The sequence below is a fragment of the Arthrobacter sp. YC-RL1 genome (assembly GCF_001454985.1).
GTDB lineage: Bacteria > Actinomycetota > Actinomycetes > Actinomycetales > Micrococcaceae > Glutamicibacter > Glutamicibacter soli.
On the sequence record NZ_CP013297.1, the window covers coordinates 2791770 to 2849440 of the forward strand.

Consider the following 57671-nt stretch of genomic DNA (forward strand, 5'->3'; position numbering starts at 1 on the left):
CGGTTACCTCGGCCGGTTTTGCGGTGAGTGCATTCTCCTTGTCGTTCGGTGTCCGCCAGCGAGGCTGCTGTCGAGTTATCGAACGACTCAGATCCAACCGCTGCAACAAGTGGGACCGCTGCTCAGGAGCCCACGGCATACCGGCGCTCGGGCCGCCCGACCCCGCCGTACTTCAGGCTGACCTGGGCGATCCCCTCTTCGGCAAGATATTCGAGGTACCGGCGAGCGCTCACCCGCGAGGTGCCGAGCTTTTCCGCGGTTTCGCTGGCTGAAATCGGGCCCGCGGATTCGCGCAGGATCCGCTCGACAAGTCCCATGGTTTCAACGCTGCAGCCCTTGGGCAGCGGCTTCCTGCTCTGCCCGCCCAGCCCGAAGAGCCGGTTGACGTCCTCTTGGTCCAGCGGCTGGTCGGGCGCGCGTAGCGAACGGTAGGTCTTCCGGTAGTGCTCCAGGCGGTCGTGCAGGTCCTCGCGGGAGAACGGCTTCATCAGGTAGTGGACTATTCCACCGCGCAGAGCCCGACGCACGGTCTCCATTTCGCGGGCGGCGCTGATCACGATCACGTCCAGTTCCGGTTTGGCATCGCGCAGGTGCTGGAGCAGGTCCAAGCCGTTCATGTCCGGCAGGTGGATGTCCAGCAGCACGAGGTCGGGCTGCAGCGTTTTCACCGCGCGCAGCGCTTCGACAGCGGTGTAGGCGACACCCACCACCTCATAGCCGGGTTCGCTGTTCACGAATCCTGAATGGACCTTGGCAACCATGAAATCGTCATCGATCACCAGTACCTTGATCACGCGGTGTTCCTACTTTCTGAGTGTGGCGGTGAAACGGGCGCCGTCGTCGTTGACGGCCTGCACGTCACCGGAGCGTCTGCGGCAGACCAGCCGGGTCAGCGCCAGCCCGAATCCCCTGCCTCCGGCGCTGGAACTGTCCTTGGTGGAGTACCCCTGGGTGAAGATCTCGGTGAGTTCAGCGGCGCTGATTCCCACCCCATTGTCCCTGACGACGGCGGTGACCTGCCCGCCGGTCTCCGCTACCGAAACATGGATGGCCGGATCCCGGGTTGCGGCGACCGCATCCATGGCGTTGTCTAGCAGGTTCCCGATGACCGTGGTGAGGTCGCGGGCCAGCTCGTCGTCGCAGCGTTCAAGCCGCGATTCCTCGCCCAGCTGAACCTTGATCCCCTTTTCGGTGGCCACGCTGGTTTTGGCGATCAGCAACGCGGCGATGGTCGGGTCGGCTATGCGGGCAGCGATGTCCTCGAAGATGCGGCTGCGGCTGAAGCTGACCCCGTCGATGAAGTTCACCACCTCCGCGTACTCCCGCAGCTGCACCAGTCCGGAAATCGTGTGCAGCTGGTTGGCGAATTCGTGGGTCTGGGCGCGCAGCATGTCGGTGGTGGCCTTGGTGTCGCCGAGCTCCTGCTCCAGCAGCGTCAGGTCCGTCCGGTCGCGCAGGGTGGTGACCGATCCCAGGTCCCGTCCGGAAGAGGAGACCAGCATGCGGTTGAAGACGATGACCTTCTCCCCCACCAGCATCTGCCGGTCCGGGATCGGCTGCTCGATCATCAGCGCCTGACTCACGGCCTTGGGCACGTCCAGCTCCTCCAGCGTACGGCCCACGCACTGCGCGGGCAGTTCGAGCAGGTGGCGTGCCTCGTCGTTGACCAGGGTGATCCGGCGGTCAGAGCCGATGGACACCACTCCCTCGCGTACCCCGTGCAGCAACGCCTCGCGGTATTCGACCAGCCCGGCGATCTCCGCCGGCTCCATGCCCAAAGTCTGCTTCTTGACCCGGCGCGAAAGCAGCACCGACCCGACGCCGCCCAACAGCACCGAGACCAGCAGCACCACGGCGGTGGTCGGGGCGACCTCGCTGAAGATCTCCTCGGTGCTCGGATAGTTCTGTCCGACGCTCACGAATCCCACCATTTCGCTGTCCAGGTCGTAGACCGGGACCTGGGCGACGAGCACCCGGTTCCCGCCGCGCTTCATGTCCCCGGTCCAGGCCCGCCCGGCGAGCACGGTGCTCTCCGGCGGGATGGCTTTCGTGCCGATCTCGTCCGGCCGGCTGGAGGTGAGGATGATCCCGTCGCTGCCGGAGATGCTGACGAAGCGCAGCCCGGAGACGCTGCGCACGGTTTCGGCCATGGCTGGCAGCGCGGCGCCCTGCCGCGGCTCGGCGTCCGGGAGCAGCGTGCGCAGCAGCGGGTTGGCCGCCAGCGATTCGGCCGCGGACAGGCTGCGCCGGCCTTCGGATTCCTCGAAGCTGGCGATGGCCTGCCCGATGGTCAGGGCGACCACCCCGACCAGCACCACGCAGATCAGCAGCAGCTGCAGGATCAGGTACTGGCCGGCCAGGGTGAACTTGAACCTGGGCCCGGCGGAAACAGGGGCACCGGCAGCTGGCATCAGCACTCCTTCGGCCTTCGAATCCCGCCCCGCGCCGGCGGCGCTGCAGGGGCGGGATGGGGTAGATTTTTTGTGACTTCACTACCCCATCATGTTCGAGACCTGAATCACAGGCTCCAACCCGGTTACACAATGAACATTATCTACTTTGTGTACGCAAGAGTGAGCCGCGTCACCGCTGCGCATAGCGTGGAGGAATTCCACTCACCCACCGATTCGATGAGGAATCAACATGCGAACATTCAAGACCCTGCGCTTGGCCGCCGTCGCCGCCGGCCTTGCCCTGGCCGCCACCGGCTGCGGAGTCACCAGCTCCGGCACCGACTCCAGCGAAGCACCGGCTGATTCCGGCCCGGTCGAGGGCCTGCGGATCCTGGTGCCCAACACCCCCGGCGGCGGCTACGACACCACCGCCCGCGTGGCCGCCAAGGTCATGGAGGAAACCGACATCGCAGCCAACCCCGAGGTCTTCAACCTCGCCGGGGCCGGCGGCACCGTGGGCCTGGCCCGCATCGTCAACGAGTCCGGCAACGGCGACCTGAGCATGCTCATGGGACTTGGCGTGGTCGGCGCCAGCTACACCAACGACACCGACGCCAAGCTGACCGACACCACCCCGATCGCCAAGCTCATCGAGGAGCCCGGCGCGATCATGGTCTCCAAGGATTCCGAGTTCAAGACCATCGACGACCTGGTCGAGGCCTGGAAGAAGGATCCGGGAAGCATCAGCGTCGGCGGCGGCTCCTCCCCGGGCGGCCCGGACCACCTGCTGCCGATGCAGCTGGCCCAGACCGTGGGCATCGATCCGACCAAGGTGAACTTCGTGTCCTACGACGGCGGCGGCGACCTGCTGCCGGCCATCCTGGGCAACAAGGTCGATGTGGCTGCCTCGGGCGCCGGCGAATACATGCAGCAGATCGAGAAGGGCGAGATCCGCGTGCTGGCCACCAGCGGCGAGGAGCGCCTGGAGAATGTGGACGCCCCGACCTTCATCGAGTCCGGCATCGACCTGAACTTCACCAACTGGCGCGGCGTGGTCGCCCCGCCGGAGATCTCCGACGCCGACAGGGAAAAGTGGATCAACGTGCTGACCACCATGCATGAGTCCGATGCCTGGAAGCAGGCGCTGGAAACCAACGGCTGGACCGACGCGTTCATCACCGGCGATGAGTTCTCCTCATTCCTCACCGAGCAGGACCAGCGTGTGGCCGACGTGCTGAAGGCCCTGGGGCTGGCGTGAGCCAAGTAGCCACGCCGGCGAAGAAACGCGTCGAACTGCTGTTCGCCGCGTTTCTTTTTCTCCTCGGCGTTCTGGTGCTCGTTGATGCGTCGCAGATCCATGTGACGTACTCCCAGGCCGACCCGGTGGGACCCAAGACGGTCCCCTACCTGGTCGCCGGGCTGCTGATGGCCTCGGCCATCGCCCTAGGCGTGACGGTGCTGCGCGGCAATCTGGCCGAAGGCGACGAAGGCGAGGATGTCGATCTGGGCCAGCCGACGGACTGGAAGACGCTGCTGCCGCTGGTCGGCGTGTTCGTGCTGAACATCGTGCTGATCAACTGGGCCGGCTGGGTCATCTCCGGCACGCTGCTGTTCTTCGGATCGGTGCTCGCCCTGGGCGGCCGCCGCTACGTGCTGACCTTCCTCATTTCGCTGCTGCTGGCCGTGGGCTCCTTCTACGGCTTCTATCTGGGCCTGGGCATCAAGCTGCCGGCCGGAATCCTGGAGGGGGTGCTGTAGATGGATACCCTGAATCTGCTGATGGAGGGCTTCGCTTCCGCGCTGACCCCGATCAACCTGCTGTTCGCCTTCCTCGGGGTGCTGCTGGGCACCGCCGTGGGCGTGCTGCCGGGCATCGGCCCTGCCATGGCCATCGCGCTGCTGCTGCCGGCCACCTACGGCATGCAGACCGATGCGGCGCTGATCATGTTCGCGGGCATCTATTACGGCGGCATGTACGGCGGGTCGACCACCTCGATCCTGCTGAACACCCCGGGCGAATCCGCCACGGTGATCACCGCGATCGAAGGCCACAAGATGGCCAAGGCCGGGCGCGCCGCGCAGGCGCTGGCCACCGCTGCCATCGGCTCGTTCATCGCCGGCACCATCGGCACCGCGCTGCTGGTGGCCTTCGCCCCGATCGTGGCTGACTTCGCGGTCAGCATGGGCGCCCCGAGCTACATGGCCATCATGCTGCTGGCGCTGATCACCGTCACCGCGGTGCTCGGCTCCTCCAAGATCCGGGGGTTCGCCTCGCTGGGCCTGGGCCTGGCCATCGGCCTGGTCGGCATGGATCCGGTCTCCGGCCAGAACCGCTTGGTCTTCGGCTTCGCGCCGCTGGCCGACGGGCTGGACATCGTGGTGGTGGCCGTGGCGATCTTCGCCATCGGCGAGGCGCTGTGGATCGCCGCGCACCTGCGCCGCACCCCGGTGAAGACCATCCCGGTCGGCACCCCGTGGATGGGCAGGCAGGACTGGAAACGCTCCTGGAAGCCGTGGCTGCGCGGCACCGCGTACGGCTTCCCGTTCGGCGCGCTGCCGGCCGGCGGCGCCGAGGTACCCACCTTCCTGTCCTATGTCACCGAGAAGAAGCTGACCAAGCACCCGGAGGAATTCGGGCACGGCGCCATCGAGGGAGTCGCCGGCCCGGAGGCGGCGAACAACGCCTCGGCCGCCGGCACGCTGACCCCGATGCTCACCCTGGGCCTGCCGACCAACGCCACCGCCGCGGTCATGCTGGCATTCCTGGTGCAGAAGGGCATCCAGCCCGGCCCGTTCCTGTTCGACAACGAGCCGGACCTGCTATGGACCATGATCGCCAGCCTGTTCATCGGCAACGCCCTGCTGCTGCTGATCAACCTGCCGCTGGCGCCGATGTGGGCCAAGCTGCTGAAGATCCCGCGCCCGTACCTCTACTCCGGGATCCTGTTCTTCGCCACGCTCGGCGCCTTCGCCGTCAACTTGCAGGCCACCGACCTGGTGCTGCTGCTGGTAATCGGCGCGCTGGGCTTCGCGATGAGGCGCTTCGGGCTGCCGGTGCTGCCGCTGATCCTCGGTGTGATCATCGGCCCGCGCGCCGAGAAGCAGCTGCGCCAGACTCTGCAGCTGTCCAGCGGCGAGGTCTCCGGGCTGTTCGGCGAACCGCTGGCCGTGGCGATCTACGTGATCATCGCGCTGGTGCTGCTCTTCCCGCTGATCCTCAAGCTGGTGCGCCGCCTGCGTGGCGGTTCAGCCCCGGCCCTGGCGGCCCCCGCCACCGGGCCGCTGGACGGGCCCGGCACGCTGGATGCCGCCGCGGAGGCTGATACCGCGCAGGAGCAGGACCCCGACCGCGCCGCGCATACCGTGCCGCAGCCGGCCCCGCAGGACGGGCATCGACGGAAGGATCAGCCATGAGCATCGTGGTGGGATACATCCCTTCCCCGGCCGGGGAGGCGGCGCTGGACCGGGCGGTCCTCGAAGCCCGGCGCGCCGGCTGCACCCTGGTTGTGGTGAACTCCTCCAGGGGAGACGCCCCGGTCGACGACCGGCTGATCGACGCCCGGCAGTTCAGCGAGCTGGAAGCCAGGCTGGCTGGGGAGGACATCGACTTCTGGATCGAGCGTTTCCCGCAGGGCGGCGACGCGGCGGCCGAGGTGCTGCGCGTGGCCGAGGCCCGCCGCGCGGAGCTGATCGTCATCGGGCTGCGCAAGCGCAGCGCAGTGGGCAAGTTCCTCATGGGCAGCACCGCCCAGCGGATCATCCTGCAGGCCACGTGCCCGGTCTTGTCCCTCAAAGCACCCGACCATTTGTAAACGCAGTTCGGCGAAGGCCGCGGATTCCCCCTTGCGGGATCCACGGCCTTCGCCATGTCCGGTGTGCAGCGGGCAGGCTACCCTTGCAACAGGTAGCGCGAGAGTTCTGCCAGCCGTTCCGGGATCCGCTCCGCCATGTCCTCGGCGCGCATCCGGTAGCCCAGCAAGTGCTCGATCAGATACCAGGACTGCAGGAAAGGCAGGCGGGACTGCTCGTTGACCGGGCAGCGCTGGTTCGGATCCCAGTAGCCGAAAATCTCCAGCAGCTCGGACTTGTCCATGAACAGCCCCGGCTGCGGCGTGTAGCGCTGCATCCGGTCCGGAATGAATCCCCCGGCGCGGATAAACCACCCGGCGAACGTCGAGTCGCTGTCGATGTCCCGGCCCTTCGGACCCTCCGCCTTGGGCTGGGCCAGCTTCCGGGCCACGTATTCGGCCAGGGCTACCGGGTCCTCCATGAGTTGGCGTCCGCGCCGGGTCGCGGTGAGCACGCCCTTGGCCTTGCGCAGCAGTCCCATCTGCTGGGCCGATTCGCGCAGCCGGATCACCGTGATCATGATGTTCTCGCGCTTCGTGCTCCCGCTTTCGTAGTCGATGCCATCCAGCCCGGAGCGTTCCACCAGCTCTCCGACGATCTTCGGAGGCAGCCACCCGGCGGCCGAGAGCTTGACCGGGGCGTCGCACAGGGCGGTGAGCACCGCGAAGGGCCGCATCAGATCGACAAACCACGGCGGGATCGTGATGCCGCCCGGTTGCAAGCCCAGGCCGATCTGGGCGGCAGGCACGGAGATCGCCCGGCGCAGCTCCGGTTCCATCGTGTCGAACCAGCGGCCCAGTCCGTTGTCGCCGGTGAATTGCGCGGCAAGCATGGCCAGGCGAGCGTCGGCCACGTCCGCGCGGAATTCCGCGGGTTCCAACGGATTCCAGCGTCCGCCGCGCCAGTGCATCCAGGCCACGATGTCCTGCGCTTCGAGGTCCTCCGGCGCCGGGTTGCCCTGGAGGATCGAGAGTTTCTCCTGCCAGCCGTGGATCCCGCCGCTGTCCTCCAGCGGGGCGCGCAGCTGCCCGGCCACCACACGGTAGGGCGCCTCGCCCGGTGCCTTGCCCCGCTGCGCTTCAACGGTGATCTTGTGCATCCAGCAGTCCCCGAAGTCGTATTCGAAGTAGAGTTCGCCGCCGGCTGCGGCCAGGGCCTGGCCCAGCGTGGTGGTCTCCTGGGGCTCGCCGACCCCGATCTCCAGCCGGCTCTGCTCTTCGTACCAGGTGATGGCCTGTCCGGCATCCTCGCGGTCATAGGGGACGGCGCTGTGGAACGCTTGGAGGTGCGCATGTTCCCAGCCCATGACGCATTGCAGGGCCAGCCCGGCTTCATCGAGCATGATGCCGTCGTCAATTTCCATGGTGCGCCAGATGGGCGGCGCGGAGCCTTCCAGCACGATTCGCAGTGTGAGCATCCGGCGCAGTGGTATCACGTGTGGCATGGCTATGACTCTACCGATGCCGGGCGCCCGACGCTTCCCGCGTCCTACCTCATCGACGCCTGATCGGGCTCGCCGCCGTCGGGCGCGCGGTCGCATTGATCGCCGATATTCACGGACGATTATCAGCGTCTATACAGCAATGCATGGGTTTTTTCGAGCTATCGGCTGAAATTCCTGCGGAAATAGGGGGAACCGCGCTTGAGGGAATACCGTTGGAGGAGGAAACCCGCTCGTTGGCTCCCGACGGGCCCACCGAGCACCCGGCGCCGTGGCCCCGTTTGGCACGCCTGTCCCCTGTAAAGGCTTTAATCTTGAACGGCAATGCAACCTTCAGACACAACAACGTAGCGCTGCTCTCGGTGAACAGCGTGCTCGCCGACGAGGTGCTCAGCTCCGCCGAGTTCGACGAGCGGCTGGCCCCGAGTCTGAAACGGCTGCGCCTGTCCAAGAAGCTGCTCGAACGCGTCTCCGGGGTCGCCGAACGCCGCTGGTGGTCGGCGGGAACCACCTTCGACGACGCCGCGATCTCGGCCGGCAAGCAGGCGCTGGACGCCGCAGGCATCGAACCCGGGCAGATCGGCCTGCTGATCAACACCTCGGTAACCCGACGCAACCTTGAGCCATCGGTGGCCTCCAAGGTGCACCACGGCCTGGGCCTGCCCTCCTCCGCCATGAACTTCGACATCGCCAACGCCTGCCTGGGCTTCGTCAACGGCATGACCTTGGCCGCGAACATGATCGACTCCGGGCAGATCAGCTACGCGCTGATCGTCGCCGGCGAGGACGCCCAGCCCACCCAGGAAGTCACCTTCCAGCGGCTGAACGACCCGAACTCCACCCGCGAGGACTACCTGCGCCAGTTCGCCACCCTGACCCTGGGCTCCGGCGCTGCAGCCGCGGTCATCGGCCCTGCCGATCTGCACCCGGGCAAGCCGCGGATCCTGGGCGGGGTCTCCCGCGCCGGCACCGCGCACCACGAGCTGTGCGTGGGCGGGCCGGCTGGCATGTACACCGACAGCAAGGGACTGCTGGACAACGGCCTGGAACTGGTGGTCGATGCCTGGGACGAGGCGCACGCCGCCGGCTGGAACTGGAAGTCCATGGACCGCTACGTCACGCACCAGGTCTCCAAGTCGTACACCAACGCCATCATCAAGGCCGTGGGCCTGGTCAAGGACAAGGTCCCGGTGACCTTCCCCAAGTGGGGCAACGTGGGCCCTGCCTCGCTGCCGATGACCCTGTGGCAGGAGGCGAAGTCGCTCAAGCCCGGGGACCGGGTGCTGTGCATGGGGGTGGGCTCGGGACTGAACACCGCGATGATGGAGCTGGCCTGGTGACCGGCCCATTCCCCGGCGTCGCCCAGCAGCACTCCCGCCACCTGACAGTTCCGTCCACCTCCCTGGTCGACGTCCCGGGCACCAGCCACCGCTGGCACCTGCTGGACAACCAGGCTGAACTCGAATCCCGCGGCATCACCCCGGTCGGCACCCTGCTGTGCGTGCACGGCAACCCCACCTGGTCCTACCTGTGGCGCTCCTTGTTCGCCCACGTCTCACGGCGCGCCCTGCCCTGGCGCATCGTCGCGGTGGACCAGCTGGACATGGGCTTCTCCGAGCGCACCGGAGTCTTCCGCCGCCTGGCCGACCGGGTCAACGACCTGGGCGACCTGACCGCTGCGCTGCAGCTGTCCGGCCCGGTCACCACCGTGGGCCATGACTGGGGCGGGATCATCTCCCTGGGCTGGGCCGTGGCCCACCGCGGGCAGCTGGCGAATGTGGTGCTGACCAATACCGCGGTGCACCCGGCCGGCTTCGAGCTGCCCGCCGCGCTGCAGCTGGCCTCCCACCCGGCGGTGCACGGCTGGGGCACCACCAGCACCGATGCGTTCCTGCGGGTCACCCACTCGCTGGCCACCCCCGCGCTGGCCCCCGAGGTCAGGAAGGCCTACATGTCCCCCTACACCAGCGCCGCGCAGCGCACCGGGGTGGGCAACTTCGTCGCAGACATCCCCTTCGCACCCGGCCATCCCAGCCGCCCGGCCCTGGATTCCATCTCCGAGGCCGTCCGCGAACTCACCGTGCCGGCCCTGATGCTGTGGGGACCGAAGGACCCGGTCTTCTCCGACCGCTACCTGCGCGACTTGATGGACCGCCTGCCGCAGGCCAAGGTGCACCGCTTCGAGGGCGCCGGGCACCTGGTGGCCGAGGACCGCGACATCGCCACCCCGATCTTCGACTGGCTCCAGTCCGCCGGCGCCGGCGAGACCGTGCGCGCGGGCAGCCTGCAGGACTACCGTCCGATGCTCGCGCAGCTCGACGAGCGCACCGCGGATCACAGCCCCGCGGTGGTGGACATCAGCCCGCCTCGCACGCTGTCCTGGGCGCAGCTCGGGCAGCGGGTGAATGCTCTGGCCAAGGGCCTGGAGCGGATCGGCGTGCGCCCCGGCTCGCGCGTGAACCTGCTGGTCCCGCCGGGCATCGAGCTGACCACGCTGATCTACGCCTGCCTGCGCCTGGGCGCGGTGATCGTGGTGGCCGACGCGGGCCTGGGCACCAGGGGACTGGGCCGGGCCATCAAGGGCGCCGGGCCGCAGTTCCTGATCGGCATCCAGCGCGCGCTCATCGGCGCCAAGGCGCTGAATTGGCCGGGCACGCGCATTTCCGCCACGCAGCTGCCGCCGGCCCTGGCCAAGGTCCTGGGCGTCGGGCACTCGGTGCCGCAGCTGCTGGCATCCGGTGCCGCCGGCGCCCCGCAGGCCGGGGACTTCGCCCCGGCGGACCCTGACGCGGATGCGGCGGTGCTGTTCACCTCCGGATCCACCGGCCCGGCCAAGGGCGTGGTGTACACCCATCGCCAGCTGGCCGCCATGCGCGACACCCTGTCCGCCACCTACCAGCTGAAGCCCGGCTCCGCGCTGGTGGCGGGCTTCGCGCCGTTCGCGCTGCTGGGCCCGGCGCTGGGTGCCACCTCGGTGACCCCGGACATGGACGTGACCTCCCCGAAGACGCTCACCGCAGCGGCGCTGGCCGACGCGGCCGCCGCGATCAACGCCACCGTGGTCTTCGCTTCCCCCGCCGCCCTGGCCAACGTGCTGAAGACCCGCGACGCGCTGACCGCGGCACAGCACCGGGCGCTGGAGCGGGTATCGCTGCTGCTTTCAGCCGGCGCGCCGATCCCTGAGCCGCTGCTGGCGCAGGTCCAGCAACTGGCCCCGCAGGCCTCCGTGCACACCCCCTACGGCATGACCGAAGCGCTGCCCATCACCGACATCGACCTGGCGGGCATCCGCGCGGCAGGTTCCGGCAACGGCGTCTGCGTGGGCACCCCGGTGGCCGGAGCCAGCGTGGCCATCGCGGTGCTGGATTCCCGGGGCGAGTCCGCCGCCGAGCCGTCCACCGAGCCCGGGCTGACCGGCGAGATCCTGGTCCGCGCCCCACATGTGAAGGACCGCTACGACCGGTTGTGGATCACCGAGCAGCTGAGCACCTCCATCCCCGGATGGCACCGCACCGGCGACGTGGGGCACCTCGACGCCCAGGGACGACTGTGGGTCGAAGGCCGCCTGGGCCATGTGCTGCGCACCGCCAGCGGCCCGCTCACCCCGGTGGAAGCCGAGAACCTGGCGCAATCGGTGCCCGGTGCCGGACGCACCGCGCTGGTTCCGGTCGGCCCGTCCGGGACGCAGAGCGCGGTGATCGTGATGGAAACCGTGCCGCCGGCCCGCAAGCCGGCCCCTGCCTCCCCCGGGCTGTCGCAGCAGGTCCGCCAGGCCGTCGCGGCCGCCGGCGTCGAGGTCTCGGCCGTGCTGGTGGTCCCCGAGCTGCCCACGGACATCCGCCACAACTCGAAGATCGACCGGGCGCACCTGGCCGGCTGGGCCTCCGCCACGCTGGCAGGAGGAAGGATCCGCAAGCCATGACTCCACGCAACCAGCCGATAACCGCGCGCAGGGTGCTGGTCACCGGTGCCAGCGGCATGCTCGGCGGTGCTGTCGCGCAGCGGCTGCGCGAGAAGGGCCACCAGGTACGCACCTTCCAGCGCCGCGCATCCCAAGGCGCCACCGACGAGGTACTCGGTTCGCTGACCGAAACGGCGCAGATCGCCCGCGCGGTCGACTCCATGGACGCCGTCATCCACCTGGCCGCCAAGGTGTCCTTCACCGGGCGCTGGGAGGAGTTCGTCGCCACGAACATCGACGGGACCAGGCACCTGCTGGACGCCGCCGAGGCGGCCGGGGTCAAGGACTTCGTATTCGTCTCCTCGCCTTCGGTCACGCACTTCGGCGAGCCGCTGGCCGGAGCCGAGGCGGGTCCTGCCGACCCGTCCAGGGCCCGTGGCAACTATGCCCGGTCCAAGGCCGCGGCGGAGCTCGAAGCCCTGTCCCGCAACAGCGACCGGTTCCGAGTCGCCGCGATCCGCCCACACGTGGTGTGGGGCCCGGGCGACACCCAACTGGTGGAGCGCGTCATCGAACGCTCCGCCAGCGGACGATTGCCGCTGTTGGACCACGGCGCGGCGCTGATCGACACCACCTACATCGACAACGCGGTGGCCGCCATCGTCCGGGGGCTGGAGCGCATGCAGCAGGCTCAGGGACTCCCGCTGGTCGTCACCAACGGCGAACCGCGCCCGGTCGGCGAGTTGATCGCCGGGATCTGCCAGGCCGGCGGGGCGCCCGCCCCCAGATTCAGCGTGCCGGGCTGGCTGGCCCGCGGCGCCGGGGCGGTCATCGAACGCGCCTGGCTTGCCGCCGGCACCCGCAACCTGGTCCATGACGAACCGCCCATGACTCGATTCCTGGCCGAGCAGCTGTCCACCGCGCACTGGTTCGACCAGCGCGAAACCCACCGGGTACTGGACTGGCGGCCTGAGGTCACGATCGACCAAGGACTGGCAAAGCTTGCAGCCCACTATGGAGGAAAAGCGCCGCTGGCGATCCACTGATTCTCCGGCTCTGTCCCCTTTTCGGGGACAGGGCCATTTTTTGAAACTACCTGGTTTCGACAAAGGGAATATTACCCAACGGTAAAGCGTTTAGGCGCTTTCACTAGGCTTTTTACGTTTAAGTCACGGCGTTGGTGGTGTCGCTCTCACTTCCGCTGAATACCGGGCTTTCCCTTCGGGCGACACGTATGGTGGTGTGGAGAATCCCGCCAACCAGGAGAAAAGAAAACATGAGTGCCGTCATCGCCCGGGCCGAAGCACGACCCAAGTACAGGGTCAGCATGGTCGAACTGCTGATTCTTGCTGTGGGCGCGACAACCGTGAATTCCGCGCTGTACTTCACCGGAATGTCCGCCGGGGCATCTTTCGACGTGACCGGGGCGCCGTTCGACGAAATCACCTACACCCTGGTGAGCGTGGCTAGCTTCGTGCCGATCCTGCTGATGGGCACCGTAGCCCTCTACCTGGGCTGGCTCAAGCCGTCCATCCTTCCGGCAGCCCGCTGGATCGGCGTCATTCTCGCGCTGGGCTCCATCGCCAGCTCCTACGTGGTGACCGACAGCTTTGCCGCGGGCACCTGGCTCGGCCTGATGCATGTCGTCAGCGCCGTCGCCTGGTACGTTGCCGTGGGGCGCAAGTCCGCCCAGTAGCACCGCAGTGACAAGGCCGCGCCACCCCGAAGGGTGGCGCGGTTTTTCTTTGTACCTTCCAGGTCGCTGGCATTGGGCTGGAGGAGGCATCTGCCATCCAACAGGCGGCGCACAGCATGTTTCACAGCATTCAACGAAGGCTACATTCGGCCGCCACAAGGGCTGACCGGCGCGAGAGTTGGCGGCGCGAGAGTTGGCGGCGCGTCTAGAGCTGGGTCATGAACTTACTGCTTGTAAGGGTTCGGAGGCGTCTCGGGGCCGTTGCCCGAATTGGGGCCAGCAGGTGGCTGGTTGCCGGTGGCGCCCGGGCCAGGAGTCCCCGAGGCTCGCGGTGCCGAAGGACCTGTTGGAGGAATCGGATTAATCTGGAATGAACCTTGATCGCTCGGTGGAGTCCCGCCGGCCAACCGCACGAGCTCTGCGGTGTTTTCCGCCGTGCGGATCTGCGCAAGCAGTGATTCCAGACCGGCGCGCGCAAGTACCAGATAAATCAGGCAGAACAGCGGGCCAATCAGAATCAAGACGACGAAGCCGAATGCGCCATTGGCGCGGAAGCTGGCTATCACGAAGGCAAGATAGCTCACGATCAGCAAGAGCATGATCAGGATGTAAACGATCTTGATGATCGACGGAGTGACGAATTTGCGGAAGTCTAAATCGAATAGCGCTTTCACGAATGGACCTGCTTTCTCAATGCAGTAAGGATGCTACCGCCGAGACTACCCAACAAATATTCTGTTGATAAGAGGATTCAGAAGAATTTTCCATCTGTTGAATCAAATATCAGAGTGAAATTCCAAAAGGGACCCTGCTCGTGAAATATCCAATGCCCCAAGTACAGGCTGTTGACGGGAAATTTCTATGTACCTAGGGGCAGCCGCCATTGCAGGCTATTCAACGAAATCGCTCCAGCGTTTTTTGTTCTCGACTTCCAATAGGGAGTCGCATGCCTAGGATGAGACCATGAGCGATATTCCCAAGCCCCCGATGATTCCCCGGCGTCTGGCCTCGGGTTGCACGGTGCGAGCCATCGCTCCGTCCTGCTCCCGAGCCTATGTGATGCACCACGACAATACGCAGTGGATCAACGAGCGCTTCACCGCCATGGGGCTCCGGCTGCAGTATGGTGAGCACGTCGATGAGCTGGACGATTTCGACAGCTCCCCCATCGCTTCCCGTCTGGCCGACCTGCACGCCGCGTTCGCGGATCCGGAAGTCGACGGGATCATCAGCGTCATCGGCGGGTTCAACGCCAACGAGTTGCTGCCCTACCTGGACTGGGACCTCATTGCCGCAAATCCCAAGGTCTTTTGCGGCTATTCGGACTTCACCGTACTTGCCAACGCCATCTACGCCAGAACCGGCTTGATCACCTACGTCGGAGCTCACTGGTCCTCCTTCGGGATGCGTGACCATTTCGAGCCAACCGGCCAGTGGTTCCGGCAGGCAACCCACGAAATGTCCTGGTCCATCGAGCACGGCACGGAGTTTACCGACGACCTGTGGTTCATGGACCAGGAACACCGCATCATACATGGCACCGACGGCCCATGGATTATTAATCCCGGGCAGACAACAGGCCGGGTAATCGGAGGCAACCTCGGCACGCTGAGGCTGCTGCAGGGCGGCGACATGATGCCCGAGTTGGCTGGCTCGCTGCTATTCCTCGAGGACGACGGCGCCGCAGACGCCGATGAATTCGCGCGCAGCCTCGCCTCGTTGCTGCAGATGCCAGGGGCTGAAAAGATCCGGGGCCTTGCCATCGGCAGGTTTCAGCTCGAATCCAAGATCACTAGGTCGCTGCTGGAACAGGTACTCGCCAAGCATCCGCGGCTGTCCTCCGTGCCGGTAGTCGCCAATCTGGACTTCGGGCACACCAGCCCGATGTTCACCCTGCCCATCGGCGGCTGGGCCACGCTCGATACCGACAACGGCAGCGTCCGGCTGGACTTTGCCCACCATCCCGACGGGCTCGCCGACTGATTTCCGGCCGGAAAGGCAGCAACGGGCTGGCGCCCGCCGAATTCCTTCGGCGGGCGCCAGCCCGTCAACCTTGTGTGCCGTGGATTGCAGCACCAACGCGGTGTTGCAGCTATGCCTTGTCGATGGCTTCCTTCAAGGTCGACAGCAGCAGCGCCACCGATGAAGGATTGGCATTGGGGCCCATCAGCCCGATGCGCCACACCGTATTTGCGTACTGTCCCACGCCGCCGCCGATCTCGATATTGAACCGCTCCAGCAGGTAGCCCCGGACCTTGGCAGAATCCACATTCTCGGGAACCTTCACCGTGGTCAGCTGCGGCAGGCGGTAGCCCTCCGCCGCGAACAGCTCCAGGCCCATCTCCTGCAGGCCGTCCTGCAGAGCCGTACCGGCAGCCTGGTGGCGCGCAGTCACCGAGTCAAGACCCTCGCTGAGGATGCGATCAAGGCCTGCTTCCAGCGAAGCCACCATGGCCACTGGCGCCGTGTGGTGGTAAGTTCGGCCTCCGCCGGTGGAACCGGTGGTGTATCCGCCCAGCAGTCCCAAGTCCAGGTACCAGGACTGCGGCTTCTGCACCCGGCGCTCGAAGGCGCGGTCCGAAATGGTGAACGGCGCCAGTCCGGGTGCCACGCCGATGCACTTCTGGGTGCCGGCATAACCAACGTCGATGCCCCATTCGTCGGCGAGCACGGGCATGCCGCCGATGGACGTCACCGCGTCAGTGATCAACAGAGCGTCGCCCTTGATGGCACCCAACGCGGCGATGTCGGACAGCACTCCGGTGCTCGTCTCGGCGTGGACTCCGGCGATCACCGTCGGATTCGGGTGGGCCTCGGCCACTCGCTGCGCATCGATCGGAGTTCCATACTCGTGGTCTACCCGGACAACCTCGGCACCCACGCGCGAAGCCACCTCGCACATACGCTCGCCAAACAGGCCGTTGATGGCGATCACTGCCACATCACCCGGGTTGATGGTGTTCACGAAGGCGGCTTCCATGCCTGCGGACCCGGTGGCGCTCAGCGGCAGGGTTCGGGCGTTGGACGTACCCCACAGGGTGCGCAGCGATTCGCAGACCCGGTCCATGCGGGCAATGAATGCCGGGTCAAGGTGTCCGAGCAACGGCAGGCCAAGGGCCGCGGTGGCCTCCGGGTACGGGTTGCTGGGACCAGGGCCGAAAAGTTGACGCTGAAGAACTGGCTGGGTCATGACGACTCGCTTTCTTGACACGGTGAAGCTCGAACGTGCCTCAAGCCTAACGCCGGTCACCAGTCAAAACGAAAGTTAACTTCCGTATGACAATAATTCCACAGTTCAAAGAATCCGCTAAACGTCGATATTTCCGTGATTCTGCCTGTGGCGGCGCTGAATTCGATATTCGCGTCTCGTGAGCCAAACAATGAACACGTCGAAGAGCGTCAGTGCCAGCAGACCAACGCTGAAACCGACAATCAGTTCGTAGCTCTGGTAACCAATGAAAATCAGCAGGAAAGCAATCATCCACGGATAGGCCCAGAGTTTGTCTAGCAACACTGCCCAGACCAATACCACCTTGACGATCCCGTGAAGCAATAGATAGGCGGCGAGAAACCATGAGCCCGATACAGTCAGCGACCCGCTGGCATGGAGCAGGAAGTTGGCAATCAGGTCCCCGGGATCCTCAGAGAGTTCATGCTGCGTGAGTATTCTGGCCAATGTATCCAGCTGGTCGGGATTGAACAGGAGAAAGAGCCCGCCGCCGACGATTTCCAGGAGACCGTCGATGCCTTTGAAGAGCAGTCCTACCCGAAAGATCCAGTCAAGAACCTGTGCACGGTGCTGGTGCTTTCCGGCCATTTCCAAGCCCTCCCGTCACCTACACCATTCGACGAACTGCCACTGATTCGGATTCTGTCACATTCCCACCGCCCCACCGCGCGCTTGATGAATCATCGCAAGCTCAGCGCTGGAGCATTCCCCAACACAACTTTCGTGCATGGTTGCTTGGTGAACTGTTTTTCTGATCAATTTTTTTGATCAGATTCTTGGACCGGTAAACAACAAGCACGACCGGAACAAACATGGTTTTCGAGCAGAATCATTGATCAGAAATCTTGCTCAGGCCCTCCGCACTGGACACAGAGCGTGGTTTTCGAACAGAATTCCTGATCAAAAAATCTTGATCAGATTCTCGGGCTCGACCGCAAAAGACCTGCACCGAATGCCGCCAGAGGTCCGTCCTGGACATCAAAGCCGGATATCAGCTCTCAATGACCTAGCTGGCAAGTCCCTCCAATTCCTTGAATCACCGGGAACCATCAACAAGGCTGGGGATACAAAAGCGAAAGGAGCACACCTTGAAGAAAATCCTCATGGTCCTTACCAGCGTTTCAGAACTCGGTGATACCGGAGAACCGACCGGCTACAACGTCGCCGAAGCTGCCCACCCGTGGAAGGTCTTCCGCGACTCCGGGCACTTTGTGGATTTCGCATCCATCAAGGGAGGTCAGCCACCGCGGGACGCCGTGGATGCCTCGGACCCGATTCAGGTGGCATTTACCCAGGATGAAACAACCCGTGCCGGTTTGTACAACACCGCCAGGGTTGAAGTCATAGACCCGCAGCAGTACGACGCGGTCTATCTTGTCGGCGGCCACGGCACCATGTGGGACTTCCCGAACAACGAAGGCCTGCAGAAGCTGATTTCAAGCATCTATCTCAAGGGCGGCATCGTCGGTGCGGTCTGCCACGGCCCGGCTGGGTTGCTTGATGTGGAACTCGACCACGGCATGAAGCTGCTGACGGGCAAGCATGTCGCCGCCTTCACGAATTCGGAGGAGATCACGGTGGGCAAGGAGAAGATCGTCCCGTTCCTGCTGGCGGACCGCTTGGAGGAGCAGGGAGCCACCCACGTGGCAGCGGACGACTTCGAGGAGAACGTCCAGGTCTCCGACCGGCTGGTGACAGGACAGAATCCTGCTTCCGCCGGAGGCGTAGCCAAAGAAATGGAAAAGCTGCTGGCCGAGGTGATTCACCACGAGAAGGCTGCAGCAGCCGAAGCGGAAGAAGCCGCTGAAGCCGCCACCCAGCCAGCTGAGTAGCCGCTTCCTCACCGGCAGATGCGAAAACCCCCGATTCCGGCAGGAATCGGGGGTTTCGGCTGAACAGCCGGAGACTACTTGCGCAGGCCCAGACGCTCGATCAGCGAACGGTAACGCTCGATGTCGGTGTTCTTGAGGTAGCCGAGCATACGACGACGACGACCAACCAGAGCCATCAGGCCACGGCGGGTGTGGTGATCATGCTTGTGCATCTTCAGGTGCTCGGTCAGGTCCGAAATACGACGGGACATAACGGCGATCTGAACCTCAGGCGAACCGGTGTCACCCTCGTGGGTGGCGTAAGCCTTGATGATTTCGTTCTTGATTGCGGCATCCAGTGCCATAACAAACTCCTAGAGTTGGACCGCGTTTCATTCAAATGCGAGCGTCAGACGCTCGCGGTGGCATCTCGCAACCGCGGACTGCAGCGAAGGCCATCAATAATCATATCATCGACGGGTGCGCCGACGCGCCCTCCAGGCATGCGTGAGATAGGGCACCTGCACCTTCGTCTCGGCGGCATGGCCCAGATGCTCCATCCAGTACCAGGCGAGGTTCGCTTCGACCTTGGCACGGGTGGATTCGTTGGCTCGCCGGTAGTAGCTGCGGGACTTGGTGAGTTCGACGATCTGAGCGAAATCCAGTTCCATAGACCAGTGCCAGATCCCGTGCTCGGGTTTTGAGAACTGCGTCCCCAACGGCGGCTCCAGCTCCGGCCGGTGGACGTCGCCCGCGTGCATGATCCGTGCCAGCCGGTGCACCCACGGAACGGTGACATCCAGCTGATTCCACAGCAACGTCAGCCAGCCGTCGCTGCGCAGCAGTCGCGCCGCCTCGGCGCTGGCTTTGGGGTGGTCCACCCAGTGCCAGGCCTGGGCGTAGGTGACCAGGTCGAAAGCGTCCCCGGGAAGCCCGGTATTCTCCCCCGCGGCGCAGGTGCTCACCACCTGCGGCAGGCGTTCGGCCAGCACCCGGAGCATGTCGGCGGACGGGTCAACCGCGCTGACCTCCAGTCCTCGGCCCGCGAGCTGCTCGGTGAAGATGCCCGAGCCGCAGCCGATGTCCACTACTGTCTTCGGATGCGCTTGCAACGTGAAGTCCAGCGCCTGCTCCGGATAGGAGGGGCGGATATTGTCGTAGCTGTCCGCCCCGTGCTGGAAGGCGGAGGCCAGGTCGGTGCGCCGCGCGGCGTCGACAGTGAAGGCGCGCCGCGGCAGCGAGGGAATTTCAGCCATCGAGCCTAGTGCTGCTCCAGCGCCAGGACCGCGCGGGCCTGCTCGACGTCCTCGGCCATCTGGTCGATCAGGGCCTCGATGCCGCGGTAGGCGACCATCGGGCGCAGGTGCGAGACGAATTCGACGATGACCTGCTGCCCGTAGAGGTCGAAGTCCTCGACGCCCTCGTCCGGGCGGTCCATGACGTGGGCTTCCACGACGCGGGAGATGCCTTCGAAGGTCGGGTTGGAGCCCACAGAAATCGCGGCAGGCCAGCGCACGTCGGCCTCGTCGACCAGCCAGCCGGCGTACACGCCGTCGGCCGGGATGATGCCGGAGGCGTCGGAGGACAGGTTCGCAGTCGGGAAACCAAGTTCCCGGCCGCGGGCGGCCCCGTGGACCACTTCACCGCGCATGCGGTGCGGGCGGCCGAGGATCGAGGCGGCGGCTTCGACGTTGCCGGCGGCCAGTTCCTCGCGCACCCAGGTGGAGGACAGGCGGCGCTTGTCGCCCACGTCGTCCACGCCGATGACGTCGAAGCCGTACTTCCGGCCCAGTTCCTGCATGAACTCGAAGTCGCCGGAGTTGTTGCGGCCGAAGCGCACGTCATGGCCCACCACGACGGCGGTGGCGTGCAGCGTGTCCACGATGATGGACTTCACGAATTCCTCGGCGCTCTGGTCCGCGAATTCCAGGGTGTAGTGGATCATCAGGACGGCGTCCAGGCCCACACTGGCCAGGGTGTCCACGCGGTCGGCGAGACCCATGATCAATTCCGGTGCGCTGTCCGGGCGGTGCACCAATGCCGGGTGGGGTTCAAAGGTGATGGCCACCGACTTGGCCGCCCGCTGCTTCGCCAGCGAGACGACGGCGTCCAGGACTTCGCAGTGTCCCAGATGGACCCCGTCGAAGTTGCCAATGGTCACAACGGTGGGAGCCACGTCAGTGGGGACTGCGTCCAGGCCCTTCCAATAGTGCACTTTGCTCCTTTATGGGTACTTTCCTCGGCAGATCAAAAAACCCGCCGAAGCAATTCTTACACGGGTTTAGCTGTGACGCTCACTACGATTACGGTACAGCCACCACAGGCCGATGATCGGAAGCACCAGCGGAATGTATCCGTAGCCTTCTCCGAAACCGCTCCACACCGACGGGTGGGCGAAGATCTCGGGGTGGGTCAGCGACAGCGTGCCGACCACCAGCACTCCGACCAGCTCGATGCTCACGGCCCACAGCGACACCATCCACGCGCGCGGCTTGGCCGAGGACAGCGAGAAGGTTGCGACGAAGTAGATCAGGCCGGAAATCAGCGACAGCACGTAGGCTTCCGGGGCTTCGTCGAACTTGCTCACAATTTGGTAGACGGCGCGCACCGTCGCAGCCAGGGCGAGGATGCCGTAGACCGCGATGATGACCCGGCCCAGGCCGGTGGTGCGGCTGGGCTTGGGTCCGTCAGCGGTTTTCTTGGCTTCGGCCGCCTGCAGGATGCACGAATTGCGTGGCTTCTGACTCATGTGGAGGCTCCTACTGCCAGATCTGTTCCATGCGGAACAACATTACGAACGTGACCAGTGCCGAAGCCGCGAGCAAGGCGTTTGACCAGCGGCTTTTCTCGCTGACGGCCCAGAAGAACGCGATCGGCGGCATGATCAGCGCGGTGATGAAGTAGCCCCAGAACTCGATCGGGTCTCCTGCCACAGCATCTCCCCCGGCCTGGCGGATGGCCGCGGCAATGCCGTAGACGATCAGGAACACCTCGGTGGCGATCGCGCCGACCAGGGCCCAGTCGTCAGGGTGCTTGCGGATGAGCGTGGCGATCACCGCGACAAGCAGCGCTACCGCGCAGACAATCGCGCCGGCGACGAAAAAGCCGTTCATGACAATCAAAAGGGCAATCCTCCCTGGATTACGTTCCGGGTCCGCGGCTTACTTGGCGGTGAAAACCAGCGTGGTGCGGGCCTTGTCGCCCTTGTCTTCCAGCAGCGCGACCAGCACGCCGTTGGGCGCGAAAGCGGCCACGGGCTGGTCTGCCGCGACGTCCATGGTCTTGGATGACGCAGCGATGGGGCGGCCGAAGGACAGCTCGACTGCTTCGTCGACGCTCACGGTGCGGTTCGGGAAGATCGCCGCGGCAGCCTTTTCCAGGGGCAGGATCTCGAACTCCTGCGCCAGTTGCTCTAGGGTGCGGGCCAGCTCGATCTTGTACGGGCCGACTTCGGTGCGGCGCAGCGCGGTCAGGTGGCCGCCGACGTTCAAGGCTTCGCCCAGGTCGCGGGCCAGGGCGCGGATGTAGGTACCCGAAGTGCAGGAGACGGTGACGTCCACATCCAGGATCTTGCCGCCATTCTCGCGGCGGATCTCGTGGATGTCGAAGCGCTTGATCGTCACCGGGCGGGACTTCAATTCCACCTGCTCGCCGGCGCGAACGCGCGCATAGGAGCGCTTGCCGTCGACCTTGATCGCAGAAACCTGGCTCGGGACCTGCTGGATGTCCCCGCGCAGCTTGGCCACCTCGCGCTCGATGTCCTCGTCGGTCACCGCAGCGGCGATGCGCTCGGAGACGATATCGCCCTCGGCGTCGTCGGTAACGGTGCTCTGGCCCAGGCGAATGGTGGCGGTGTAGGTCTTGTCGTGGCCGACGATGTAAGTGAGCAGGCGGGTAGCCTTGTTGACGCCGATGACCAGCACGCCAGTGGCCATGGGATCCAGCGTTCCGGCATGCCCGACCTTGCGGGTGCCCGCCAGCCGGCGGATGCGACCAACCACATCGTGGGAGGTCATGCCCTGTTCTTTATCGACTAGTACGAGGCCAGAGGCCTGCTCTTCAGTGTTCTGCCCGGCTTTACTCACGCGTTCCAGTATAGGCGCTGCCCCGGTCATTAGCCTGTTTGGGACGCAGATGTGGTCGATCCCATCACCAGCGCGCTGTCGGCCCATCAGGCCCGGAAAACACCGCGTTGAGTTCGGCTGTGCGATAGCGCGCCAACGCGATGCCGGCTGCAACACACCCCCCTGCGCTGCCGAGCGCTGGTCCCACGCCGTCCGCGCAGCGAAGAATGAACAAAAAATATGTTCACGCCGGAATTTCTGCAGACCTCAACGACGTCCCGGATCCTGGGCCGGAACCAAAGGTTACTGCTCGGAAACGATTGACCGGCGACGTCAACACTCCTAAACTCTAACCACTTGCGTGGTTTTATCACGCCTGTGACGTTGGGGACGAGGTGGCTGGGGCACTTCGCCGCGAGCCGCCTCGCACGGCTTCCACTCACTCGCAAAATTCTTGGGGCTATCAAAAACTGTTCCCTGTGGCCGCGCGCCATCAGGGGAGTATTTGCGCATGATGACTTCCACGGATCTTGCGGGTGACGATCCACAGCGCGCGATCCCTGTGATGGATCGCGAGTCACCAGCAAGGCAAGGAACACCCCATGAAATTCCGTGCATTCGCAGCTGTTGCTGCGGGGGCGCTTCTGGCAACAACGTTGAACATCGCCCCGGCACAAGCCGGCGGTGACTCCCACCATAACTCCCGGACGACGGTGCAGCATGTCGAAACCCTCATCGAGGGGCTCGGCGGGCCGTTGAAAGTGGCCTATGGATCCCACGGCAACATCCTGGTCGCAGAATCTTTCGCCGGCATGTTGTCGTCGGTGGCATCGGACGGAACCAAAAAGGTTCTGGCTTCTGCGCCGGGTAAGGAAATCGGAGCCGTGTCGTACTCTCGCGGCACCACCTACTACTTTGAAAACGTGGCGGGCACCGATGAAAATCCAGAGGCCATCGGCCCGGCAATGCTCAAGTCCATCAGCCACCATGGCAAGACCCGGACCATCACCGACATGACCAAGTGGGAAGTCAAGCTCAACCCGGACGGTAAGACCGTCTACGGTGTGCGCGACGCCCCTCAGACCTGTCTGGATCAAGCTCCGTGGATGCAATCCACCGGCGAGGTCTATTCCCATCCGTATTCCACCGCCGTGTCGCGCGGCAATGTCTATGTGGGCGACGCGGGCGGCAACGCACTGTGGAAGGTAAATTCACACGGCAAGGCGAGCGTAGTCAAGGTGCTCCCCGCCGAACCTGTTGTGATCGATGAGGCAGCCGTCGCTGCAGCCGCAGAAGCAGGACTGACGGTCCCCGATTGCATGATGGGACGCACCTACTGGGCCCAGCCCGTTCCTACCGACATTGAACTTCGAGGCAATTGGCTGTACTACACCGTACTGCCGGGAGCTCCGGGCGAGTCCATGTCCAAGGGCAAGATCTACAAGTTGAATCTCCACAGCAAGAAAAGCTACCTCGTGGCCAGCGGCCTGAGCGCGCCCACCGGCATCGCAGTGGATGATCGCGGAAGCCTCTACGTGACCGAGCTGTTCGGCGGAGGCGTATCCAAGATCGTGAAGGGCAAGGCGGTTAATGTGCTCCCAGCGCAGATGGCCTCCGATGTCGCCATCAGCGGGCACAGGATGGCTGTCAGCACAAACGCGCTGACGCCGTCCGGATCAATAGTCACTGCAACGTTGGGCCACAGCCATCATGGCCATCGCTGAGTGAAATAGGAAACCGAAATCCGTGCAGGTCTCTGGAGAGACCTGCACGGATTTCTCCTGTCCGGAGAATAATCCTGCGTGGGAGCGATGGTGGTCAGAGTGTGATAATTCCAAGTCGATTAATCTATCCGCAAAGAGTATGAAACTTGTAGCGGTTGCTTGCGAAGCTCTGGATCTGCCAGACGACCCGTCAACGATCTCAAGATCCCCCGGACCGAAGTCTGCGCATACTCTGTCTACCCATCAACAGGAATTAGGCAGCGGTGTAGAGCCGGTTCCGCTGCGGTATCTGCAACGGATCCACATGCTTCGGGAACAAGATATACGCCAATCCCCCGATCTTGACCAAGGTCAGCAACCCGGCATGGATCGCCAAATGATGCCGACGGCACAAACACGACGCATTACGGCAACTGGTCTGCCCGCCATGCTCCCACCAATCATCATGATGGCACTCAAGCATCTCCGGCGGCGCGGTGCACCCGGGCACAATACACCCCCGATCCCGGGCCAACGCGGCCCGCTTGATCGCCTCGGTGAAGAACCGCTGGGTCCGCCCCACATCCAAGGGCTGCCCGTCGGGCCCGAAGATCACCCGGTAAATCGCTCCCTCACACATCAGCCTCCCGGTCTCCGCCGCGTCGAGCCCCACCCCGTGATCCGTGGTCGAGGTGAGCTTTTCGGGGTGCCGCAAATCCTCCAAGGCCTTGAGCTGGATGTGGATCCCGACCCGCGGCGCGATGGTCTTCGCCCCCGGCCCCTGATGACCGGAGCTGAGGGCTGCGAGGAACGCGTTCAACCGGCGCTGGGCCGGCGGCACGTCCGCGTCGCCGCCCAACTCCGGGTCCTGATCGCTGTACTCGGTCCGCGGCTGCCCGGCGGCATCCCCGAAGCCATGGCTTGCATCCTCGTGGCCGGTTTCCGCACCCCCGGAATCGTGGCCTTCCTGGCCCTCGGAGGACTCCTGAGCGTGCTGGCTCTTCGAGGACTCCGGGGAATCGTGGCCCTCCGAGGAGCCCGGGGAGCCTTTGCCCGCGCTATGCCACGTATCAAAGTCAATGAGATTCTCCCGGCCTTCCTCGGCCGGGCCGCCACCAGTGCCGCCATCGGGGACGGGACCGGCATCGGGGCTGCTGTCGGGGCCGGAATTGATGCCGGCCCAGTCAGGAGCCGGGGCATCCGAACTAAACAACGGATCGGTCTGCACCTCGCCGCGTTCTATTGCCTCGGCGTCCGCAGCCGAGCGGTCGGGGTTCGAGGAACCAGGCCGGGCGGCCCGGGCGGCCCGGGCGGCCTTGCCGGCCTGGGTGCGCGGGTTGTCCGCCTGCCCCATCAACGAGCGCAACTGCTCGGCCTGCTCCCCCGCCGCACGCAGGTCGTAGCAGTCCACCCCGGTGCGGGTGCCGCGGAAGAAGATCCCGGTCTCCGGGGCTCGTTGCTTGCCGTGCTCGCGCCGGTAGTCGGAGATCAAGGTGGAAACCTGTTTCTCGCTGGTGGTGCGGTTCGGCTCGGCCAAGGCGGCGAGCACGTGCTCTTCCATGAGTGCCCCGTCGGCGTGCCGGGCGGTCGGCGGCAGCGGGAGCCCCTCGAAGCAGGTGTCGGCCGGTTCGAACTTGTCCAGCGCCCGGGCCGCCTGCGCGATCCGGCGCGGGTCCACGGCTCCCGGAGCCTGGTACAGCCGGGCCAGCCCGGCCAGCCGCGGGGTCAGCGTGCCGCCGTCCATGGCGCGGCGGGCGATCAGCAGGTGCGCATCGTGCAGCCGGGACGCGGCCCCGTAGTAGTTCAACCCCAGCCAGGCCGCGGCGAAGTCCGCGGTGCTGGTGTAGTGGGCGCGGCCCGCGTGCAGGCGCGGAGCGGCCGTCAGGTCCAGCTGCCGGTAGGCGTGCTGCTCCCCGGCTTGGCGCAGGGCGTCCAGCTCGTCGTCTTCGAGCAGGTGCGCGCCGGTGGATTCCAGATGGATCTGGCTGCGCAGCTGCTCGCGCTGGGTGTAGTGGAACAGCTGCTCGATCAGGTGGGCGTGGGCGGCGGCGACCCGAGGGTCCTCGATGCCGTGCAGGGCTTCGGAGAGCTTCACCAGCAGGGCGCAGCACGAGGCCATGACCTCGAGCACCGCGGCGGCCGCGCCGCGCGGGATGCTCGTGGTGACGGCGTTGTGCAGGACCTGGAGTGCTGCGGCTAGCTGGTGGATACTCATGAGCCCAGCCTGCGCCGGGTCTACGGGTGGCGGCGGGAGCTGGTTGCGGGGTGTGGAGAAGTCGGGGAAATATTTTTCCACCCACCAGCTGGGCCTCCGTTATCCCAGAAGGACATCACATTGCCGTAATCCTCGATCCATATCACCACGCTGCGCTGGTTCCGACCGCACGTTGACTAGCCCTTTGCGTACTTCTGAATTGGCCGCAAAAGCGAAAATCCGGTGATGTTTCGCTCGCAGCCCATTCAACGTCCTTTGACGATTCGTCCGTTTGGGAAACATATTTTTGTGAGCCCACTCACCCATGACAATATATCTTCAACCAAAGATAAAACCTACATCAAGGAACCTCATGACGCGCCCATCATCGGCAAGCCTTCGCGAGATCAGCGACCTCATTGCCCTCGACACCACTAGCAGGGACACCAACCTGCCGCTGATCGATCTGCTCGAAGCAAAACTTCAAGCGGTCGGAATCGATTCCAAACGGATCTACAACGAAGATCGAAGCAAGGCCAATTTGCTGGCAACCATTCCGGCGGACGATGGAAGCCGCCGCGGGGGCGTGGTCCTCTCCGGCCACACCGACGTCGTCCCGGTCGACGGACAGAACTGGTCCAGCGATCCGTTTACTGTCCATGAGCGTGATGAGAAGCTGTACGGGCGTGGCACCTGCGACATGAAGTCCTACATCGGGGTCATCCTGGGCAAACTGCCCGAGTTCATCTCCGCCAAGCTTTCGCAGCCGATTCACCTCGCATTCTCCTATGACGAAGAAATCGGTTGCGTCGGTGCGGTGAGCCTCGTTGATGAAATCGTGAGCCAGGAACTGGCCCCTCGCGGCTGCTTCGTCGGTGAGCCAAGCAGTATGCGCGCAATCCGCGGGCACAAGTCCATGAATGTTTTCAAGGTTTCCTTCCACGGGGTCGCAGCGCACTCATCGCTGCCCAGCGAAGGACTCAACGCCATCTCCTACGGCCTTCGTTTCGCCAGCTTCGTGGAAGAGATCGCCCATGAGCTGCGGACGGAGGGCCCTTCCGACCCGGCTTTCATCGAACCCACCACGACAATGAACGTGAATCTGATCAACGGTGGAATTGCTGTCAATACGATCCCTTCAGACTGCACAGTGCATTTTGAGTTCCGTTCGCTGGCGGTCGTGGACCGCGAGGCGCTGACCGCCCGAATCAAGAATTTCGCGAGCCAACTGGGCGAAGAAATGCGCGCCCGGAACCCACAGGCATCCATGACCTTCGAGCAGGTAGCAGGTGCCCCGGGCCTGGACACCGCCCCGTCGGAAGAGATCGTCGATCTTGCCGCTCGATGCGGCGCCATCGCCGCCGACGACAAGGTCACCTACGGCACGGAGGCCGGACTGTTCGCCGCCGCAGGCATTCCGACCGTGGTTTGCGGTCCGGGCGACATCGCCCAGGCCCACGCACCGGACGAATTCATTGAACTCGAACAAATCGTTGCCTGCGAAGGATTCATGGATCAACTGATCAAGGAACTTTCCTCATGACCACTTCACCGCAATCCCCGACCACGCAGCAGCTTGCCGACGCACGCAAGGCAGTGATTTCTTCTTCCATCGGCGCAGCCCTGGAATGGTTCGACATCATTGTCTATGCAACCTTCGCCACGACAATCGCCAAATTGTTCTACCCCGAGTCGGATGCAACCTTCGCGCTAATCCTCACATTCGCCACCTTCGCTATTTCCTATGTCATCCGTCCCTTGGGCGGCATGGTTCTGGGCAGCTACGCTGATCGCAAGGGACGCAAAGCTGCGCTGACCCTCACATTGATGCTCATGATGGTCGGCACCTTGATCATGGCCATTGCCCCGACCTACGAAATGGTGGGTGTCTGGGGCGCCTTGATCATCCTGCTCTCACGCCTGCTCCAGGGTTTCTCGGCGGGTGGCGAATTCGGCACCGCCACGGCATTTCTCATTGAAACCGCCCCGCACAAGAAGGCCTTCTACTCCTCCTGGCAGGTCGCGGCACAGGGAGCCTCCATGCTGCTCGCTTCTGCTTTCGGGTTCGTCCTGACTACACAGTTGTCCACCGAGGCCCTGGAGAGCTGGGGATGGCGCGTTCCGTTCTTTGTCGGTTTGCTCATCGGTCCGGTCGGGCTGTACATCCGAGCACGGCTCGAAGAGACCGAAGAATTCATCAAGGTTGAAAAGTCGAAGTCTCCGCTGGGGCAGCTTTTTGCCCACAATTACGGACGGCTTTTGGCCGGAGCAGCGGCGATCGGCGTCGCCACGATCTCTGTCTACATGATTCTCTACATGCCGACATTTGCCGTACAGAATCTGCACATCCCTGCCGATGCCGCATTCCTGGGTGGCGTGGTTGCTGGCATCGTAACGCTGGTCAGCGTGCCGTTCATCGGCCATCTTGCCGACAGGGTGGGGCCAGCGCGCGTTATGACTTGGGCAGCGGTGGCCGCGCTCGTGGGAGCCTGGCCGCTGTTCAAGTTGATGACAGGTAATCCCACAGTTCCAGTCATGATCGTCGTGATCGCTCTGCTGGGTGTCATCATGGCGTTCTACTTCGGTCCACTTCCGGCGCTGATTTCGTCGTTGTTCCCTGCAGCGATTCGCGGATCAGGAATCTCGGTCACGTACAACGTAGGTGTCACCGTACTCGGCGGCATCGCGCCACTCGTGCTCACCTGGCTGATTAGCGCAACCGGTTCCCTGGATGCCCCAAGTTTCTACTACATGGCTATCGCAGTCCTTTCGCTCATCGGACTAGCGGTCATTCGCCTCAGGTACAAGTTGGCGTAGCCGCATAACGTCATTCTCAGGGCCCGCGCTCCTCGAAAATTTTCGGGCAGCGCGGGCCCTTTGTCATGTCAGCGCCAGGTTCACCTGCGGCCCGCCGAATTCCGCCGATCAGAACCTGTTGCCGGCATACGACTGCCGCGAAACAGCCCGACCTTTTCGTCCTCACGGTCGGAGAACAGGGCACGACGCCGTTCCGGCATGACTCCGCGGGAAATATCCACTCTTCAGAATCCAGGTGTTGCGAGCGGGAAATAAACGCCAAAATAATAATTCATTTTCGACAAATTTCAACCCCAGATAACGATTTATCACCATTTTTGAATTATCGAAATAGGAGGCGATGCGACACGAACTAAGTCCTGACTTGAGATACTAATCCGGAGCGATTTGAGCAGAATCCTGTGATTCATGCTACGCTCAAACAGTCGATGATCCCGCCGGATCTACGGCGCTAGTCGGACATGACGAGCTCCACAACACCGGTTTTCCGGTGAACTGCAGGCGCAGGACAGTTGCCGTCTCGACCGAGCGGAGCATCGACGGGTTCTCTGACCGGCTTGAATTTCGCCGTCAATTGGGAAAGAACCGCGCATGAATGGCAATTTTGTCACCGAGCACTTTACTCGGTGCGTTCGATTCAATCAGGATCGAATTCCCAGCCATTCACCAAGTATTAGGCCTCAACTAGGCATGTATGAGGACGACAGCGAACTGACTCAGCGCGCGTAAAAATAGGCTGGTTCTGGAAAGAGATGAGCCGAAGAACGGACGGAGAGTGATTGATGGCCCCAGGGCTTGTGTGCGTCGGCTAATCGAACCCCGCCATCGCAGTGTGCGGGATGAGACGTGCAGAACCATGCACCGCGGAGGATCCTTGTCCGATCCGGTGTCGATTCTCGAACTCGTCGATCCTAAGGAGGTGGAGTGTGAACCCGGAAGCAGTCGGTTTCAGCGCTCTGACCATTGTACTTTTATTGGTCTTGTTTTACGGTGGAACGTTTTTCGTTTCCACTCGCATTGGTAAGAAAAACGAAAATGCCGACGGGTACATGACCGCCGGCAATAAAATCGGCTTCGGCATTTCGGCGGCAAGCATGACCGCTACCTGGATCTGGGCCTCTTCCATGTATGCCTCGGCGTCGTCCGGCTACACCTACGGAATCAGCGGCCCCATCCACTACGGCCTGTGGGGCGCGTTGATGATCCTGTTCATCTACCCCTTCGGCAAGCGCATCCGCAAGGTGGCGCCCAAGGCCCACACGCTGGCCGAGGTCATGTACGTACGCCACGGCCGCTCCAGCCAACTCATGCTGGCAGGGTCCAACGTCGTCGGCTCGGTCATCTCGCTGATGTCCAACTTCATCGCCGGCGGCGTGCTGATTTCGATGCTCTCCCCCTTCAACTTCATCCAGGGCGTATTCGCCGTGGCCGGCGGCGTGCTGCTCTACACCCTGTGGTCGGGGTTCCGCGCTTCGGTGCTCACCGATTTCATGCAGGTCATCGCCATGCTCGGCGCAGTGGCCATCATCGTGCCGTTCATCTTCTTCGCCGCGGGATTCCCCGCCGCGTTCGAGACCGGGGCAGCGAACCTCACCGCGCAGCAGTCGAACTTCTTCTCCTCCGAGGCCTTCCTGAACCAGGGTGCCCCGTACATCGCCGCGGTGCTGGCCTACGCCATCGGCAACCAGACCATCGCCCAGCGGCTGTTCGCGGTGCGCGAGGACCTGATCAAGCCGACCTTCATCACCGCGACCATCGGCTACGGCGCCATGGTCATCGGCGTGGGCATGCTCGGCGTGCTGGCGCTGTATCTGGGCTTCACCCCGACCGGCGGGGATTTGAACAACATCATCCCCGAAATGGCGGCAAGCTACCTCCCGGGCATCCTGTTGGCGCTGTTCTTCATCATGATCATCGGCGCGCTGTCCTCGACCGCCGATTCGGACCTCTCCGCGCTGTCCTCCATCATGATGGCCGACATCTACGGACAGAACATCGCGGGCAAGAAGAAGGCGAACCCGAAAACCATGCTGCTGGTCGGACGGCTGACAATGGTCGCCGCAACAGCCCTGGCCGTCGCTTTGGCCAGCATGCAGATGAACATCCTGGACCTGCTGGTCTTCGTCGGCGCCTTGTGGGGCGCGCTGGTGTTCCCGGTGCTGGCGAGCTTCTACTGGAAGAAGGTCACCAACAAGGCCTTCACCGTTTCGGTGATCGCCGCGCTGGCGGTATTCATTCCGGTGCGTTTCGACCTGATCCCGATGACGGGCATCACCGCCGTGCTGATCGAGCTGCTGGCCATACTGGGCATCGGCATCGTCCTGGGCCTGATGGCCTTCGGCTTCTTCGGCCTGCGCCCGGCAATGGTCATCGGCATCGGGGCCAGCGTGGTCGCCGCGCCGTTCTGCTTCGGCTTCCTGCGCGACTACACGACCCTGTCGGCCTCGCTGGTCGCCTATTCGGTCAGCACCATCATCTGCTATCTCATGTCCTTCAGGTCCACGCAGAACTTCGACTTCGCGGTGATCGCCGAGCGGGCCGGAGACTTCGATACCGGGGAACAGCCGGTCGCTGCAGTGCCTGCCGGCAGCCGCAACTCAACCAGAACAGCCCAGGAGCGTGAATAAATGCTAGCCCTCAGCCTCTACGTCCTCATCTGGCCGGTCATCGTGGCCGTCGTCGCCATCGTCATTTCCAAGGCCTTCATTTCCGAAGCCCGCGAGGCGAAGCGCCGCGGCGAGGACCTGATCTAGGCGCCCCGCCCACTAGCCATACAGCGCGTGCCGGTTCTCCCCCTGCATCGGGGGAGGGCCGGCGCGCGTGCTTCGTGCGGAGGTTGCAAAATTTTTTCGATCCGGTCCAATCCGCACCGTGCCGCGCCCCGAATACCGTGTGAAAGCCCGCCCCGACGGGGAGGGACACCACGACGGTTCTTGCCGTCGCCACAGGAGGAGAACGACATGAAGCACACGCAGAGAACGTTCGCCGGAGCCCTGGGATTGATCGCGGTCGCCGCGCTGGGACTCAGTGCCTGTTCGATGGACAGCGACACCCCGGAATCATCGAGCGCACCCGCCCCCGAAGCCTCCAGCTCGGAGATGGCCACCGAAAGCAGCCCGGCCGCGGACAGCAGCATGGACCCGACCGCGAATCTTGTCGGCTCGGGATGCTCGGCCTACGCCGAAGCCGTGCCGAGCGGCGACGGCTCGGTCGCCGGGATGGCCCAGGACCCGGTCGCCGTCGCGGCGTCCAACAACCCGCTGCTGAAGACCTTGACCAAGGCCGTCTCCGGGAAGCTGAACCCGGACGTCGATCTGGTCGACACCTTGAACGGGGCCGAATTCACCGTCTTCGCACCGGTAGACGAAGCCTTCGCCGCCATCCCGGAGAAGGACCTGAACGCCGTCGTCAAGGATTCGGACATGCTGACCAAGGTGCTCACCTACCATGTGGTTCCCGGGGAGATCCAGCCCGCCGACATCGCGGGAACGCACACCACGGTTGAGGGCCGGGATCTGGAAGTGACAGGCAGCGCAGACAACCTGATGGTCAATGACGCCAAGGTCGTCTGCGGCGGAGTCCAGACCGCCAATGCGGTGGTCTACCTGGTCGACACCGTCCTGATGCCGCCGGCCGACAAGTAGCCGCGGCGCCTGGATTCTGTCCGACGTAAACCAGCCATGGCGGCGTCCGGTTCCGGCACAGGAGCCGGACGCCGCCATGCGCCGCGCGCCCCGGAACCCGCGGGGAACGCCCCTGAAACTGAATGGTGGATGAGAGCCATGGGAATGATCGCCTCGTGCATGAGATTCTTGGGTCCATGAGTTCGGAGATGAGCGACGCAGTTCCAGAGCCGGTGACGGCAGCACCCGAGGAACTGCTGCGCCGTATCGCCGGCGGCGACGAGCGCGCCTTCGAGCAGTTCTACGATTGCCTCGCGCCGCGCGTGTACGGCCTGGTGCGGCGCCTGCTGAGGGACGAGGCGCAAAGCGAGGAGATCCTGCAGGAAGTCTTCGTTCAGGCCTGGCAGCATGCGGCCCGCTTCGACCCTGCCCGCGGCAGCGCCGCGGGCTGGTTGCTGACCCTGGCGCACCGCCGCACGGTGGACCGCATCCGCTCCAGCCAGGCAAGCCGCGAACGAGACCTGCGCATGGGGCTGCAGGAGATCGGCACGGAATACAACGACGTGGAAGAGAACGCGATCCTGCATGACGAGAGCCGGCGCATCGTGCAGGCGCTCAAGCGCCTGAGCGAGGCCCAGCGCGCCGCCATCGAACTGGCCTACTTCGGGGGCTACACGCACCACGAGGTGGCCGACCTGCTGAAAATCCCGGTGGGCACCGCCAAGACGCGCATCCGCGATGGCATGATTAAGCTTCGAGACCTGATGGGGGTGGCGTAGTGGAACGGAACGAGAACGAGCTGACCGGCAGCTACGCCCTGAATGCGCTGAGCGACGAGGAACGCGCCAGGCTGCTGGCGCAGGCCGCGAACTCCCCCGCGCTTCAAGCCGACATGGATGCCATGGACGAGACCGCCGCCATGCTGGCGCTGGGCAGCGCACCGGTGCCCCCGCCGGCCAGGGTGAAATCCCGGCTCATGGAGGAGATCGCCCGCCGCCCGCAGCTGCCGGCGGAGGATCCCGCGGACGAACGAGCGGACGAGCCGGCGGCAATTCCGCAGCCCGAGCACGCGCCAGCCCCGGATTCCGTGCCCGCGCGGCAGGGATGGCCTGCCCGCCGCAAGTCCGCGAAGTTCTTCGCCCTGGCCGCGGCCATCCTGCTGCTGGGCTCGGCGGGGCTGGGAACCGTGGTCTACCTGCAGCAGGCCGAACAGCGCCAGCTGCAGGCCCAGCTCACCGATCTCAGCACTCGCCAGGCCGAGCTCACCGAGCTGCTGGGCGCGCCGGATGTGGAAACCAAAACCCAGACCATGGCCGACGGGGCGACGGTGACGCTGTCCTATTCCGTCGAGCGGGGCCTGATGGCAGTCACCACCGCCGGAATGCCCGAGCTGTCCAAGGACAAGGGCTATGAGCTGTGGCTCATCTCCGCCGACGGCGCCCAGCCGGCCGGCATGCTGCCGGGCACCGGGGCCGACGGCCTGAAATTGCTTACCGGTGCCATGGACGGGGTCTCGCATTTCGGCATCACCGTTGAACCGGCCACGGGTTCTCCGGCGCCGACCACCGAACCGCTGATGGTCCAGGAACTCTGAGCATGCCCGGGCCAATCCGCCCCCGGCCCGGCTCCGAACCAGTTGCTGAAGGACCAGCCGACCCGGAACGCCGGGCGGCAGCTACTCACCGGAGGTGACATGCCGTGAAGGAAACACCAAGGCGCAACCTGGGAGCACGCGGAGCGTATGCGCTGACGGGGCTCTGCTCGGCCGGGGTGCTGTTCGGCGTCGCCCAGCTGGCGTCAGCCTTTTTCGCTTCGTCGTCAGCACCTTTGGTGGCGCTGGGCTCCGCTGTCATCGACTTCACCCCGCCGGGGCTGAAGGACCTGGCGATTTCGCTGTTCGGCACCAACGACAAGCTGGCCCTGTTCGTCTCGATGGGCGCGGTGGCCGTGGTGCTCGCCGCGCTGATCGGCCTGCTGGCGCGGCGCAGCGCCGCCGCGGCCTCGGCAATGGTGCTGGTGCTGGCGGGGATCCTGGGCGCCGCGGTGATCTCGCGTTCATCCACCGGTCCGCTGGATCTGGGCCCGACCGCCCTGGGCACCGCGGCGGCGCTGCTTGTCCTGCGGTGGCTGTGCTCGTTGGCTTCCCGGCTGGATCCCGCGCACTCGGAGTCGCCCGATGGCGTGGCCCGGCGCAACTTCATGCTCGGGGCCACCGGGGCCGTGGTGCTCGCGGCGGGCGCCGCCATCCTGTCCACGTCGCTGTCCGCGGCCCGGAACACCGCGCAGCTGGCTCGCAAGGCCCTGCGGCTTCCGGCCGCCAAGACCACGGCTCCCGCGGTGCCGCCGGGCGCCCAGGTCAATCTGGCGGGGATGCCCGAGTTCGTCACCCCGAACCAGGATTTCTACCGCATCGACACCGCGTTGAGGGTGCCCGGCATCGACCCGGCGCAGTGGTCGCTGCGGGTCCATGGCCTGGTGGAGCACGAGTTCACGATGAGTTTCCAGGAGCTGCTCAGCCAGGACCTGGTGGAGCACTACCTGACGCTGACCTGCGTTTCGAACCCGGTGGGCGGGGATCTGGTGGGCAACGCAAAGTGGCTGGGCTATCCGCTGCGCGAGGTGCTGGCCCGCGCCAAGCCGGCCGCGGGCGCGGACATGGTGCTGTCCACCTCGATCGACGGATTCAGCGCGTCCACCCCGCTCGAAGCCCTGACCGATGAACGCATGGCGCTGCTGGCCGTGGGCATGAACGGCGAGGCGCTGCCCATCGAGCACGGCTTCCCGGTGCGCATGGTGGTTCCCGGGCTCTACGGGTACGTCTCGGCCACCAAATGGGTGGTGGACCTCGAGGTGACCCGCTTCGCGGACAAGGCGGCCTACTGGACCACCCGCGGCTGGTCCGAACGCGGCCCGATAAAGATGTCATCCCGCGTGGACACCCCGCAGTCCTTCGCCACGGTGCCCGCCGGACGGGTGGATCTCGGCGGCAGCGCCTGGGCGCAGACCCGCGGCATTTCCCGGGTCCAGGTCAGCATCGACGGCGGTTCCTGGCGCGAGGCAACGCTGGCCGAGGAGGCGACGCTCGATACCTGGCGGCAATGGAGCTACCGCTGGGAGGACGCGGCGCCCGGCACGCATGCGGTCGCCGTGCGGGCCTACGACCGCAGCGGCAAGCTGCAGACCGAAGAGCGCGCCGACCCGGTGCCCGACGGAGCGTCAGGCTGGCACCGGGTGCAGTTCACGGTGGAATGAGCCGCGTCGCCGCGGGCGGCGCAAGGTATCGGGAAAAACGAAATCCCCGGCGCCTGCACGATATGCATCGTGCAGGCGCCGGGGATTTCCCGGCTTTGGGCCCCGGATCCGGGCCAGGCAGCGCAGGTGCGCCTAGGCCTGCTCGGCGTCCTGGTCCTCGTCCTTCTTGTACGGGTCCTCGTCGCCGGCGAAGTGCTTGCCTTCGCGCAGGGCCGCGACCTCGGCGTCCTTCTCGCGGGCCTTGGCCAGCAGTTCCTCAAGGTGCGAAGCGCCCTCGGGGATCTCGTCGGCCACGAAGGTCAGCGTCGGGGTCAGCCGGATGGTCAGGTTGCGGCCCAGCTCCTTGCGCAGGGCTCCCCCGCGCTTGGACAGCAGCTCGGCGATTTCTGCCTTGGCAGTGTCGTCGCCGAACACCGTGTAGTACACGGTGGCGTGCTGCAGGTCGTTGGTGACGCGGGCGTCGGTCACCGTCACGTTGTCGATGCGCTCGTCCTTGATGACGGTGCGCAGGGACTGGGCCATGAGGACCTGCACGCGCTTGGCAAGGCGTGCGGCACGGGCTGAATCAGCCATGATTATCTCCTTATGGTTCAAAATTCGTGGGCGCCTGACCGCTTGGAAGCGGTCAAACGCCCACGAATCGGCAAGTCACGAAGCTACCAGCGGGTTGCTGCTAGGCGCGTGGCTTCTCGCGCATCTCGAAGGTCTCGATGATGTCGCCTTCCTTGATGTCGTTGAACGACCCCAGGCCGATACCGCACTCGAAGCCCTCGCGGACTTCGGTGACGTCGTCCTTCTCGCGGCGCAGCGAGTCGATCGACAGGTTGTCGGCGACCACGTTGCCGTCGCGCACCAGGCGGGCCTTGGTGTTGCGCTTGATGGTGCCCGAGCGGATGATCGAACCGGCGATATTGCCGAACTTCGAGGAGCGGAAGACCATGCGGATCTCGGCGGTGCCCAGCTCCACTTCTTCGTACTCCGGCTTGAGCATGCCCTTGAGCGCCGCTTCGATGTCGTCGATGGCTGCGTAGATGACCGAGTAGAAGCGCATGTCAACGCCTTCCTTGTCGGCCATTTCGGCAACGCGCTCAGCAGGACGCACGTTGAAGCCAATGATGATCGCGTTGTCCACGGTCGCCAGGTTGACGTCGTTCTGGGTGATCGCGCCGACGCCGCGGTGGATGACGCGCAGCTGCACGTCCTCGCCCACGTCGATCTTCATCAGGGAGTCTTCCAGTGCCTCGACGGCACCGGAGGCGTCGCCCTTCAGGATCAGGTTGAGGGTATCGATCTTGCCCTCGGCCACTGCCTTGTCGAAGTCCTCCAGGGTGATGCGCTTGCGGCGCTTGGCCAGCATGGCGTTGCGCTCAGCGGTCTCGCGCTTGTCGGCGATCTGGCGGGCGGTGCGCTCGTCCTCGGTGACCAGGAAGCTGTCGCCTGCACGCGGCACGGAGGACAGGCCGAGAACCTGCACCGGACGCGACGGCAGGGCGATGTCCAGGTTCTCGCCGTTCTCGTTGAACATTGCGCGCACGCGGCCGTGGGCGGTGCCCACCACCATGGTGTCGCCGACTGCGAGGGTACCTGACTGCACCAGGACGGTAACCACGGAACCGCGGCCCTTGTCCAGGTTGGCTTCGATGGCCACACCGCGGGCGGACTTGTCGGGGTTCGCCTGCAGCTCCATGACGTCGCTGGTCAGCAGCACGGCGTCGAGCAGTTCCTCGATGCCCAGCTTCTGCAGCGCGGAAACCTTCACGAACATGGTGTCGCCACCGTATTCCTCGGGCACCAGGCCGTACTCGGTGAGCTGGCCCATGACCTTGTCCGGGTTGGCTTCCGGCTTGTCGACCTTGTTCACTGCGACGATGATCGGCACGCCTGCGGCCTGCGCGTGGTTCAGCGCCTCAACGGTCTGCGGCATGACGCCGTCGTCCGCTGCGACCACCAGCACAGCCACGTCGGTGACCTCGGCACCACGGGCACGCATGGCGGTGAACGCCTCGTGGCCCGGGGTATCGATGAAGGTCATCGCGCGTTCGCGGCCCTCGTGCTCGTGGGTGATCTGGTAGGCGCCGATGTGCTGGGTGATGCCGCCGTGCTCGCCCTCGATCACGTTGGACTGGCGGATGGCATCCAGCAGTCGGGTCTTACCGTGGTCGACGTGGCCCATGATGGTGATGACCGGGGCGCGCTCCTCGAGCACGTCCTCGCCCTCAGCCTCGAGCTCGGCATCCAGGTCCAGACCGAAGCCTTCGAGCAGTTCCTTGTCCTCGTCCTCCGGGGAGACGACCGAAACCTTGTAGCCCAGCTCTTCGCCGAGGACCTCGAAGGTTGCCTCGTCCAGCGACTGGGTGGCGGTGGCCATTTCACCGAGGTGGAACAGCACGGTCACCAGTGCGGCCGGGTTTGCGCCGATCTTGTCAGCGAAATCGGTGATCGATGCGCCGCGGCGCAGACGGATCTCGGTGTCGCCGGTGCCGCGTGGAACATTCACGCCGCCCAACGACGGAGCGCTCATCTGCTCCAATTCCTGGCGCTTCGCGCGCTTGGACTTGCGCTGCTTGCCGCGACCTGCGCCTCCCTTGCCGAAGGCACCGCCCACGCCGCCGCGGCCGCGTGGTGCACCTGGGCGGAAGCCGCCACCGGCACCGCCGCCGCCACCTGCGCCGCCTGGACGACCACGGCCGCCGGCGCCTGCGCCTGGGCGACCGCCGCCGGCCGGAGCCGGACGATCGGTGCGGTTAGGCATCATGCGCGGGGTGGCAGTGGTGCCGCCCGGACGCGGTGCGCCTGCGCCTGCTGGGCGTGGTCCGCCCTGGCCAGCTGGACGCGGGCCGCGCTGGCCGTCGCGTGATGGGCGTGGACCGCCCTGGCCTGCGCCGCCCGGACGCGGGCCGCGCTGGCCGTCGCGTGATGGACGCGGGCCGCCCTGGCCGCCCTCGGAACGCATGCCCTGCTGGGAGCTGAACGGGTTGTTGCCCGGGCGTGGGCCGCCTGGACGCGGAGCACCCGGACGAGGAGCGCGCGAACCATCGCGGCCGCCGCCACGGCGGTCGGTCGATTCGCCGGTGCGCATGCCCTGCTGGGAGCTGAACGGGTTGTTGCCCGGACGCGGGGTGCCCGGCTTCGGAGCCGGACGGGCGCCTGGCTTCGGAGCACCTGGAACAGGTGCCCCCGGGGTGGCCTGGGCCTTCGGTGCAGCCGGGGCTGCCGGTGCCGCTGGGGCAGCCGGTGCGGTCTTCGGCGAGGCGTCGGCAGGCTTGGCTGCCGGACGCGGGCCCGGAGTAGCAGCAGTCTTGGTGCCAGCTGGCTTCGGAGCAGCCGGGCGACCGACGCCCGGGGTTGCTGCCGGACGTGCGGCGGCAGGCTTGGCTGCGCCGCCATTGGCGCCCGGGAATGCGTCGCGCAGCTTGCGGGCGACCGGGGGCTCAACGGTTGAGGACGCGGAGCGAACGAACTCGCCCATGTCCTGCAGTTTGGTCAGTGCTTCTTTCGAAGTGATTCCGAGCTCTTTGGCGAGCTCGTGAACGCGGGGTTTAGCCACATCTCTCCTGTTTTGATGTGATCTGCATAAACCCCGAGTCCCTGGGGACTTAGGTGTTCTGGCAGATCAGCTGTGTAATTCGTGAAATTCTTCCGCCGCACGGTGGATCACGCAGAACTGATTGTTCATCGGTGTGCGCTCAACATTGCGGACTCATCGGGTTGCCATCAGATTTCTGACCCGCTTTCATCATGTTTGCCAGATGGCCGGCCTGCGGCCGGTCGATCTTCGTATGCGGTGAATTGCGCGAGCACCGTATCGGCGTTGACCGCGGACTTGAAAGCCCTGGAGAACGCTCGTCGCTGCACTGCCTGCCGCACACACTTTTCAATCCCGTGGGTCCAGGCGCCCCGCCCCGGGGCGGAAGCGCCGACATCAAGAAGCACCGCGTGAAGCGGTGCCTGCTCGGTGAGAACCCAACGAATCAGATCATTTCTGGAGGTAGAGGTCCGACAGCCAATGCACGTGCGTTGCTGATGCAGCTTCATGCGAGCGCCGTCGCCACCTTCCCGTTGAAATGAACCAACTACCAGTCTAGCGCGTTTGCGCCCCGGTGTGCGCGTGAGTTTGGTATCACACACGTTCAGGGCGCACCGCGGCAGACCGCAAACTTATCCCAGCCAGTTCTAGTACTGGGGCTCCTTGCCGCCCGAAGCGGCCAGGATGTCGATGCGCCAGCCGGTCAGCTTGGCGGCCAGTCGGGCGTTCTGCCCTTCCTTGCCGATGGCCAGCGAAAGCTGGGAATCCGGAACCACCACGCGGGCGCGGCGTTCGGCTTCATCCAGGATCTCCACGGAGACCACCTTCGACGGCGACAGGGCGGCGGCGATGAACTTGGCCGGATCCTCGTTGTAGTCAACGATATCGATCTTCTCGTCGCTCAGCTCGTTCATCACGGCGCGCACGCGGGTGCCCATTTCGCCGATGCAGGCGCCCTTGGCGTTGACACCCGGCTTGGTGGCGCGGACGGCGATCTTGGTGCGGTGCCCGGCTTCGCGGGCCAGTGCCTCGACCACGACGGTGCCGTCGGCGATCTCGGGAACTTCCATTTCGAACAGCAGGCGAACCAGGTTCGGGTGCGACCGCGACAAGGTCACGGCAGGGCCCTTGTTGCCGCGTTCCGCGGAGACCACGTAGGCGCGCAGGCGGTTGCCGTGCTGGTACTTCTCGCCCGGCACCTGCTCCACGGGAGGCAGCAGCGCTTCGACGGCGCCGATGTTGACCTGCACCATGTGCGAGGAGTAGCCCTGCTGGATGACACCGGAGATCAGGGTGCCCACGCGGGCGGCGTATTCGCCGACAACCTGGGCATCCTCTGCTTCGCGCAAGCGCTGCATGATGACCTGGCGCGCGGTCGACGCCGCGATGCGGCCGAAGCCGTGCGGGGTGTCGTCGAATTCGCCCAGCAGCACGCCGGCTGCGTCGCGGTCCTCAACGAGGATCGAGACGTGGCCGTTGCTGCGCTCGATGTGGGCACGGGCGCCGGGCATGGCGCCTTCGGTCTTGTTGTAGGCAAGCAGCAGCGCGGACTCGATGGTCGGGATCAGGACATCCATCGGGATATCGCGGTCTTTTTCCAGAATGCGTAGTGCGTCGAGATCAATATCCACGCCTAGCCCTCCAAATCTTCAGTGTCAATGGTGTCAAACAGCTCGTCGTCGAAGTTCAGCTCCGGATCGACCACGGCCTTGCGGATGTTTTCAAAGGAGTAGCTGACTGGATCAAGGATCTTGGTCTTCATGCCCTTTTTGGCAGGCTCCCGGTGTTCGGCAATAACGACCTCGTCGTCGGAAACCTCGTTAATGCGTCCGCGAAGCTTGGTGCCGTCGGTCAGCGTGAGCTTGACCATGCGGTTCAGTGCGCGCGCCCAGTGGCGTGGCGCGGTCAGCGGACGGGACAGGCCTGGCGAGCTGACTTCAAGTTCATAGGGGGATGCCGAGGCGTAGACGACGTCCTTATCCAAGGCGTTTGAAATGGTGGTAGTGACTTCACCGAGCGCATCGAGATTCACCGACTCGCGGCCGTCGGCCTTGTCGACGATGACCTGGATGATCATCTGCTTGCCCGACGGGCGAAGAGAGACTTCTTCCAGAATTAATCCGTGGGATTCTACTTCCGGTTTCAACGCAGTACTCAGACGCTGCGCTTCCTGTTCGGTATCGGCCGGCATACCGGTCATGGATATCCTCCCACGCTATTCGATGTTGTCCGTTAAGCGTATCTCCCCGAACCCCGCTTGAGAACTCGTTGACCGGCTCAGGTGAAGGAACTCACGCCAGTCTTTTGCACCACGCCACGGAAGAATGGCCAAAGGCCGGGTCGCCGGCCCACTTCATGGGATGATCATTTCGCTATGACTGATCCATCGCCCCGCCCCGCAAAGCCCGTTCAGCCGCCGGCCAAACGCGCCCCCGGCTGGATCGCCCCGGTGCTGGTCGCTTCCATTGCCGGGGCCGCCACCTGGGGAATCGGCGTCACAGTGTTCCGCGGCGCGCTAGTCGACCGCGGCCTTCCGGATGCAGTCAGCGAGGCTTCGGCCGACCAACAGGCGCAGTGGGGGTACGGAGCCCAACTGGCCGACCTGGGAAGCCGGGCGGCCGCGATGGCTTCACTGGCCGAGAACGAGAAGATCGCCGCGGCGCTTGCCGATCTGGGCACGTCGCTCTCGCAGGGCGCGGCCCTGCTGGGCGAGCTGCATTTCGACGACCAGCCTCCGGCCGACGCGCCGGAGAGCTACTCCCCCGAAAAACTGGCCGCCTTGGCGTCATCGGTTGCGACCTTGAGTTCGAGCATTCCCGAGTTCGCTCATCCCGATCTCCAGCGTGGCGAGACCTTGGCGCGAATAGCGTTCCAGATCAACTTCGATGCCCGGGACGCCTTGAAGCTGGTGGACAAGAAACAAGCGGCACAGCTGCCCCCGGCAATCAGCGCAGGCAAGGCGGACTCGCCGGAGGCCGCGCAAACCGTGGCATGCCTTGCTGACCACAGCTTGATCGAAGGCACGTCGTCGCCAGCAGACCAGGAACTCCTTGAATCCGTCGTGCTGGCCCGCGCCCTGGATCGCGGATACGCCTTGGACTACACCTTGCAGCTCAACGCGGCCAGGGGAAGCAACGCGACGGCGCAAGCAGCAGAAAAGCAGCGGACCGCCCTGAACTCACAGCTGCGCACCCTGCGTTCAGCCTTGCCCGAGGACTGCCCGGATCTCCGCCTGCCCGCCTACGAACTCCCGGAGAACGGGCTGGACCGGCTGGAAAAGGTCGCCGCTGCGGCACAATCCGACTACTCGAATGCGCTGCTCGCGGCGGCGGGGAATATCACCGGGGACCAGCGATCCACCGTTGCCGGTGTCGTCAATAGCGCATTGGGCGCCCAGCAGTCGCAGTCCGAGGCGGAGCGCATCCTGCGCTCGCGCGCCGAGTAGAGCGCTCGCTTCCAGGTCTCCGCCGCGCAACCGAACCGGCACCGTCCAATTCTCGAACCATTACCGAATTCCACACCACCACAGCAGTAAAAATAAATCCAGCATTCCGGCGGCAAGTTTATTCTTGCCGCCTCGTGCCCACCAAGTGAAATCTTCGCTTTCCGCCAAGTGAATTCCCTGGTTCATAAAAACTTCAAATCGGCACGACAGCTACCGTCCTGCCGTCCTCGGCTCTCGATAAAACCTACATCGACCAGTTCCTTTACGTACTTTCCGAACATCGGCATCCTCGGAGAACCGGATCGCTCCCCGTTCGAACCGAATGATTCGACCTCGCAATTTTGCCCTATGAGAGTTAGGGTCTAATTATTAGAAGTTTTAAATTCGAGATTTTAAATCATCGAATCCGTCATTTTTCCGGAGAGGAATATTCCGCTTCGAGTGCCAGGCTTCAGCCAGTGCAGCCACTCGTTTTGCTCCCATCAGATAGAGGTAGAAAACCATGACAGGACGCATTGTCCGCTCGAAGATCGCAGAGCTCGCTGCGGAGACCATCGGGTCGCGCCACGGTCGAGAGGTATTGAAGGAGCATGGTTGGAGCGAGGGCATGCCCATCGTCATCGCCCAGCATGACGAGAAGCTCACCGATGTCATGGCCTTGACAGTAGTGCACCAACCGCCGGTGTTGATCGCGACGCTGGATCCGCAGTCCAACGACCTCTGCTTCACCTATGTCGTGATTGGATGCACCGATCTTGAAGTTGTCGCCCCACGCGACGCGAAGGACTCCATCTTGGACCTTTACCGCGAAGCGCAATCGACCCCATGCCTGACCTTCCGGGTCGCACCGCTGACACACAGCGCAATCGCCCACGCAATTCCTCCACTGCAGAAGTCTGCAGGAGTGAAGTACCCGGGGCTGCCCAGCGCCGTCGACGTCCGCCGCGCCTGAATTCGACTCCATCTTCGCCAGCCGCACTTCCGGTCCAGCTCCTTGCGGGCGGCCCGAAGCGGCTGGCGTTTCGTTTTCTAATCGCGTTCCCGCTGCCCGGATTCCTGCTCGATCTTGTCGACCGCGGCGATTTCGCTCACGATCCTGATCTGTTCGCCGTCGCGAATGTCCTGCTCCTTCTGTTGAGTCTGTTTTTGCAGTCCGGCGACATCGCGCGGCGGCAGCTGCAGGGAATGCTCGGCGCTGAGACCTGCCTGCAGTTCGCGACCGCGTTCGAGCTCCGCATCCAGCACCGCGCCAAAGAGCAGCGACAAGTTGGCGATCCAGATCCAGAGCAGAAGCACGATGACGCCACCGATCGCGCCGTAGGTCTTGTTGTAGTTCCCGAAGTTGGAGACATAGAAGAAGAAGCCGGACGTGGCCAGTGCCAGGACGATGAGTGCGACAAAGGCCCCGACACTGAGCACCCTGAACTTTGCGTGCTTGACGTTCGGAGTCCCGTAGTAGAGCACCGCGACCAGCATGACCGCGAAGACGGCCATCACCGGCCATTTGGCGATATTCCATACCAGCAGCGCCGATTCCCCGAGTCCGATGAAGTTGCCCAGTTTCTGGGCGATGGGACCGGACAGCACAAACAAGGCGCCCATGACCGCCGCGGCAACCAGCAGGAAAAGCGTCACCAGAAGCATCATCGGCTTGAGCTTGTAGAACGGACGGCCTTCATCCACCGAATAGATCTGGTTCATTGCCCGGCCGAACGCACCGACGTACCCGGAGGCACTCCAGATCGCGCCCAGGAGACCAGCGGACAAAGCCAGCCCCGCCGCGGGTGTCGAGGTCAGCTGCTCGATGGGTTGGCGCAGCGTTTCTACCACCTGCGGGCTGGCGAATTCCTCCAGCAGCGACAGCATCGATTTGGTGGTGGTCTCCGCCTGCCCGACGACGCCCAGCAAGGAGACAACTGCCAGCAATGCCGGGAAAATCGAGAGCATGGTGTAGTAGGTCAGCGCCGCGGCCAGATCGGTGCATTTGTTCCTGGAGAACTCATGCAGGGAGCGTTTAACGACATATTTCCATGAATCCGCGCGCAGCCTTTGCGGCTTGTCCAGTTGCGTCTTGACCGCTGTTTCAAATTCCCCGTCAATGCCGGCAAGCCCGGTCATGCTGGTGCCCGGTTGCGCTTCCGTACCCAGTGGATTCGTCTGGTTGTTATCGGACATCTGCCCACCCCGAAGTCTGCGTGTTCTGTACGTACCCTTTCGGCCATTCAAACAGGGTTACCGCATCGGCTCAACATACTTTCCCCAATACACAGCCTGAAACCAGCTTCCTTGCCCGGAGCGCTCTACGGCACAGACCTCCCCTGCGCCAGCTGGCCGACGGTGTCAAGGGCCTGAAGCAGACATACAGTGCACGGATGATGCACCCGGATAGCGAATGTGTCACGATTCTTTTAACGGCACTCGCTTGAGGAGAACACCATGTCAGAGACTTCCGGGGGCGCAACGTCGGGGAAAAATCGCCCCTTGCTTCCTGTTGCCCGTTCATATCCGGTCCATGTCGACGATTTGTTGCTGGTCGGCTGGGCTATCCGATCCGACGCAATCCTGGTCCAGGCTGGCGGCTTGGGCGAGTCCGTCCATGTTGATATCCACGGCAAGCATGTCGAACCCGCAACGATCCGCTACGTCGGCCGCGAGCTCAAGGGTTGGGAGCCTTGGACCCTGCTGCTCCTGGAAACGGGCACCCTGCATGTCGGGCACGACGCCTTCCCGCCAGGCTTCCAAGGTCTGGACCCCGACGACGACCTCAGGGAATCCCCCTGGTGCCGGATGTTTCCATGGCTTCCGGGATGCTAAGGCGCCGGCACGTTGTGCGTGTAGTTGTCGGCCTGTTCGCCTTCGTATTTGACCTGTTCCTGTGGCAAGGAGCCGTCACCACGCCGGGCGGTGCGGTGCTGCCGGTGTGGCTGGTCCCCGCAGCGCTGATTAGCGCGTATACGGTCCTGCTGATCCAGCGCAGGATCTGGATAGGGTTCAGCGTTTTCCTCCTCATCTCGCTGCTGGGTCTCGCGGTGGCCTCCATCGTTGGAATCGTCGGAACCTACATGGCGTTTTTCCTCATGGTCCGGCATTCGAGCACGCGAGTGGCTAATACGGCACTGGCGGGAATGATCCTGCCTGTTTTCGTGGCGACCTACAGCTCCGTGAGCTACGACGGCCGGTCCGAGGATCTGCTGGGTCTGATGGCGTGGAATATCGGCTTCTATGCCGCAGTTGCATTCCTCTGCTACTTCGCCGCCCGGACGCAGCGGAGAACCGAGCACCGGTTGCAAACCGAACGGCGGTGGGCTGACGCTGCGCTGGAGGAAGCCCGCGCCGGAGAGCGTCTGCGCATCAGCCGCGACCTGCATGACTCGGTAGCGCACTCCATGACCGCTGTGGTGCTACAGGTCGCCGGTGTGCGCGCAATCTTGAAGAAGGGCGCAGAGTTCGAGAAGGTCGACCCGGTGCTCGCCGACATCCAGGTGACCGCCGAGCAGAGCATGCGCGAGCTGCACCGACTGCTGGGCATGCTGCGCAGCGAGGAAGAATCCCAGGTCGGGCAGTCGCATTCCTTTGACGACATCCCCTCGCTGGTTTCGTCAGCGCAGGATTCCGGCCTCGATGTCGTGGTGACCTGCAACGGCGAAGCGCAAATGCTGGACCCCAGTATCAGCCATGCCGGCTACCGCGTTGTGCAGGAAGGCCTGTCCAATGCGATGAAGCACGGTGGCGAAGGCTGCCGGGTGGAAATCGCGACGCACTGGATGCCGACGGAACTGACGATCTCCGTGACGTCCATTTCCGGGGTCGCGAAAAGGCCTGCGGTATCCGGCGGTTTCGGGCTGCTCGGACTACGCGAGCGGGTCGGAGTCTCCGGTGGTTCGCTGAGCCACGGCCCAACCCCTGGCGGTTACCTGCTCAAGGCCTCGCTTCCGGTCGACAAGCCCGAAGATGCTTCCGCCTCCGACCAGCGAAGTACGCATACAGCAAAGACCCAGGAGGCGTCGTGATTCGAGTGGTGATTGTCGACGACCAGCCCCAGGTTCGAGCCGGGATCAGCATGATTCTCTCCGCGGAGGACGACATTGAAATCGTCGGACAGGCTGGATCCGGTGCCGAAGCCCTGGCGCTCGCCCAAGAGGTCGCTCCCGATGTGGTTTTGATGGATGTGCGCATGCCGGGCATGGACGGGGTCACCGCAACCAGCGAGCTCATCCGGCAGAACGGCAGTGACCCGGACCATCTGGTCCGGGTGCTGATCATGACAACGTTCGATGACGAGGACATCGTCGTCTCCTCGCTCCAGGCCGGCGCCAGCGGCTACCTGCTCAAGCACGCGTCCCCCACCGAAATTGCCGACGCGCTGCGCCGGGTAGCCGGCGGGGATACCTGGCTTGATGCCACCGCGGCCACGCGGCTGGTGGCCAAATTGCGCGAGCGCAGCGATGAGCAGATTGACATCCGCCAGGTGCTCACCCGCAGGGAGCAGGAAGTCCTGCGCCATGTTGCCGCCGGACGGTCAAACCAGCAGATTCTCGAGTCGCTGGTGCTCAGCGAGGCGACGGTGAAAACACATGTTGCCAGGATCCTGTTCAAGACCGGTGCCCGGGACCGCGCCGCGGTGGTCGCATTGGCCTATCGCTCGGGTTTCGTCCGCCCGGACGACCCGCTGCCGGCCTGAACATACCGTCCTGGTATGACGCTTTACCTCGAATTCTAAGCGATGATTTAAGGGAAATGGATCTCTTCGGGCACCTTGGAGAGGCATTTTGAAATACGCGCAGGTTCTCGACCACGCGTAATAGAGATAAAGATTCCTAATCGGTTGAGCGGTCTTCACCGCAATCTGTTCGGCATGACGAACTTTGCGTCACTCAACGGAATCGATTGTGGTGTTCCTTGGGGGAGGATAACCACAAGCCCATTGTGTACCCGGGTCTTCGCCGGGCACGCAATGGGCATTATCCTTTTCCCCGGCCCTGCCGCGGCCGCTCCGGGTCAGTTTCCCAAGACCAGATCGGAACCGAGCTTCAGGATCAGCGCGGCAACTACCACCACAAAAACAATGCGGATGAACTTGCTGCCCTTGGATATGGCCATGCGGGCGCCGAGATAGCCGCCGAGCATGTTCATCACGCCCATGGCCAGCCCCACGCCCAGCAGCACGTGGCCGGTGGGCAGGAACAAGGCCAGGGCGCCGAAGTTGGTAAGCAGATTGACGATCTTCGCCTTCGCCGACGACTGCAGGAAATTGTACCCGAGGACCGTCACCATGGCGATGATCAAAAAGGACCCGGTGCCCGGGCCGATCATCCCGTCGTAGCCGCCGATCACCAGGCCTATGAGCACCGCGCGCAGGTAGTGCTGCTTGCCGCTGTAGCGCAGGCGGGAAAGTTCGCCGGCCCTGGGCTTGAGCATCGTGAACAGCAATACCGCCACCAGCGCGGCGATGATGATCGGCTTGATGGCGGCGGCCGGAAGCATCGTGGCCAGCGCCGCGCCGCCGAAGGCGCCGACCATCGCGGTCAGCGCCATGGGTATGGCGGTTTTCAGGTCTGGACTGGTCCGCCGGTAATAGGTCACGGCGCTGGTTGCGGTTCCGAAGATGGATGCCATCTTGTTCGTTGCCAGCGCCTGGACCGGGCTGATGCCGGGAAAGAGCAGCAGCGCGGGCAATTGGATCAATCCCCCGCCGCCAACCACCGCATCAATCCACCCGGCCCCGAACCCTGCCAACAGCAGCAGGAGCAGTGGCCACAGGGAGACTGGTTCGCCGTTGACGGACAGGAAATCGAGAACCTCTTGCACCGCGCTACTCTCCTATTCAATTGTCAGGGCTTCGCCGGCTGGCGTCCTAGGCGGACAGCTCGACCACCACGTCGCTCAGCTGCACATCGCGGCGTTCGCCGGTGGCGCGGTCCTTGACCTCGACCAGGCCGTCGGCCAGGCCGCGGCCGACGACCACGATGGTCGGCACACCGATCAGCTCGGCGTCGGAGAACTTCACGCCGGCCGAGACCTTCGGACGGTCATCGAAGATGACCTCCTTGCCGGCGGCTTCGAATTCCTTGGCCAGCTTGTCGCCGGCTTCCAGCAGCTCAGCGCTCTTGCCGGTGACCACGATGTGGATGTCGGCGGGGGCAATCTGCTTTGGCCAGGCCAGGCCGTTCTCGTCATGGTAGGCCTCGGCCAGCGCCGCCACCGCGCGGGTGACGCCGATGCCGTAGGAGCCCATGGTGACAACCTGCAGCTTGCCGTTCTGGTCCAGGACCTTCAGGTCCAGAGACTGCGCGTACTTGCGGCCGAGCTGGAAGATGTGGCCCATCTCGATGCCGCGCTCGGTGCGCAGCGGACCGGAGCCGTCCGGTGCCGGATCGCCTTCCAGCACGTTGACAGCTTCGATGGTGCCGTCGAAGGTGAAGTCGCGGCCGGCCACCAGGCCGAAGACGTGCTTGCCCTTCTCGTTGGCGCCGGTGATCCAGGTGGTTCCGGAGACCACGCGCGGGTCGACCAGGTAGGTGACGCCGTGCTCGGTTTCGCTGCCCAGCAGCTGCTGGTCCAGTCCCAGGGCGGGGCCCAGGTAGCCGGTGACAATCTCCGGGTGGCTCTTCAGGTCCTCGGCGGTGGCCTGCTCGACCTCGACCTCGCCGTTGATGCCCAGGGCCGCGCCGATGGTTGCTTCCAAGCGCTTCTCGTCGACCTGGCGGTCGCCGGGAACACCCAGCACGACCAGGTGGCGGTTGCCCTCGGGGTCGATGATCGCCAGCACGACGTTCTTCAGGGTGTCCTTGGCTTCCCAGGCGCGGTCGGTGCGCGGGCGCAGCTCGTTGGCGGCGGCGACCAGGGTGTCGATGGTCGGGGTATCCGGGGTGTCGAGCACCTCGAAGGCCGGGGCATCGGTGAAGTCGATGGCTTCCGGGACCACTGTGGTCACTGCCTCCACGTTGGCCGCGTAGCCGCCCGGCGAGCGCACGAAGGTGTCCTCGCCGATGGCGGTCGGGTGCAGGAATTCCTCGGACTTCGAGCCGCCCATGGCGCCTGCCTGGGCAAACACCGGGACAACTTCCAGGCCCAGGCGTTCGAAGATCTTCAGGTAGGCGCCGCGGTGGGCCATGTAGGCCTCGTCCAGGCCTTCGTCGTCGATGTTGAAGGAGTAGGAGTCCTTCATGATGAATTCGCGGCCGCGCAGCAGGCCTGCGCGGGGGCGCGCCTCGTCGCGGTACTTGTTCTGGATCTGGTACAGGTAGACCGGCAGGTCCTTGTACGAGTTGTACAGGTCCTTGACCAGCAGGGTGAACATTTCCTCGTGGGTCGGAGCCAGCAGGTAGTCGGCGTCCTTGCGGTCCTTGAGGCGGAACAGGCCCTCGCCGTATTCGGTCCAGCGGCCGGTCTGCTCGTACGGCTCGCGCGGCAGCAGCGCCGGGAAGTGGACTTCCTGGGCGCCGATGGCGTTCATCTCTTCACGGACGATGGCTTCCACACGTGCCAGGACCCGCAGACCCAGCGGGAGCCAGGTGTAGATGCCAGGTGCGGCGCGGCGGATGTAGCCGGCGCGAACCAAGAGTTTGTGGCTGGCAACCTCGGCGTCAACCGGATCTTCGCGCAGGGTGCGCAGGAACGTTGTGGAAAGCTTCAAAACCACGCGTGGTGTCCTTTTCCGTATGACGGCAGACCCATAGATGAGCAGCTGCCGCCGTGCTAGGCAAAATCTGTTGTGAGCTGCCGTCGTGGCAACCACCTCCAATCCTACCGGGTTCGGCTCTTCGCCCGGGCACTGCGGTTCCGGCGCCGACACACGATGCACCGGGCACAGGCTCCTAGCCCACGTGCACCCAGGGCCGGCGCTGCAGGTCCGGTTCCGCTTCGCGCAGGACCTCGCGGGTCAGCGGCGCGATTTCGCCCTGCCCCAGGAGCAGGAAGCGGGCCAGGTTGCTCAGCGGGTTGCCCTCGGTCCAGCGAAAGTAGATGTGCGGCATGACCTCGTAGTTGTCCCTGATCGCCAGGCAGATCGCGGCGATCGCGGTGGGCACCGAGGGCGCGGTCGCCTCCAGGATCCAGAAGCCATGCCGCGTGATGCCGCGGACCTCGATATCCTCGGCGAAGTCCGAGTAGTCCGAGACCTTGACCTCCAGGAAGACCACCGGGGCCTTGTCCGAGATGTGGCTTGCCAGCACCGCATGGTGCAGTTTGCGGCGGTAGCGTGCCTTGGTGGTGTTGGCCGGCTCGTGGGCAATCAGCTGCACGATCCCCCGCCGCGCTGATTCGGAAATCAGGTGTTCCGCGACCGCGTCGAAGCGCACCGAGGTGGCGCGCAGCTCGGTCGACCGGCGGAAGCGCGAGGACAGCGACACCAGCAGCACCGCGCCGATGAAGAACGCCGCGATCTTCAGGCCCTCGGGCCTCTCAAAGCAGTTGACCACCGTGGTGTAGAGGAAGACCAGCGAGACGAATACGTAGAGGATTGTTTTTCCGCGCTCGCGCCGCCGCCGGGCGGAGATCGTCACCGCGATGGCGGCCGAGCTCATCAGCACCAGCACGCCGGTGGCGTAGGCCGCGCCCTGGGCATTGACGTCTGCCTCGAAATGCCAGGTGATGGCCAGCGCCACCAGGATGACCACAACCACCAGCGGGCGCACGGCACGGGCCCATTCGGGCGCCATGCCGAACCGCGGCAGATAGCGCGGGATCAGGTTCAGCAGCCCGGCGATGGCCGAGGCGCCGGCAAACCAGAGGATCAGGATAGTGGAGACGTCGTAGACGGTGCCGAAGCCGTCCCCCATCAGCCGGTGCGCCAGCCAGGACAGGGCGCGGCCGTTGGCGGTTCCGCCTTCCTGGAATTCCGGGGCGGGGATCAGCACCGTGGTGGCCACCGAGGACAGCACCAGAAAGCTGCTCATGATCAAGGCGGCGGTGGTCAGCAGCTTGCGGGCGCCGCGGATGCGGCTGGAGGGATCTGCGGCCGATTCACCAGGTTTCAGGTTGATCTGTGGCATGACGGCCACACCCGTTTCGAATCCGGACAGGCCCAGGGCAAGTTTCGGGAACACGATGAGGCAAACCAGCAGCATCATCACTGGATTGCCGTGCGCGGCCAGCAAGGAGTCCATCCAATTGCCCAGGACGACCGGGTGCGCGGCGATATTGGTGAATGAGACGGCGATGACCACCAAGTTCAAGGTCAAGAAGGTGCCGACAAGCGTCACCGCGATCCAGGTGACCTCGTTGAATCCGCGCATGAACAAGGCTCCGAGCAGGAGCAGCAGGATCACCGTCAAGGGGATCTGCTTGCCAGTGAACCATGCGGGGGTGAAGGGGTTCTCGATGAGGTGGGCGGACGCGTCCGCCGCGGAAAGAGTCGCGGTGATCATGAAGTCGGTGGCCGCGAATCCCAGCAGGATCAACACCAATAGCTTGCCTTTCCAGTGCGGCAGCAGGCGTTCGAGCATGGAGATGGATCCTTGCCCGTGCGGCGATTCCGCGGCGACGCGGCGGTATACCGGCAAGGCCGCTCCCAGCGTGACGGCAATCAGGATCAGTGTGGCGAATGGGGCCAAAGCCCCGGCGGCCAGGGCGGCGATGGCGGGCTGGTATCCCAGGGTGGAGAAGTAGTCCAGGCCCGAGAGGCACATGACCTGCCACCATTTTCCGGCGTGCTTCTTGTCATCGCCGGGGTCTTCGTGGCCCACGGATTGGTCATTCAACCACCGGTAGAGGCGGCGGCGGGCCGAGTCCGAATTCGAAGACTGAGAGACGTTCAGCGTCCCAATATTCGTATTCACGAATGAGAACTGTACGCCTGTATCGTCCCCGCGTCACTGGTTTTCACAAAAGAAATCAGGGGATTTTCCCGGGCCTCGAAATCCACAAAAACGGGGGCCGGAACAGGTTATCCCCGAAATTCCGGCCCCCGCTTCCGGGTGCTTTCGCGTGGCTACTTGGCCACTGCCTTGACCTCAGCGACGGCCTTGTTCAGCTCGTCGGTGAGCTTCTTGAGCATGTCGGCCTCGGACTTTGAACCGGTTCCGGTCATGGCCACCGAGACCGCGTTGTTTCCGACCAGTCCCTGCATCTGGTAGCTGCCGCCGGGCACCTCGGTGCCGTTCATCTTCATGGCGCTGCTGGTGGCGTAGGTCAGGTCGGCATCCGAGGAAGCGTCCAGGATCTTCGCGCTGGCTTCGACTTCCTGGCCGGATACCGCCATGCTGAATGAATCGCAGCCCTGCAGGTCCTTGTTCTTGGCCTGTTCAGTGATCTTGTCCAGCTTCGCGGTGTCCTCATACCCTGCCACGCTGTAGCTGGTCGAGGCCATAGTGGCTTCATCCATCAGCACGGCAACAGCCATGTTGATGCCTTCGATGTCCCATGAACCCTGCTGGCTGACGAACTCCGCGCACTTCTCCGGCTTGATTTCCATCTGCTCGATCAGCTTCTTGGCCTGCGGCAGCGAAGCGGCGATAGTGTCGCCGTCCATGATCTGGGCGCCGCTGGAATCACCGGCGAGTTTGGTGACGATGGCAGTGGCTTGCTCGGTGCTCAGCGCTGCGGTCGCAGGGGCCGACTACGCCTGGGCGGCTCCGGCGTCCCCGGATCCCTCAGTGGTGTCGCTGCCCGAGCCGCCGCAGCCGGAAAGCGCCAGTGCGCCAGCGAGCGGAAGCAGCAGGAATGAACGCTTCTTCATGATGTTTTGTCCTCACAGTTGGTGGTGATGGACACAACTCTATTTCACAACCAACTAGAAATAAAACATTTTTACCGCTTAGTTGAGCGTTTCTATCTCAGCGAAGGCCTTGTTAATCAATTCGACAGCTTCTGCGGACATCGTTGCCGGCTCGGCGAGCCCGGTCTGGAAAGTGACGATGACGAAGTTGTTGCCCTTCAATGCCTGCACAACTACTGAACTCATTTTTTGTCCACCTCCGACGTCCATCTGGGTGGACATCGTCAGCGACTGGTCGGCGTCGACCTTCAAGGGCAGGATCTGCCGATCGGCGCTCAGCTTTTCGCCGCTTTGTTCCACTGTCACTTTTTCGCAGCCGGAAATGTCATCCAGCGTAAGCGCATCGGAAATTTTCTTGCGTGTCGCTTCATTCGTAATGGAGAAGACCTGGACCACCTTGCCCAGGCTTTCAGCCGTGACGCTTCCGGTGGCGGAGACCGACGCGGTCAGGTCGGTGACGGTGTATTTTTCCATCTGCTTGGCGCATTTTTCCGGGGTGATTCCGGAGGTCGAGCCCATGCCCTTGGCCATTTGAAGCTGCTGTTGCATGGTCTCGTTTCCGACGACCGTCAGCGAGGGATCCTCCCCCAACAGGGTCCTGACCACCGTTTCAACCTGCCCTGCATCCAGGTTCCCGTCCTGCGACTGGGTCTGGGACTGCTCTGGTTCCGGCTGCGTCTGGCCTGCGGATGAACAACCGGTCAAGGCAAGCGCTGCGGCCAGGGGAAGGAACCAGAGGAACCGATGTGACATGAAGTATTTTCCTTATGTTTTGGTGTCGGGGACGGATTTCAGCTCTGCGTCAGTTCAGCTGCTCGATGAGCTTGTCTACGGTTTCGGCAGCGGCTGCCAGATGTTCCGGCATCGTGGCCCCGTTGGTATCCTGCTGGACGCCCAGCAGGATATTCGCGGTGGCGGCGCGGACTACCAGCTGCTGGGAGGTCTTCTTGCCGTCGCTGCCGGTGACAACGTACCCCTCGGTGAGTTTCGCTGTGCTCTGGACCGATTGCTTGGCCAGATGGAAGGCGCGGGATTCGCCATCGACCTTGACCGAGTAACGAGAGCAGTCCGCGCTGGCGGCCGCCTGCGCGTCCCACTGGGATTTGAGGGTTTCGGAATCAGGGTACACGGCGACGGTGATCAGCCGGTCCCCCGCTTCGACGGCGCCCATCACTGAATTCTGCAGCTGCTCGGCGATGGGGGCGGCGAAGGTGATTCCGCATTTGCTGGGGTTCACCTCCACGTCTTCAAGCCATTGCTGCGCCTTGGGAATCATCGAGCGCAGCTGGGCGTCGGTGATCACCGTGGCCCCCGGCTGGTCGCCGGCGAACTGGTTGAGCGCCTCTTCCAGCTGCTGGGCGTTGCGTTCAATGGCAGGGCCCAGTGAATCATTGGTGTCCGACGGCGCCGGGGCGCTGCAGGAGGCCATCACGAGCGCGACGACGGCCAGGGATGCCGCCCGCAGAATTGGTGGTCGATGCGCCAGCACTTCACTTCCCGTCGTTTACAGAGACTGCAATCGAGTCTATGGGATGGACCGGGGCAAGTGCGGGATGCCAGATACCGGCCTCGTTCCCGGTTCGGCCTAGAACAAGACCGTTGCGAAGGTTCCAACCTGGGTGAAACCGACCTTCAGGTAGGTGCGTACCGCCGCCTCGTTGAAGTCGTTGACGTACAGGCTGACGATCGGCGCTTGCTGAAGGGCGTAGTCAACGGTCGATGCCATATACCCAGCGGCCAGCGAGTGGCCCCGGTACATCGGGTTGATCCAGACGCCTTGGATCTGCGCGACCTGTTCGGTGACGGTTCCCAGGTCGGCCTTGAAAACGATGTGCCCCATCTCGTCCGTGTCAATCAGGGTGTGGCCCTGGCGGATGAGTTGGCGAACGCGGCCCCGGTAGAAGCTGCCGCCGTTTTCCAGCGGCGAATACCCGAGTTCCTCTTCGAACATGGCTGCGCTGGCAGGCAGGACCTTGTCGAACTCCGCGGGCTGGGCCACGCGCAGACGACGGCGCTGGATGCCTTCGGGGTTGGTGCGGATCTCCATCAGCGGCTGGTTGCGGCGCACGTCGAATATCGGCTGCGGCCCGTCCTGAAGCACCTCGTGCATGGCAAGCACGGTGGATGCCGGACCGAAGATGGAGGCGAAGCGCTGGCGCGTGGCCAGCGCCATCAGCGCGTATTCGTGGGCGTGATCGTCCGGCATGGCGGTGGGCGCCATGTTGGCGCCCACCCAGCATGCGGACAGCAGGCCTTCTTCACCGTCGACCCCCAGCACGTGGGCGAACCCGTCCGGCACTGCCGAGCGGTGCAATTCCACTTGGGACCTGGTGAAGATGTTGGCCACGGGGTCACGGTCGAGCAGCTCGATGAGGGCCGCAGTGTCCCTGCGGCCCAAGATGCGCGGTTGTCCCTCGTCGACTCGTCGGCCAGATCTAGCTGACGGAGACCACTGGAGAACCCGCGGCAGGATTCTCGTCATCGCCCAAGTCCATTTCCTCGGCCAAGCGGTTGGCTTCTGCAATCAGGGTTTCCACGATCTGGTCCTCGGGCACGGTCTTGATGACCTCGCCCTTGACGAAGATCTGGCCCTTGCCGTTGCCGGAGGCTACGCCAAGGTCTGCATCGCGGGCTTCGCCCGGACCATTGACGACGCAGCCCATCACGGCCACGCGCAGCGGAACAGTCATGCCTTCAAGCCCGGCGGTCACTTCGTCGGCCAGGGTGTAGACGTCGACCTGGGCGCGGCCGCACGACGGGCAGGAAACGATTTCCAGCTTGCGCGGGCGCAGGTTCAGGGATTCGAGGATCTGGTTGCCGACCTTGACTTCTTCGACCGGCGGGGCCGAGAGCGAGACGCGGATGGTGTCGCCGATGCCCTTGGACAGCAGCGCACCGAAAGCCGTCGCGGACTTGATGGTGCCCTGGAAGGCTGGTCCGGCCTCGGTGACGCCCAGGTGCAGCGGCCAGTCGCCGCTTTCTGCCAGCAGTTCGTAGGCGCGGACCATGACCACCGGGTCGTTGTGCTTGACCGAGATCTTGAAGTCGTGGAATCCATGCTCCTCGAACAGCGATGCTTCCCAGATGGCGGATTCGACCAATGCCTCCGGGGTTGCCTTGCCGTACTTGGCCAGCAGGCGGCGATCCAGCGAGCCGGCGTTGACGCCGATGCGGATCGAGGTGCCGTGGTCCTTGGCGGCCTGGGCGATCTCCTTGACCTGGTCGTCGAACTGTCGGATGTTGCCCGGGTTCACGCGCACGGCGCCGCACCCGGCCTCGATGGCCGCGTAGACGTACTTCGGCTGGAAGTGAATGTCGGCGATCACCGGGATCTGCGACTTCATCGCAATGATCTTCAGCGCTTCGGCGTCCTTGTCCGTCGGGCAGGCGACACGCACGATATCGCAGCCCGAAGCGGTCAGCTCTGCAATCTGCTGCAAGGTGGCGTTGATGTCGTGGGTCTTGGTGGTGGTCATCGACTGAACCGAAATCGGCGAGTCAGACCCCACGCCAACCGACCCGACTTGAATCTGGCGGGTCTTACGACGTGGAGCGAGAACCGGCGGTGGGGCTGCCGGCATGCCTAGGCTGACCGAAGTCAATGGATGCCTCCGAATGGATTGTGGGTAATACTCTCTACCCAAGTATGTCACCGACTCGTTCAAAGCGGTGGTCTATGCGAGAAAGGCCACGGAAGAACCGTGGCCTTTCTACTTGTTTGCCGCGCGGGAATCCGCTGCGGCGGGGCAGAAACCTAGTTGGCTTCGGCGACGGCCTTGACGCTGTTCAGCACGCCGGCGACCTGCTCGACGACCTCGGCGTCGTCCTTCGGGTTCAGCTCGGCGAAGCGGACCACCGAGTTCGGGATGGCCATCTTGACGTCTTCCAAGACCTTGGCTCCGGCGATGCCCAGGGCCTTGCGGGCTTCGTCCTGTGCCCACACGCCGCCGTACTGCCCAAAGGCGGTGCCCACGACCACTGATGGCATGTCCTTGACGGCGCCGGCGCCG

At 64.3% G+C, this 57671-nt stretch carries 52 protein-coding genes (1 of these 52 only partly in view); 24 read left to right on the plus strand and 28 right to left on the minus strand.

Annotated features, from left to right (window positions below; translation table 11 throughout):
- Window positions 1–122: 122 nt before the first annotated feature.
- Together ATC04_RS12960 and ATC04_RS12965 are read right to left on the minus strand one after the other, a co-directional pair.
- A complete protein-coding gene (locus tag ATC04_RS12960; RefSeq protein WP_047121103.1) occupies window positions 123–794 on the minus strand; it encodes a response regulator in 672 nt (223 codons plus the stop codon).
- Between the two features lie 9 nt (window positions 795–803).
- On the minus strand, window positions 804–2411 hold the full coding sequence (locus ATC04_RS12965; protein ID WP_047121102.1) for an ATP-binding protein: 1608 nt from the start codon (window positions 2409–2411) through the stop codon (window positions 804–806).
- Between the two features lie 232 nt (window positions 2412–2643).
- Here ATC04_RS12965 and ATC04_RS12970 point away from each other — a divergent pair, with 232 nt between their 5' ends.
- Genes ATC04_RS12970 through ATC04_RS12985 form a run of 4 tightly spaced genes read left to right on the plus strand, consistent with a single transcriptional unit; the run spans window position 2644 to window position 6205 of the window.
- Window positions 2644–3651: a tripartite tricarboxylate transporter substrate-binding protein gene (locus tag ATC04_RS12970; protein WP_047121101.1), complete on the plus strand. Its 1008-nt coding sequence runs from the start codon at window positions 2644–2646 to the stop codon at window positions 3649–3651.
- Complete coding sequence (locus ATC04_RS12975) at window positions 3648–4151, plus strand: tripartite tricarboxylate transporter TctB family protein (RefSeq protein WP_047121100.1); 504 nt, start codon at window positions 3648–3650, stop codon at window positions 4149–4151. The genes ATC04_RS12970 and ATC04_RS12975 overlap by 4 nt, the downstream gene beginning before the upstream one ends.
- A complete protein-coding gene (locus ATC04_RS12980) occupies window positions 4152–5807 on the plus strand; it encodes a tripartite tricarboxylate transporter permease (RefSeq protein WP_082124105.1) in 1656 nt (551 codons plus the stop codon).
- A complete protein-coding gene (locus ATC04_RS12985) occupies window positions 5804–6205 on the plus strand; it encodes a universal stress protein (protein ID WP_047121099.1) in 402 nt (133 codons plus the stop codon). The genes ATC04_RS12980 and ATC04_RS12985 overlap by 4 nt, the downstream gene beginning before the upstream one ends.
- 77 nt (window positions 6206–6282) lie before the next feature.
- Here the strand turns inward: ATC04_RS12985 and ATC04_RS12990 are convergent, their stop codons facing one another.
- The gene (locus ATC04_RS12990; protein WP_160309116.1) at window positions 6283–7686 is read right to left on the minus strand and encodes a plasmid pRiA4b ORF-3 family protein; all 1404 of its coding nucleotides are present in this window, start codon (window positions 7684–7686) and stop codon (window positions 6283–6285) included.
- A gap of 311 nt (window positions 7687–7997) precedes the next feature.
- On the opposite strand from ATC04_RS12990, the gene ATC04_RS12995 reads away from it, so the two are divergent.
- The 4 genes from ATC04_RS12995 to ATC04_RS13010 all read left to right on the plus strand — a co-directional run bounded on the left by ATC04_RS12995 (window position 7998) and on the right by ATC04_RS13010 (window position 13280).
- Complete coding sequence (locus ATC04_RS12995; RefSeq protein ID WP_047121097.1) at window positions 7998–9023, plus strand: 3-oxoacyl-ACP synthase III; 1026 nt, start codon at window positions 7998–8000, stop codon at window positions 9021–9023.
- Complete coding sequence (locus ATC04_RS13000) at window positions 9020–11605, plus strand: alpha/beta fold hydrolase (RefSeq protein WP_082124102.1); 2586 nt, start codon at window positions 9020–9022, stop codon at window positions 11603–11605. Before ATC04_RS12995 ends, ATC04_RS13000 begins: the two co-directional genes overlap by 4 nt.
- The gene (locus tag ATC04_RS13005; RefSeq protein ID WP_047121096.1) at window positions 11602–12630 is read left to right on the plus strand and encodes an NAD(P)-dependent oxidoreductase; all 1029 of its coding nucleotides are present in this window, start codon (window positions 11602–11604) and stop codon (window positions 12628–12630) included. The genes ATC04_RS13000 and ATC04_RS13005 overlap by 4 nt, the downstream gene beginning before the upstream one ends.
- Before the next feature lie 230 nt (window positions 12631–12860).
- Complete coding sequence (locus ATC04_RS13010; protein ID WP_047121095.1) at window positions 12861–13280, plus strand: DUF6069 family protein; 420 nt, start codon at window positions 12861–12863, stop codon at window positions 13278–13280.
- A gap of 224 nt (window positions 13281–13504) precedes the next feature.
- On the opposite strand, the gene ATC04_RS13015 is transcribed toward ATC04_RS13010, so the two are convergent.
- Window positions 13505–13954 (minus strand): DUF4282 domain-containing protein, encoded by a 450-nt coding sequence (locus ATC04_RS13015; RefSeq protein ID WP_052772610.1) that lies wholly within the window; start codon window positions 13952–13954, stop codon window positions 13505–13507.
- A 289-nt stretch (window positions 13955–14243) separates the two neighbouring features.
- Here ATC04_RS13015 and ATC04_RS13020 point away from each other — a divergent pair, with 289 nt between their 5' ends.
- Window positions 14244–15263 (plus strand): S66 peptidase family protein, encoded by a 1020-nt coding sequence (locus tag ATC04_RS13020; protein ID WP_047121093.1) that lies wholly within the window; start codon window positions 14244–14246, stop codon window positions 15261–15263.
- Between the two features lie 109 nt (window positions 15264–15372).
- Here the strand turns inward: ATC04_RS13020 and ATC04_RS13025 are convergent, their stop codons facing one another.
- A complete protein-coding gene (locus ATC04_RS13025; RefSeq protein WP_047121092.1) occupies window positions 15373–16470 on the minus strand; it encodes an alanine--glyoxylate aminotransferase family protein in 1098 nt (365 codons plus the stop codon).
- Window positions 16471–16587: 117 nt separating this feature from the next.
- Window positions 16588–17097 (minus strand): DUF2127 domain-containing protein, encoded by a 510-nt coding sequence (locus ATC04_RS13030; RefSeq protein WP_047121091.1) that lies wholly within the window; start codon window positions 17095–17097, stop codon window positions 16588–16590.
- Window positions 17098–17597: 500 nt separating this feature from the next.
- Here ATC04_RS13030 and ATC04_RS13035 point away from each other — a divergent pair, with 500 nt between their 5' ends.
- Complete coding sequence (locus ATC04_RS13035) at window positions 17598–18341, plus strand: type 1 glutamine amidotransferase domain-containing protein (protein ID WP_047121090.1); 744 nt, start codon at window positions 17598–17600, stop codon at window positions 18339–18341.
- 74 nt (window positions 18342–18415) lie between these two features.
- Here the strand turns inward: ATC04_RS13035 and rpsO are convergent, their stop codons facing one another.
- From rpsO to truB, 6 genes are all read right to left on the minus strand, one after another.
- A complete protein-coding gene (rpsO, locus tag ATC04_RS13040) occupies window positions 18416–18685 on the minus strand; it encodes a 30S ribosomal protein S15 (protein ID WP_047121089.1) in 270 nt (89 codons plus the stop codon).
- Between the two features lie 105 nt (window positions 18686–18790).
- Window positions 18791–19576: a class I SAM-dependent methyltransferase gene (locus ATC04_RS13045; protein WP_047121088.1), complete on the minus strand. Its 786-nt coding sequence runs from the start codon at window positions 19574–19576 to the stop codon at window positions 18791–18793.
- A gap of 5 nt (window positions 19577–19581) precedes the next feature.
- Window positions 19582–20535 (minus strand): bifunctional riboflavin kinase/FAD synthetase, encoded by a 954-nt coding sequence (locus ATC04_RS13050; protein WP_047121087.1) that lies wholly within the window; start codon window positions 20533–20535, stop codon window positions 19582–19584.
- A 66-nt stretch (window positions 20536–20601) separates the two neighbouring features.
- Complete coding sequence (locus tag ATC04_RS13055) at window positions 20602–21069, minus strand: hypothetical protein (RefSeq protein WP_197413534.1); 468 nt, start codon at window positions 21067–21069, stop codon at window positions 20602–20604.
- A 10-nt stretch (window positions 21070–21079) separates the two neighbouring features.
- Window positions 21080–21433: a hypothetical protein gene (locus tag ATC04_RS13060; RefSeq protein ID WP_047121207.1), complete on the minus strand. Its 354-nt coding sequence runs from the start codon at window positions 21431–21433 to the stop codon at window positions 21080–21082.
- A gap of 48 nt (window positions 21434–21481) precedes the next feature.
- A complete protein-coding gene (gene truB, locus ATC04_RS13065) occupies window positions 21482–22405 on the minus strand; it encodes a tRNA pseudouridine(55) synthase TruB (RefSeq protein ID WP_082124099.1) in 924 nt (307 codons plus the stop codon).
- Window positions 22406–22986: 581 nt separating this feature from the next.
- Between truB and ATC04_RS13070 the strand changes: the two genes are divergently transcribed.
- The gene (locus ATC04_RS13070) at window positions 22987–24108 is read left to right on the plus strand and encodes a ScyD/ScyE family protein (RefSeq protein ID WP_052772609.1); all 1122 of its coding nucleotides are present in this window, start codon (window positions 22987–22989) and stop codon (window positions 24106–24108) included.
- A gap of 253 nt (window positions 24109–24361) precedes the next feature.
- Here the strand turns inward: ATC04_RS13070 and ATC04_RS13075 are convergent, their stop codons facing one another.
- Window positions 24362–26302 (minus strand): DUF222 domain-containing protein, encoded by a 1941-nt coding sequence (locus ATC04_RS13075; protein ID WP_047121085.1) that lies wholly within the window; start codon window positions 26300–26302, stop codon window positions 24362–24364.
- Window positions 26303–26654: 352 nt separating this feature from the next.
- Here ATC04_RS13075 and argE point away from each other — a divergent pair, with 352 nt between their 5' ends.
- The 8 genes from argE (at window position 26655) to ATC04_RS13110 (ending at window position 35973) form a co-directional block, all read left to right on the plus strand.
- Entirely contained in the window at window positions 26655–27824 is a 1170-nt protein-coding gene (gene argE, locus ATC04_RS13080) for an acetylornithine deacetylase (protein WP_047121084.1), read from the plus strand.
- Window positions 27821–29098 carry an MFS transporter gene (locus ATC04_RS13085; RefSeq protein ID WP_047121083.1) on the plus strand — a complete coding sequence of 426 codons (1278 nt, stop codon included), beginning with the start codon at window positions 27821–27823 and terminating at the stop codon, window positions 29096–29098. Before argE ends, ATC04_RS13085 begins: the two co-directional genes overlap by 4 nt.
- Window positions 29099–30147: 1049 nt before the next feature.
- Window positions 30148–31725: a sodium:proline symporter gene (locus ATC04_RS13090; protein ID WP_353611642.1), complete on the plus strand. Its 1578-nt coding sequence runs from the start codon at window positions 30148–30150 to the stop codon at window positions 31723–31725.
- Window positions 31726–31851 carry a putative transporter small subunit gene (locus ATC04_RS19900; protein WP_047121081.1) on the plus strand — a complete coding sequence of 42 codons (126 nt, stop codon included), beginning with the start codon at window positions 31726–31728 and terminating at the stop codon, window positions 31849–31851. It abuts the gene before it with no gap.
- Between the two features lie 207 nt (window positions 31852–32058).
- Window positions 32059–32742, plus strand: a complete 684-nt coding sequence (locus ATC04_RS13095) for a fasciclin domain-containing protein (RefSeq protein ID WP_047121080.1) — start codon at window positions 32059–32061, stop codon at window positions 32740–32742.
- Between the two features lie 188 nt (window positions 32743–32930).
- Window positions 32931–33500, plus strand: coding sequence for an ECF RNA polymerase sigma factor SigK (gene sigK / locus ATC04_RS13100; RefSeq protein ID WP_113606666.1), 570 nt, complete (start codon window positions 32931–32933; stop codon window positions 33498–33500).
- On the plus strand, window positions 33500–34315 hold the full coding sequence (locus ATC04_RS13105; RefSeq protein ID WP_047121078.1) for an anti-sigma factor: 816 nt from the start codon (window positions 33500–33502) through the stop codon (window positions 34313–34315). Before sigK ends, ATC04_RS13105 begins: the two co-directional genes overlap by 1 nt.
- Window positions 34316–34419: 104 nt before the next feature.
- Window positions 34420–35973 carry a molybdopterin-dependent oxidoreductase gene (locus ATC04_RS13110; protein WP_052772608.1) on the plus strand — a complete coding sequence of 518 codons (1554 nt, stop codon included), beginning with the start codon at window positions 34420–34422 and terminating at the stop codon, window positions 35971–35973.
- A 132-nt stretch (window positions 35974–36105) separates the two neighbouring features.
- Here ATC04_RS13110 and rbfA read toward each other — a convergent pair whose 3' ends face one another.
- From rbfA to ATC04_RS13130, 5 genes are all read right to left on the minus strand, one after another.
- Window positions 36106–36546: a 30S ribosome-binding factor RbfA gene (rbfA, locus tag ATC04_RS13115; protein ID WP_047121077.1), complete on the minus strand. Its 441-nt coding sequence runs from the start codon at window positions 36544–36546 to the stop codon at window positions 36106–36108.
- A 100-nt stretch (window positions 36547–36646) separates the two neighbouring features.
- Window positions 36647–39520 carry a translation initiation factor IF-2 gene (infB, locus tag ATC04_RS13120; RefSeq protein WP_047121076.1) on the minus strand — a complete coding sequence of 958 codons (2874 nt, stop codon included), beginning with the start codon at window positions 39518–39520 and terminating at the stop codon, window positions 36647–36649.
- Between the two features lie 167 nt (window positions 39521–39687).
- The gene (locus ATC04_RS18900; RefSeq protein WP_082124096.1) at window positions 39688–40008 is read right to left on the minus strand and encodes a YlxR family protein; all 321 of its coding nucleotides are present in this window, start codon (window positions 40006–40008) and stop codon (window positions 39688–39690) included.
- Between the two features lie 138 nt (window positions 40009–40146).
- Window positions 40147–41130: a transcription termination factor NusA gene (gene nusA, locus ATC04_RS13125; protein WP_047121075.1), complete on the minus strand. Its 984-nt coding sequence runs from the start codon at window positions 41128–41130 to the stop codon at window positions 40147–40149.
- Window positions 41131–41132: 2 nt separating this feature from the next.
- Window positions 41133–41699, minus strand: a complete 567-nt coding sequence (locus tag ATC04_RS13130) for a ribosome maturation factor (protein ID WP_047121074.1) — start codon at window positions 41697–41699, stop codon at window positions 41133–41135.
- A 174-nt stretch (window positions 41700–41873) separates the two neighbouring features.
- On the opposite strand from ATC04_RS13130, the gene ATC04_RS13135 reads away from it, so the two are divergent.
- Together ATC04_RS13135 and ATC04_RS13140 are read left to right on the plus strand one after the other, a co-directional pair.
- On the plus strand, window positions 41874–42944 hold the full coding sequence (locus tag ATC04_RS13135; RefSeq protein WP_152666948.1) for a hypothetical protein: 1071 nt from the start codon (window positions 41874–41876) through the stop codon (window positions 42942–42944).
- 502 nt (window positions 42945–43446) lie between these two features.
- Entirely contained in the window at window positions 43447–43896 is a 450-nt protein-coding gene (locus tag ATC04_RS13140) for a hypothetical protein (protein ID WP_082124095.1), read from the plus strand.
- 77 nt (window positions 43897–43973) lie between these two features.
- Here the strand turns inward: ATC04_RS13140 and ATC04_RS13145 are convergent, their stop codons facing one another.
- Window positions 43974–45119: a YihY/virulence factor BrkB family protein gene (locus ATC04_RS13145; protein WP_231735979.1), complete on the minus strand. Its 1146-nt coding sequence runs from the start codon at window positions 45117–45119 to the stop codon at window positions 43974–43976.
- 261 nt (window positions 45120–45380) lie between these two features.
- Between ATC04_RS13145 and ATC04_RS19400 the strand changes: the two genes are divergently transcribed.
- Genes ATC04_RS19400 through ATC04_RS13160 form a run of 3 tightly spaced genes read left to right on the plus strand, consistent with a single transcriptional unit; the run spans window position 45381 to window position 47625 of the window.
- Window positions 45381–45758 carry a hypothetical protein gene (locus ATC04_RS19400; RefSeq protein WP_152666947.1) on the plus strand — a complete coding sequence of 126 codons (378 nt, stop codon included), beginning with the start codon at window positions 45381–45383 and terminating at the stop codon, window positions 45756–45758.
- A 14-nt stretch (window positions 45759–45772) separates the two neighbouring features.
- Entirely contained in the window at window positions 45773–46954 is a 1182-nt protein-coding gene (locus tag ATC04_RS13155; protein ID WP_047121069.1) for a histidine kinase, read from the plus strand.
- Window positions 46951–47625: a response regulator transcription factor gene (locus tag ATC04_RS13160; protein WP_047121068.1), complete on the plus strand. Its 675-nt coding sequence runs from the start codon at window positions 46951–46953 to the stop codon at window positions 47623–47625. The genes ATC04_RS13155 and ATC04_RS13160 overlap by 4 nt, the downstream gene beginning before the upstream one ends.
- Before the next feature lie 317 nt (window positions 47626–47942).
- On the opposite strand, the gene ATC04_RS13165 is transcribed toward ATC04_RS13160, so the two are convergent.
- From ATC04_RS13165 to ATC04_RS13205, 9 genes are all read right to left on the minus strand, one after another.
- Window positions 47943–48752, minus strand: coding sequence for a TSUP family transporter (locus ATC04_RS13165; protein ID WP_082124093.1), 810 nt, complete (start codon window positions 48750–48752; stop codon window positions 47943–47945).
- 46 nt (window positions 48753–48798) lie between these two features.
- Window positions 48799–50586, minus strand: coding sequence for a proline--tRNA ligase (locus ATC04_RS13170; protein WP_047121067.1), 1788 nt, complete (start codon window positions 50584–50586; stop codon window positions 48799–48801).
- 175 nt (window positions 50587–50761) lie between these two features.
- Window positions 50762–52573, minus strand: a complete 1812-nt coding sequence (locus ATC04_RS13175) for an amino acid transporter (protein ID WP_047121203.1) — start codon at window positions 52571–52573, stop codon at window positions 50762–50764.
- Between the two features lie 302 nt (window positions 52574–52875).
- The gene (locus ATC04_RS13180; protein WP_047121066.1) at window positions 52876–53415 is read right to left on the minus strand and encodes a hypothetical protein; all 540 of its coding nucleotides are present in this window, start codon (window positions 53413–53415) and stop codon (window positions 52876–52878) included.
- Window positions 53416–53700: 285 nt separating this feature from the next.
- Window positions 53701–54414: a hypothetical protein gene (locus ATC04_RS13185; RefSeq protein ID WP_047121065.1), complete on the minus strand. Its 714-nt coding sequence runs from the start codon at window positions 54412–54414 to the stop codon at window positions 53701–53703.
- Window positions 54415–54463: 49 nt separating this feature from the next.
- A complete protein-coding gene (locus ATC04_RS13190) occupies window positions 54464–55150 on the minus strand; it encodes a hypothetical protein (RefSeq protein WP_047121064.1) in 687 nt (228 codons plus the stop codon).
- Window positions 55151–55246: 96 nt separating this feature from the next.
- Complete coding sequence (locus ATC04_RS13195) at window positions 55247–56059, minus strand: DUF4081 domain-containing GNAT family N-acetyltransferase (RefSeq protein WP_052772606.1); 813 nt, start codon at window positions 56057–56059, stop codon at window positions 55247–55249.
- Window positions 56060–56096: 37 nt separating this feature from the next.
- Window positions 56097–57263 (minus strand): flavodoxin-dependent (E)-4-hydroxy-3-methylbut-2-enyl-diphosphate synthase, encoded by a 1167-nt coding sequence (gene ispG, locus ATC04_RS13200; protein ID WP_047121062.1) that lies wholly within the window; start codon window positions 57261–57263, stop codon window positions 56097–56099.
- A 152-nt stretch (window positions 57264–57415) separates the two neighbouring features.
- A protein-coding gene (locus ATC04_RS13205) for an NAD(P)H-dependent oxidoreductase (protein ID WP_047121061.1) crosses the window boundary here: on the minus strand, window positions 57416–57671 show its 3' end. The gene runs 299 nt beyond the window's last position; only the last 256 of its 555 coding nucleotides appear in the window; its start codon lies off the right edge, out of view; the stop codon is at window positions 57416–57418.

Coding starts and splice junctions, on each gene's coding strand:
- ATC04_RS12965 (WP_047121102.1), bottom strand. CDS start 2,411: ATGCCAGCTGCCGGTGCCCCTGTTTCCGCCGGGCCCAGGTTCAAGTTC.
- ATC04_RS12970 (WP_047121101.1), top strand. CDS start 2,644: ATGCGAACATTCAAGACCCTGCGCTTGGCCGCCGTCGCCGCCGGCCTT.
- ATC04_RS12980 (WP_082124105.1), top strand. CDS start 4,152: ATGGATACCCTGAATCTGCTGATGGAGGGCTTCGCTTCCGCGCTGACC.
- ATC04_RS12985 (WP_047121099.1), top strand. CDS start 5,804: ATGAGCATCGTGGTGGGATACATCCCTTCCCCGGCCGGGGAGGCGGCG.
- ATC04_RS12990 (WP_160309116.1), bottom strand. CDS start 7,686: ATGCCACACGTGATACCACTGCGCCGGATGCTCACACTGCGAATCGTG.
- ATC04_RS13005 (WP_047121096.1), top strand. CDS start 11,602: ATGACTCCACGCAACCAGCCGATAACCGCGCGCAGGGTGCTGGTCACC.
- ATC04_RS13010 (WP_047121095.1), top strand. CDS start 12,861: ATGAGTGCCGTCATCGCCCGGGCCGAAGCACGACCCAAGTACAGGGTC.
- ATC04_RS13020 (WP_047121093.1), top strand. CDS start 14,244: ATGAGCGATATTCCCAAGCCCCCGATGATTCCCCGGCGTCTGGCCTCG.
- ATC04_RS13025 (WP_047121092.1), bottom strand. CDS start 16,470: ATGACCCAGCCAGTTCTTCAGCGTCAACTTTTCGGCCCTGGTCCCAGC.
- ATC04_RS13030 (WP_047121091.1), bottom strand. CDS start 17,097: ATGGCCGGAAAGCACCAGCACCGTGCACAGGTTCTTGACTGGATCTTT.
- rpsO (WP_047121089.1), bottom strand. CDS start 18,685: ATGGCACTGGATGCCGCAATCAAGAACGAAATCATCAAGGCTTACGCC.
- ATC04_RS13045 (WP_047121088.1), bottom strand. CDS start 19,576: ATGGCTGAAATTCCCTCGCTGCCGCGGCGCGCCTTCACTGTCGACGCC.
- ATC04_RS13055 (WP_197413534.1), bottom strand. CDS start 21,069: ATGAGTCAGAAGCCACGCAATTCGTGCATCCTGCAGGCGGCCGAAGCC.
- ATC04_RS13060 (WP_047121207.1), bottom strand. CDS start 21,433: ATGAACGGCTTTTTCGTCGCCGGCGCGATTGTCTGCGCGGTAGCGCTG.
- ATC04_RS13070 (WP_052772609.1), top strand. CDS start 22,987: ATGAAATTCCGTGCATTCGCAGCTGTTGCTGCGGGGGCGCTTCTGGCA.
- ATC04_RS13075 (WP_047121085.1), bottom strand. CDS start 26,302: ATGAGTATCCACCAGCTAGCCGCAGCACTCCAGGTCCTGCACAACGCC.
- argE (WP_047121084.1), top strand. CDS start 26,655: ATGACGCGCCCATCATCGGCAAGCCTTCGCGAGATCAGCGACCTCATT.
- ATC04_RS13085 (WP_047121083.1), top strand. CDS start 27,821: ATGACCACTTCACCGCAATCCCCGACCACGCAGCAGCTTGCCGACGCA.
- ATC04_RS13090 (WP_353611642.1), top strand. CDS start 30,148: ATGACCGCCGGCAATAAAATCGGCTTCGGCATTTCGGCGGCAAGCATG.
- ATC04_RS19900 (WP_047121081.1), top strand. CDS start 31,726: ATGCTAGCCCTCAGCCTCTACGTCCTCATCTGGCCGGTCATCGTGGCC.
- ATC04_RS13095 (WP_047121080.1), top strand. CDS start 32,059: ATGAAGCACACGCAGAGAACGTTCGCCGGAGCCCTGGGATTGATCGCG.
- sigK (WP_113606666.1), top strand. CDS start 32,931: ATGAGCGACGCAGTTCCAGAGCCGGTGACGGCAGCACCCGAGGAACTG.
- rbfA (WP_047121077.1), bottom strand. CDS start 36,546: ATGGCTGATTCAGCCCGTGCCGCACGCCTTGCCAAGCGCGTGCAGGTC.
- ATC04_RS18900 (WP_082124096.1), bottom strand. CDS start 40,008: ATGAAGCTGCATCAGCAACGCACGTGCATTGGCTGTCGGACCTCTACC.
- ATC04_RS13130 (WP_047121074.1), bottom strand. CDS start 41,699: ATGACCGGTATGCCGGCCGATACCGAACAGGAAGCGCAGCGTCTGAGT.
- ATC04_RS13135 (WP_152666948.1), top strand. CDS start 41,874: ATGACTGATCCATCGCCCCGCCCCGCAAAGCCCGTTCAGCCGCCGGCC.
- ATC04_RS13140 (WP_082124095.1), top strand. CDS start 43,447: ATGACAGGACGCATTGTCCGCTCGAAGATCGCAGAGCTCGCTGCGGAG.
- ATC04_RS13145 (WP_231735979.1), bottom strand. CDS start 45,119: ATGTCCGATAACAACCAGACGAATCCACTGGGTACGGAAGCGCAACCG.
- ATC04_RS19400 (WP_152666947.1), top strand. CDS start 45,381: ATGTCAGAGACTTCCGGGGGCGCAACGTCGGGGAAAAATCGCCCCTTG.
- ATC04_RS13175 (WP_047121203.1), bottom strand. CDS start 52,573: ATGTGCCTCTCGGGCCTGGACTACTTCTCCACCCTGGGATACCAGCCC.
- ATC04_RS13180 (WP_047121066.1), bottom strand. CDS start 53,415: ATGGACGGCGACACTATCGCCGCTTCGCTGCCGCAGGCCAAGAAGCTG.
- ATC04_RS13185 (WP_047121065.1), bottom strand. CDS start 54,414: ATGTCACATCGGTTCCTCTGGTTCCTTCCCCTGGCCGCAGCGCTTGCC.